Genomic DNA, 55,638 nt, shown 5'->3' on the forward strand with positions numbered 1-55,638 from the left:
CGACCCGGCGGGCGTGTGCCGCGCGGTGGCAGGGCGGCTTCCCGGCCGCGACACCGCGCCCCCGGCCCCGATGCCCGTCGCGGCTCCCGTTCCGGCGCCGGGGCCGGGGGAGCCGCTGCGACCCGCGCACGTGTTCGACCTCCTCGCCCGCCTCCTCCCGGCCGACGCGGTCGTGGTCGAGGAGACCCCGTCCAGCCGTCCCGAACTGCACCGCCGCGTGCGCGCCCGGGCGCCGCTGGGCTTCCTGAGCGCCGCCGCGGGCGGGCTCGGCTTCGGCCTCCCGGCGGCGGCCGGCGTGAAGCTCGGCGCTCCGGACCGCCCGGTCGTCGCGGTGCTGGGCGACGGGTCGTCGCTGTACGGGATCCAGGGACTGTGGAGCGCGGCGCACTACGGAGCGGGCGTGCTCTACGTCGTCCTCGCGAACGGCGGCTACGCGATCATGGACCGGCTCGCCGAGCGGGCCGGGCCGGGGAAGGCGCCGTGGCCGGGGTTCGCGGAGGTCCGCGTGTCCGCGATCGCCGAGGGTTTCGGCTGCCCGGCGCGGCGGATCACCTCGCACGAGGAGCTGGCGCGGGTGCTGACCGAGGAGCTGCCGTCCCTCCGCGACCGGCGGACGCCCCTGCTGCTCGACATCGACGTCGCCGCCGACCCCGCTTATGGATGACGATTCCGCCCCGGTCGCGAATTACCCGGGCGGTATTCGGGGGCGATTTCATCGCCGTCCATTCAACGGACCGGGTGCGGCGCCCGGTCGCCACCCGATCCTAGGCTTCGAGGAACGGCCGGACCTCGATTCGATCTTTTCCTTCCGGCCGCGAACCTGTGATTTCCGGACTGCCGAGGAGTGGTGCCATGAAGGTTTTCGACGTACGGGAGATCACCCGAGGGGTCGACGCGGCGCTTGAGGTGACCCGCGACCCGAGGCACCGGCACATGCTGAAGAACTACCGCAGGCACGCGCTGCTGGAGGTGTCGGGTTTCTGGGAGGACATCCTCATTCCGGCGATGACCGTCGAACATCCCCTCTACCGGCTCACCGAGCGCGGGCGGACGCACGTGTGCGACGGCATGGAAGAGGTCCGCGCGTTCTACCGCGAGATCGTCGACAACGGCGTGAACGTCTTCGGCGCGCTGGAGGAGGAGGTCGCCGTCTCCGATTACGGAATCTTCATCGAGGCCGTTTTCGCGCAGGTCGTTCGGGGCACCGATGCCGCGCTCGCCGGTGAGGACGTCGACCCCGGCGGTACCTACCAGATCTCGCACCGGTTCGCCGCCGCGTGGCCCTACCGCGACGGGCGGCTCGTCGGCGAGTTCATCTACGACGACACCGGAAGCTGGCGTTTCGACGAGGTGGACGCGTCCGCGCTCATGTCCCCGGCCGAGGCGCGCGAAGCCCTCGCGCCCTATTTGGAGCAGAGCCCCCTTTCCGAGATCGAGGACGGCCTTCGCCTCTTCCGGGGCTGAACTGAAAGGAGAGCGAGATGGCCACGCTCAATGGCGGGTACGTCGACGTCCACGCGCACTTCACGCCGCCGAGCACCGAGGAGGAACGGGTGCGCGGCTGGCAGGCCATGCTGGCGAAGGGAATCTATTTCCGCGAACCCCACGAATGGTCGCTGGAACGCACCCTCGCGTACATGGACGCGTCCGGCACCGCCATGCAGATGCTCAGCAACATCCCTGGTGACCTGCGGCGACTTCGCGCGTCCAACGACTACGGCGCGTCGCTGGTGGCGTCCCACCCGTCCCGGTTCGGCCTGCTGGCGGCCCTGCCCACCGACGATCCCGCGGCAGCCGTGAACGAAGCGGGACGCGCCCGCGACGACCTCGACGCCGACGGGTTCGCGGTGACGACGAACTACAAGGGGGTTCACCTGGGGCACGAATCCCTCGACCCGCTGTGGGAGCGGCTCGACGACTGGGCGGCGGTGGTGTTCGTCCATCCCGACGCGCGCCTCCCGCCGGTTCTCGACCATCCCGTCCCGCTGTACGAGGTGGCCTTCGACACCGCGCGGACGGTGTTCGACATGGTCTTCCGCAAGACGTTCGCGCGGTACCCGAACATCACCTTCGTGATCGCCCACTGCGGCGGCGCGTTCCCCGCCCTCACCGGACGGCTGGAACTGCTGGGAAACGAGTCGTGGGTCCCGCAGGGAGTGACGGCGGAAGAGGTCGACCGCCAGACTTCCACCCTTTATGTCGACACCGCCGCCACGGCGTTCCCCCATTCCCTGCTCCCGGCGATGGCGACGGTCGGGGCAGACCACATCGTCTACGGGAGCGACTGGGGCGCGCCCTGCACGACCGAGGCCACGGCCGAGTCGAACCGCACGAGCCTCCTGGAATGCGGCGCGCTTTCCGCCGATGAGGCGGACGCCGTCGGCGGTCGCGCGCTCGAACTCTTCCCCCGCGCGGCGCAGCGCATAGCCGACGCCGAGTAGAACCGCCGCGCTTCACAGCTCCCCACACGAGTGACGTGCCCTCTTCGGCGCGCCGCATATGTCCCACTCCAACTCATGGGGAGTCTCTTCATGTCCGCCATCAGGCGTGCCCAACGGCAGAACACCCTCGTCCTCATCATGTTCTTCGCGGCCGGGATCGTCTTCCTCGACCGTTTCGGCATCACCTTCCTCTTCCCGCAGATCGGTGACGAGCTGCACCTGAGCAACAGCCGGCTCGGGTCGCTGGTCTCCGTCACGGCCGTGGCGTGGGCGATCTCCAGCCTGATCTTCTCCGTCGTGTCCGACCGGCTCGGCGGCCGGACGAAATGGATGATCGTCGCGAGCCTGGTGCTGTTCTCGTGCGCGGTCGGGCTGATCGCGCTCGCCCCGAACTACGAGACGATGCTGCTGCTCCGCGCGCTCATCGGCTTCTGCGAGGGCCCGGCGCTGCCGCTGATCCAGGGGGCGGTCGCCCGGTCGTCGTCGCCGGAGCGGCGCGGGCGCGACATGGGCGTCGTCATCGCCGGGACGCTGCTCATCGGCAGCGCGCTCGCCCCGGGCATCATGATCGGGCTCGCGACGGCGCTGGGCTGGCGGCTCGCGTTCCCGCTCGTCGCCGTCCCCGGTATCGCGGTCGCGGTCCTCGTGGCGGTCTTCATGCGCGAGGACGGCCCGTCCGACGCGGACGCCCCGCGCGTCCGGGCCCGTGACTTCCGGCTCGTCCTCGCCGACCGCAACGTCCCGCTGACGCTGCTCGGCTCGACGGTCTGCATCGGCTCCAGCATCGGCTTCGGCACGTTCGCGCCCGCCTACCTCCACGACGAGGGGCTCTCCCGGGGCACCGCGACGCTCGTCCTCACCGCGTACGGCTGCGTCATCGCGCTCGGCAGCGTCGTCGCCCCGGCCGTGTCGGACCGGGTGGGACGCAGACCCGCGCTGTTCGCCGCCGCCGTCGCCAGCGGGCTCGTGCCGGTGTTCTTCGTGCTGTTCGCCCATTCGGTGCCGCTGCTCCTGGTGTCGTTGGTCGTCGGGCTGGTGGCGGGCGGGTCGCTGACGCTCGTCACCTACGTGGTGCCCGGCGAGTCGGTGCCCCGCGAGCTGATGGCGACGGCGTTCGCCCTCCAGATCGCGGTGGGCGAGACGGTCGGCGGGGCGCTCGGCCCGCAGATCGGCGGCGCGGTCGCCGACGCCACCCACAGCCTCGCGAACGCCCTGCTGCTGTACGGCGCCGCGCCGCTGGTGCTGGCCGTGGTCGCCCTGCTGATCCGCGAGACCTCTCCCCGCGCGGGCAGGGCGACGCCCAAGCAGAGCGCCCCGGACGCGAGCGGCGAGGCCGCCCTCTCCTGACCAGCACAAAGGCCCGCCCCCCTCGCAGGGGGCGGGCCTTCCGATGTGCGGGATCAGCCGAGCAGGGCGCCGAGGAGGCCGGTCAGCTCGGACACGGCCGCGTCGGCGGCGGGCGACAGGCCGGGCATGCCGAAGAACGGGTGGATGAGGCCCGGGTAGAGGCGCAGCGCGGTCGGGACGCCCACCTCCAGCAGCCGCGCCGCGTACACCGTGCCGTCATCGCGGAGCGGATCGAAGCCCGCCACCCCGATCACCGCCGGGGCGGCGCCGGACAGGTCGGGCGTCAGGGCCGGGGACACGCGCGGGTCGGCGGCGAGGGCGTCGTCGGCGCCGAAGTAGAGCGTCCTGATGACGTCCAGGTCGTCGCGCGTCAGGAAGTAGCCGTCGGCGTTCTCCTCGACGGACGGGTACCGCGCCGCGAAGTTCGTCACCGGCGAGGCGAGCAGCTGGCCCGCCACCGGAAGTCCCTCGCCGCGCGCCCGCAGCGCCGTGACCGCCGCGAGGTTGGCGCCCGAGCTCTCCCCGGCGAGGCCGACGCGCGCGGGGTCGCCGCCGAGGTCTCCGATCGACCCGTGGACCCAGCGCAGCGCGGCCGTCGCGTCCTCGACCGCGCCCGGGAACGGGTGCTCGGGCGCGAGCCGGTAGCCGACCGACACCACGACGGCGCCGAGGTCGTGCGCCAGGCGGCGCGCGACGTCCTGCGTGAGGTGGGTGCTGCCCATGACGAAGCCGCCCGGGTGGAAGTACAGGACGGTCGGCACCGGGCCCGGCGCGTCCAGGACGGGCCGGACGACCTTGAGCCGCAGCCCCGAGACGACGACGTCCTCGACGCCCTCCACGGGGGCGAACCGCGCGGGGTCCCAGTTCCCCTCGATCGCGGCCCGCATGCGTTCGCGCATCTCGGCGGGGGTGCCGGCGAAGCCGGGCGGGGCGCCGGCGGAGCGCAGCGCGGACAGGAACCCGGCGACGGCGGGGTCGAGTGACATGGCGGCCTTTCGGAGTTGGACGGGACGGATCAGCCGAGGAGGCGGCGCTGGGAGGCCAGCGCCAGCTCCCGGGCCCGGTCGTAGCGGTCGCCGACGAGGGCGCCGGCGCGCTTGCGGACGGCGCCGTCGACCAGGACGGTGTCGACGTTGCCGGGGTGCGCGGCGGTGACCAGCGCGGCCACCGGGTCGGTGACGGGGAACAGGTTGGGGTCGCCCGCGCGGACGAGGACGACGTCGGCGCGCTTGCCGGGGGTGAGGCTGCCGACGCGGTCGCCGAGCCCGAGCGTGTCGGCGCCGCCCTGGGTCGCCATCGCGAAGACGTCGGCGGCGGTGAACGGGCCGAGCCGGTCGGCGAACCGCGAGCGGCCCTCGGCGAGCTGGCTGCGGTGCGCGGCGAGGGCCGCGCGCATCTGCGTGAACAGGTCGGCGGCCCCGGCGGTCTCGGTGTCGGTGCTCAGCCCGGCCGTGATCCCGAACGCGCGCACCCGGTCGATCGGGGTGTGGCCGATGCCGGGGAGGGCCTGCTCGTGCTGCGGCGCGAGCGCCACGGTCGCGCCGCTCGCCGCGATCATCGCGAACTCCTCGTCGGACGACTCGCTGCAATGCACGAAGTTCAGGTCGGGGCCGAGCAGCCCCGCCCGCTCCAGTTGCGCGATGGCCGCCAGCGCGCCGAACTCCGTCCCGCACCCCATGTGGATGGAGACGCGGATGCCGAGGTCGCGCGCCATCGCGAGGTCGGCGCGGGTCGCCGCGAGCGTGGCCAGCTCGGGGCCGCGCCCCGCGAGGTGCAGGGTGACCAGGCCGCCGTCGTCCGGCAGCAGGTCGCGGCGGATCCGCCGGACGTCGCCGGTGTGCGGGCGGTCGCTGCCCGAGATCCAGGCCGGGAGGTCCACGAGCGGCCAGCCGTGCCCGAACACCGCGCGGACGCCGCTGTCGCGCAGCGCCGCGACGGCCCGGTCGGCGTGCCCGGGCGAGTTCTGGACGTGGGACCAGTCCATCAGCGTGGTCGTGCCCGCGTCGAGGGCCGACAGCGCGCCGAGCAGGTTCCCGGCGTAGACGTCCTCGGGCCGGTAGCGCGGGCCGAGCCGTCCGAACATCTCGCCGAAGTAGGCCGGCAGGTCGAGTTCGGTGCACCGGTGCCGGACGGCGGACTGCCACGTGTGCTTGTGCGTGTCGACCAGCCCGGGGAACACGAGCATGCCGCTCGCGTCGATCACCTCGGAGACGCCGTGCTCCCGCAGGCCGGGGCCGACGGCGCCGATCACACCGTCCTCGACCAGGACGTCGCACCCGGTGATCGTGCCGAGCGCCGGGTCGCCGGTGACGACCCAGCCGTTCTCGATGAGGATGCCGCCGCGTTCGCTCATGCCCGCTCCTTCTCCGGTCGCGTCGCCGCCAGGTAGGCGGCGGCGACCTCCTCGTCGCCGGGCCGCTCGGCCCAGGCCCGCGCCACGTAGGCGTCGGGACGGATCAGCACCGCCGCCGCGTCGAAGAGCCGCGCGAGGTCGGCGGCGGACGCGGTCACGCCGGTGACCCCGTCCGGCAGCGACCGCGCGGCGCCCGGGCCGTCGGCGAGGACGAACCCGGCCTCGGCGGCGACCCGCGTGTAGGTCGACCCCGCCGGGGATTCGAGGGCGAGGTCGCTCACCCGGACGCCGTCCGCCGCGTGGCCGTCGCCGTCGCGGTGGTAGGACGTGCCGAAGCCGCTCAGCCGGTTCCGCATGATGGCGTTGACCTCGGGGATCGGCACGAGCTCCCGTTCGACGAACTGCTTCAGCGCCATCCCGGCGGGGGAGAAGTCGAAGTGCAGGGCGCACTGCGCGGCGACGTCGTCCATCAGCGCCCGCAGCACCGGGTGCCGCTCGTCGTGGTAGGTGTCCAGCAGCGCGTCGGACGCGCGGCCGGTCGCGGCGAAGCCGAGCTTCCAGCCGAGGTTGAAGGCGTCCTGGATGCAGTAGTTCATGCCGATGCCGCTCGCGGGGTAGTGCACGCGGGTCGCCTCGCCCGCGAGCAGCACCCGCCCCCGGCGGAACCGCGGGACCATGCGGTGCGCGTCGCCGTACCGCGACAGCCACCGCGCCGACGCCACCCCGAAGTCGCTCCCGAAGATCAGCCGCAGCGACTCACCGACCTCCTCGATCGTGACCGGCTCGGTCTTGTGGACGTTCCGGCGGTGCTCGGCGACGATGATGAACCGGGTGATCCCCCGGCCGAACGGATAGGCGAGCACCCAGCCGTGTTCGTTGCGTTTCATCTGCATGGACGCCTCCCAGGGGAAGGGCAGGTCGGCGTCCGCCGCGACGGCGGTCATCCGCGTCTTGCGGCCCTCGAACGGGATCCCGGCCGCCTCGCGGACGAGGCTCCGCGCCCCGTCGGCCCCCACCAGGTAGGACGCGGTGAATTCGAGGGCGCCGCCGTCCGGGTCCTGGGCGGTGACCGTCACACCGTCCCCGGTGTCGGTGTGGCCGGTGTAGGTGACGCCCCGGCGCAGGTCGGCGCCCTGCTCCACGGCCCATTCCGCGAGCAGGTGCTCGGTCGTCGTCTGCGGCAGGATCAGCGCGTAGGGGAACTTGCTGTCGAGCTGGTCGTAGCGCAGCCCGGTCAGCCCGGCGTAGATGTAGCGCGGCACCTCGAAGTCGGGGCGCCACCGCTCCGCCGCCGCGCGGAACCGGCCCATCAGCCCCCGGGCGTCGAACAGTTCCAGGACGCGCGGCTGGATCACCCCGGCCCGCGAGTGCGTGTCGCCCGTGCGGCGTTCCACGACGATGACGCGGGCCCCGGCGCGCGCGGCCTCGGCCGCGACCGTCAGGCCCGCGGGTCCGCCGCCGATGACGACGACGTCGGCGGACGTGGCGCTGTTCGACATGTACTGCCTCCACTGGAGCAGCCGTTGTACGGCTCCTTGACCGGCATGCGGTCATCACGGCCGCATTTCCGCAGCATCGAGCCGGTGAAGACGGCCGTCAATCGGGTCGTCCATTCAATGTTCAACCCCTTGAACTGCGTAAATATCGGCGGCATAGTCTGTACGGCAACAGCGGACTTCCGACCGGACAACGGTCGAGCACCGCACCCCCCGGCCGGGAAGGAGCCATATGCCGCGTGAGAACGCCGGCCCGGACTTCGTCGAGGCCCTGGCCCGCGGGCTCGACGTCCTCCGGTGCTTCGGCTCGCGTCCCGTGCCGATGTCCCTCACCGAGATCGCGACCGCGACCGGGCTCGCCCGGCCGACCGCGCGCCGCATCGTGCGCACGCTCGAACACCTCGGGTACGCGCGCACCTCGCCCGAGGGGGTCGTGCTCACGCCGCGCGTCCTGGAGCTCGGCGTCGCCTACACGCTCTCGGCCGGGCTGTGGGAGGTCGCGCTCCCGCACCTGCGCGACCTCGTGGAACGCACCGAGCAGGCGGCGTCCGTCGCCGAGCTGGACGGCTCGGACGTCATCTACGTCGCGCGCGTCGAGGTCCCCAAGGTCGTCTCCGTCAACGTCACGGTGGGCATGCGCCTCCCCGCCGCGAGCACGGCGCTCGGCAAGGTGCTCCTCGCGTCCCTGGGCGACGGCGACCTGCGCGAGGCGCTCCGCACGCCGAGCCGGTCGCCGCACCGGGCGCACCGCCCGAGACCGGCGGGGGAGATCGAGGCCGAGCTGCGGGAAGTGCGCGCCCGCGGCTGGGCGTCGACCGACGGGGAGGCGGCGCCCGGAATCCGCTCGGTCGCCGCGCCGCTGCGCGACGGCGACGGCCGGACGGTCGCGGCCGTCAACCTCGCCGCGCTCGCCGCCGAGGTCGGCCCGCGCGAGCTCGTCGACGACCTGCTGCCGCTGCTGCTCCAGACGACCGGCGCGATCGGGCGCGACTACGAGCTGATCCACGCCGCGCCGCAGCGGTCCGTCCGCCGGACGTGACCGCCTCCCCGCCCCGACCCCGAAAGGTGACCATGGAATCGGCAGAGCTGTTCAGCGAGGAGCGGTCGGCCGAGGTGGTCGCGGCCAGCCTCGCCGCGACGCCCGACCCGCGACTGCGGCGGGTGCTGACCTCGCTCGTCCGGCACCTGCACGACTTCGTCAAGGACGTCGAACTGACGGAAGCCGAGTGGGCGACGGCGATCGGCTATCTCACCGACACCGGGAAGACGTGCACGGACACGCGGCAGGAGTTCATCCTGCTCTCCGACGTCCTCGGCGTCTCGATGCTGGTCGAGACGATCAACAACCGGGCGGGCGGGGGCCTCACCGAGTCCACGGTCGAGGGGCCCTTCCACATGGTCGCCTCGCCGCCGCGCGCGCTGGGCGCCGACATCGCCGAGGACGGGAAGGGCGCGCCGTGCCTGGTCACCGGTAGCGTGACGGGACCGGACGGGCGGCCCGTGCCCGGCGCGACCGTCGATGTGTGGCAGGCCAACGACGAGGGCTACTACGACGTGCAGCAGCCGGACGTCCAGCCCGCGCTGAACCTGCGCGGCCTGTTCACGGCCGATGACGAGGGCCGGTTCTGGTTCCGCTCGATCGTCCCGCGCCACTACCCGATCCCGCAGGACGGCCCGGTCGGCAGGCTGCTGGAGGCGACGGCCCGGCATCCGAACCGTCCGGCGCACATCCACTTCGAGGTGTCGGCGCCCGGATACCGCACGGTGACGACGCACCTGTTCGTCGCGGACACGCCCTACATCGACTCCGACGCGGTGTTCGGGGTCAAGCCCAGCCTGGTCCGCGAGTTCCCCACGGTCGACGACCCGGAGCGCGCCGCCCGGGTCGGCCTGCCCAACCCGTTCCGCACGGTGAACTTCGACGTCGTCCTCCGCCCTGCCGGCGCCCACGCACAGGAAGACTGATCCATGTTCCAGACGTCCTTCTCCTACGACGCCCTCCCGATGCGGGTGCGGTTCGGCTCCGGCTCCCTCGCGTCCCTCCCGGACGAGATCGCCCGGCTGGAGGTGCGCCGCGCGCTCGTGCTCTGCTCGCCCAGGCGGCCCGAGGAGGGCGAGGCCGTGGCGGCCGCGCTGGGCGGGCGGTCCGCCGGGGTGCTCGCCGAGGCGCGCATGCACGTCCCGGTCGAGGTGGCGCGGCGGGCCCGCGACGAGGCCGCCCGGCTCGGCGCCGACTGCTGCGTGGTCGTCGGCGGCGGGTCGGCGATCGGGCTCGGGAAGGCCGTCGCGCTGGAGCACGGCCTGCCGGTGGTCGCCGTCCCGACGACGTACTCGGGCTCGGAGATGACCCCCGGGTGGGGCCTCACCGAGAACGGCCGCAAGCGCACCGGCAACGACCCGCGGGTGCTGCCCAGGAGCGTCCTGTACGACCCGGACCTCACCCTCGGCCTGCCGGTCGACGTCTCGGTGACCAGCGGGTTCAACGCCGTCGCGCACGCGGTCGAGGCGCTGTACGCACCCGACCGGTCGCCGGTGATCTCGCTGATGGCGCAGGAGGGCGTGCGGGCGATGGCGGCGGCGCTGCCCGCCGTGGCCGCGGACGGCGCCGACCTCGACGCCCGGACGCGGGCGCTCTACGCGTCGTGGCTGTGCGGGGCGTGCCTCGGCACCACGACGACGGGGCTGCACCACAAGGTGTGCCACGCGCTCGGCGGGACGCTCGACCTCCCGCACGCGCCGACCCACACGATCGTCCTGCCGTACGCGCTCGCCTACAACCAGGCCTCGGCGCCCGACGCGGTCGAGGCGCTGTCGCGGGCGCTGGACGCGTCCGACCCGGCCCGACGCCTCCACGAGCTGGCGGGCTCGCTCGGCGCCCCGCGCTCGCTGCGGGAGCTGGGCATGGCCGAGAGCGACATCGACCCCATCGCCGCGCAGGTCGTGGACGCCCGGCCCGCGAACCCCGCGCCCGTCACCCTCGACGGCGTGACCCGCCTGCTTCGCGCCGCCTGGAGCGGCGAGACCCCCTAGCCCTCCTGGTACATCGCGAGCAGCGTCTCACGAACGCGCGTGACCAGCGGCGACGTCTCGCCGTCCCGGGTGGCGACGGCCAGCTCCACATGCACGGGGCTGCCCGTCAGCGGCCGGAACACGACGCCGGGCAGCGGCAGGTACCGCACCGATTCCGGGACCAGCGCGACGCCGAGCCCGGCGGCGACGAACACGAGCAGCGTCGAGGTCTCCGCGACCTCCTGCACGAGGCGCGGCCGGTAGCCCGCGCGGCGGCACGCCTCCAGCACCGCGTCGCGGATCACCGACCGGTGCCGGGACGGGTAGCTCAGGAAGTGGTCCTCGCGCAGGTTCCGCAGGTCGACGTCGGTTCCGTCGGCGAGCGGATGGCCCTCGGGGAGCGCGACGATCAGCCGTTCGCGGCGCAGCGGGCGCACGTCCAGCTCCGTGCCCGGGAGCGGCGTCCGGACGACGGCGAGGTCGAGCCTGCCCTCGCGCAGCGCGTCGGCCTGGTCGGGGGTGAGCATCTCGCCCTTGAGGTCCAGCTCGACGCCCGGCAGCTCGGCGCGCAGCCGCCGCGCGAGCGCGGGCAGCATCGCGTAGGTCGCGGTCCCGATGAAGCCGATCGCCACGCGGCCGACCTCGCCCGCCGCGACGCGGAGCGCCTCGGCGCGCGCGTCCTCGACCGAGGCGAGGATCGTCTTCGCGCGGGCGAGGAGCCGCTCGCCCGCCGGGGTGAGCGTCACCCGCCGCGTCGAGCGGTCGAGCAGCGTGACGCCGACCTCCCCCTCCAGCTTCTTGATCTGGAGCGACAGCGGCGGCTGCGCGATGTGCAGCCGCTCGGCCGCCCGTCCGAAGTGACCCTCGTCGGCGACGGCGACGAAGTACCGCAGGCGCCGCAGCTCCATCCCGGACCCCCCCGATTAAGACCGTTCGTATATCATACGACTAACTTAGTTATATTGGATCATATGAATCCGGCGGCCTAGGGTCGGGGCCATGGACAAGGTGATCGCGACCGCGGCGGAGGCCGTCGCCGACGTTCCGTCCGGCGCGAGCGTCGCGGTCGGCGGGTTCGGCCTGGCGGGCATCCCGCGCTTCCTCATCGAGGCGCTGCTGGAGCAGGGCGCGGACGGCCTGACGATCGTGTCGAACAACTGCGGCGTGGACGGCGCGGGCCTCGGCCTGCTGCTGGAGAAGCGCCGAATCAGCCGCGTGATCGCGTCTTATATCGGGGAGAACCGCGAGTTCGGCCGGCAGTTCCTCGCGGGGGAGCTGGAGGTCGAGCTGACCCCGCAGGGCACGCTCGCCGAGCGGCTGCGCGCGGGCGGCGCCGGGATCGGCGCCTTCTACACCCCCGCCGGGGTCGGCACGGTGGTCGCCGACGGCGGCCTGCCGCTGCGCTACCACCCGGACGGGACGCCCGCCGTGACCTCGCGTCCGAAGGAGGTCCGGGTGTTCGGCGGGCGGGAGATGGTCCTGGAGGAGGGCATCGTCACCGACGTCGCGCTCGTCCGCGCGGCGGTCGCCGACCGGCACGGCAACGCGGTCTTCCACGCCGCCGCCCGCAACTTCAACCCCGCCGCCGCGATGGCCGGGCGGCTCACCGTCCTGGAGACCGAGCGGCTGGTCGAGCCCGGCGAGCTCGACCCGGACGCCGTCCACCTCCCCGGCGTGTTCGTCGACCGGGTCGTCGCGCTCACCCCGGCGCAGGCCGCCGAGAAGTCGATCGAGAAGCGCACCGTCCGCCCCCGTCCCGCAGGAGGATGACCATGCCGTGGTCGCATGAGCAGATGGCGGCGCGCGCCGCGGCCGAACTCCGCGACGGCCAGTACGTGAACCTCGGCATCGGGTTGCCGACGCTGATCCCGGGCCAGCTGCCGGACGGCCACGGCGTCGTCCTGCACGCCGAGAACGGCATCCTCGGCACCGGCCCCTACCCCTACGACGACGAGGCCGACCCCGACCTGATCAACGCGGGCAAGGAGACCGTCACGGTGCTGCCGGGCGCGGCCTTCTTCGACTCGCCGACCAGCTTCGCGATGATCCGGGGCGGGCGCATCGACGTCGCCGTGCTCGGCGGGATGCAGGTCTCGGCGCGTGGCGACCTCGCGAACTGGATGATCCCCGGCCGGATGGTCAAGGGCATGGGCGGCGCGATGGACCTCGTGCACGGCGCGAAGCGCGTCGTCGTCCTGATGGAGCACCGCGCGAAGGACGGCTCGCCCAAGCTCGTCGCGGACTGCACGATGCCGCTGACCGGCCGCGCCGTGGTGTCCCGCGTGATCACCGACCTGGCCGTGCTGGACGTGGCCGACGGCGGGTTCGCGCTGGTCGAGACGGCGCCCGGCGTGACCGCCGAGGACGTCAGGGCCGCGACCGGCGCCCCCCTGGCCGGAGTGGGGCTCCCGATAGGCTGAGCGCTCACGACGCACGGGGGTCAGCGGGTGCACTCCGAACAGGCATCGCCGGACGGCGCGCTCGACGAGGTCGCCGCCGCGTTCGCGACGTTGCGTCCGCACCTGTTCGGGATCGCCTACCGCGTGCTCGGGAGCGTGGTCGAGGCCGAGGACGTCGTCCAGGAGACCTGGGTGCGCTGGCAGGGCACCGACCGGTCCGTCGTGCTCAACCCGGCGGGCTTCCTCGCGCGGACCACCACCCGGCTCGCGATCAACGTCGCGCAGTCCGCCCGGTCGCGGCGCGAGACCTATGTCGGGCCGTGGCTGCCCGAACCCGTCGACACCGGCCATGACCCGGCGGTGGGCGCCGAGCGGGCCGAGGCGCTGGGGTTCGCCGTCCTGCTGCTGCTGGAGAAGCTGTCCCCGGCCGAGCGCGCCGCCTACGTCCTGCGCGAGGCGTTCGACTACCCCTACGCGCAGATCGCCGAGATCCTCCAGCTGACCCAGGTCAATGTCCGCCAGATCGTCAGCCGGGCCCGCAAGCGGCTCGCGGCGGAGCGGCGCGAGCGCGTCGGCGCCGCCGAGCACCGCCGCCTGCTGGAGGCGTTCGTCGCGGCGGCGCAGCGCGGCGACGTCGCCGCGCTGGAGAGCATGCTGACCGCCGACGCCGTCAGCCACGCCGACGGCAACGGGGTCAAGGGCGCAGCCCGGACGCCGGTGACCGGCGCCGAGCGGGTGGCGGTGCTGGTCTCGGCCCTGCCCCGGTTCTGGCCGGGCGCGGACGCCGAGCCCGTCGAGGTCAACGGCGCGCCCGGGGTGCTGCTGACCCGGGACGGAACCGCCCTCGTGCTGGTGACGGCGGACGCCTCGGCCGAGGGCATCTACCGGCTGCTGTGGGTCATGAACCCCGCCAAGCTCGACGCCTTCGCCGCGTCCAGGCGGCGTTTCGAGCCCTGACCTGCGGATATGGCCTCCGCGGCGGATTTCGTCGCGGAAATGTCCGCGGAGCTGTCACAGGGCGGCGGGTTGCCCGGTCGTATCTGGCGACCGGGGAGCGAGCGGCCCCGGCGGACGGAAGGGCACCATCATGAAGATCGTGATCATCGGCGGGACCGGCCTGATCGGCACCAAGCTCGCGGCGCGGCTGCGCGAGCACGGCCACGAGGCGGTGCAGGCCGCGCCGAGCACCGGCGTCAACGCGCTGACCGGCGAGGGGCTCGCCGGCGTCCTCGCGGGCGCGGACACGGTGGTCGACGTGGCGAACTCCCCGTCGTTCGAGGACGCCGCCGTGCTGGAGTTCTTCACCACCGCGACCGGCAACCTGCTCGCCGCCGAGGAGGCGGCGGGCGTCAGTCACCATGTCGCGCTGTCGGTGGTGGGCACCGAGCGGCTGCCCGACAGCGGCTACCTGCGCGCGAAGGTCGCGCAGGAGGACCTGATCGCGAAGTCGCCGATCCCGTACTCGATCGTGCACGCGACCCAGTTCTACGAGTTCACCAGAATGATCGCCGACAACGCCACCGCCGACGGCGTCGTCCGGGTGGCGCCGGTGTCCTTCCAGCCGATCGCGGGCGACGACGTCGCGGCGGCCGTCGGCCGGGTCGCGGCCGGGACGCCGCTGCGCGGCCGCGTCGAGACCGCCGGGCCCGACCGCTACCGCATGGACGAGTTCTTCCGCGACGCGCTCGCCGCCTGGGACGACCCGCGCGAGGTCGTCGCCGACCCGCACGCCCGCTACTTCGGGACCGAGCTGGAGGACCTGTCGCTGGTGCCGCACGGCGACGCCGTCCTCGGCGAGATCCACTACGCCGACTGGCCGGGCCGCGAGTAGCGCCGCGACGGGCGGCGGGTGAGGACCCGCCGCCCGTCCGCCTCACCAGGTGACCTCAAGCTCCTTCGGGCGCCGGACGAACCGCTCGATCAGCCAGTCGACCTGGTCGGGGGGCCGCACGAGCCGCAGCCCGGGAAGCCGCCGGGTCAGCGCGGCCAGCGCCACCTGGAGCTCCATCCGCGCCAGCGACGCCCCGACGCAGCGGTGCAGGCCGTGCCCGAACGCGATGTGCGGGTTGCTCTTGCGGGCGAGGTCCAGCGTGTCGGGGTCCTTGAAGGCGGCGGCGTCGCGGTTGGCGGCGGCCAGTTCGATGAGCACCTGGTCACCGGCGCGCAGCAGCGTCCCGCCGACCTCGACGTCGGTCAGCACGAAGCGCGCCAGCGACCCCTGCGAGATCAGCGGCGTGAACCGCAGCAGCTCGTCCACCGCCGTCGGCACCAGCTCCGGCTCCTCGACCAGCCGCCGGTAGCCGTCGCCGGTCAGCAGCAGGTAGGTGAAGTTGACGGTCTGCGAGGCGGTGGTCTCGTGGCCCGCGCCGAGCAGGATGCGCAGCAGGTTCGTGATCTCGTCGTCGCTGAGCTGGTCGCCCTCGACCCGCGCGCGCACCAGCGCGCCGATGAGGTCGTCGGTCGGCTCCTGGCGGCGCAGGACGGCCAGTCCCGCCAGGTAGGCCTTCATCTGCTCGACGCTGGCCGCCGCGTGCTCGGGAGAGGTCGCCGAGAGCAGCACGGCCTCCGCCCAGATCGTGAAACGTTCCTTGTCGGAGCTGGGCACGCCCAGCAGGTTGCAGATGACCTCCACCGACAGGTTCAGCCCGAACCGCGTGTAGAGGTCGAGCGGCGGCCCCTTCTCGATCATCTCGTCGATGAGCCGGTCGACGATCTCCTGGGTACCGGGCCGCAGGGCCTCCACCCGGTTCGGAGTGAAGGTGCGGAAGATGAATCGGCGCAGCCGCGTGTGGTCGGGCGGGTCCTGCGCGGAGAAGGTGTCGTTCGTCACCTCCACGGGCGTCACCCGGGCCACGTCCTCGGTATCGATCCCGGCGCGCTCCCAGTTGCGGCCGAACGCGGGACTGCTCATGACGAACCGCGCGTCCTCGTAGCGGGTCACGAGCCAGCACGGCGCGCCGTAACGCGGCTGGACGCGGATCGGCCCCCCGCCCTCGCGGGCATCGGCGAGCTCGGCGGCCGGACGAAGCGCGTGGTCGCTGAGGAAGGGGAACGCGGGAGGGGCGACAGGCATGACGGCCTCCGAACAGAAAATGGGGGTGTATGCCCAGTAATGCCGGAAACGTTCCTGGCGAATATAACCCTTGCGTCACTGTCGACTGACGCGAACACCAGGTGCGTTTTACCTGCCGGATAACACTCCCATGATCCAAGTGCACATTTCTTCTACTGTAATAGGATCGCCCACGAAATTGGTACGATGCAACGCGCAGCACTGCCGAAATACTTGCATGGTGACCGTGCGTACATGCCCGCTTAGAGGTGGCCTGATCGCGGTGAATCGGGTAAACCCGCCCCCAGATACGGTCCCCCCTAAATTCCCTTCACAGCAATTCTCGCGAAGGCGGCTCCTCGGCGGCCGGCAGGTCCCGGACGGCGGGCACGGCGAGCGTCGCCAGCATCGCGGCGACCTGCACGCCGCCCGCCAGCCACAGCGCCCGGTGGAGGCCGACCCCCGCCGCCAGCGGACCGGCGGCGGCCTGCCCGACCGGCTGGCCGGCGAGCGAGCCGAACCAGTCATAGGCGCTGACCCGCGACAGGGCCCGGTCCGGGACGTGCCGTTGCAGCGTGGTCTGCCAGAGCGCGTTGAACACGGTGAGCCCGGCGCCGCCGAGCAGCGCCGGCGCGGCGACCGCGACGGCGGGCAGGTGGGCGGCCAGCCCGAGCGTCGGCAGCGGGAACAGCGCGACGGCGAGCATCCCGGCGCGCAGCGGTCGGCGCGGACGGTGGCGCAGCACGGCCAGCCCGCCGAGCAGCGACCCGGTCCCGAAGGCGGCGACGATCGCGGCCCACGCGGTGGCGCCGCCCGCCTCGTCCCGGACGGCGGCGGGGCCGAGCACGAGGAAGACGGCGAAGAGCGCGTTCGCCGTGAAGGAGGCCGCGACCACGACCCACACCCAGGTACGGGAGCGGAACTCCGTCCAGCCGTCGAGCAGGTCGCGGCGGACGGAGCGCGGGGCGGCGCGCCGCCGGGCGGGTGCCGTGAGCCCGGCGAGCAGCGCGGCGCTGACCGCGAAGGTGGCGGCGTCGGCGGCGATGGCCCACCCCGGGGAGGTCGCCGCGACCAGGACGCCGGCGAGGGCGGGCCCGGCGATGTTCCCGGCGGAGGCGGCGAGCCCGCGCAGCGCGTTCGCGTGCTGGAGCAGGTCGCCGGGGACGAGCGAGGGGAGCAGGCCGGTGGAGGCCGGGGTGAACAGCGCGGTCGCGGTGCCGTGCAGCGCCTGGAGGACGGCCAGCTCCCAGACGCGGGCGTGCCCGCCGATCAGCAGCGCCGCCATCACGGCCTGCCCGGCGACGCGGCCCAGGTCGGCGGCGACCATGACCCGGCGGCGCGGCAGCCGGTCGGCGATGACGCCGCCCGCGAGCAGTACCGCGACCAGCGGGACCGAGCGCGCCGCGAGCACCAGGCCGAGGTCGGCCGCCGATCCGGTGAGGTCCAGCACCGCGAAGGCCAGCGCCACGCCGACCATGCCGTCGCCGAGCAACGAGGCCGCCTGCCCGGTGAGGAACCGGCGGAGGTCGCGGTGGGCGAGGACGGCCGACCGGCGCTCGTGTCGCTCGTTCGATCCGGGCCTCCGGGGCACCGGACCATCATGCCGTCGTTAGTGGAAGTTTCGGTGGAGGATATTGGCGTTAAGGTCAACTTATGCTGGATACAGTGCGGCTGAAGATCCTGGTCACCGCGGACGAGAAGGGCACGATCGCGGGCACCGCCCAGGCGCTCAGGTACACGCCGTCCGCCGTCTCGCAGCAGCTCGCCAAGCTGGAGCGGGAGGTCGGCGCGACGCTCGCGATCCGCACCCGGACGGGCATCGTGCTCACCACCGAGGGGCAGGAGCTCGTCAAGCGGGCCAGGGACATCCTGCGGCGGCTGGAGGAGGCCGAGCAGGCGGTCGCCGACGTGGGCCAGCTGCGCATGGGGGCCGTGCGCGTCGGAAGCTTCACCACGGCGGCGCTGACGCTGGTCACGCCCGCGATCACGCGGATGCGGGCCGAGCATCCCGGGCCGCGGCTGTCGCTCGCGGACGTCGAGCCGCCCGGCGGGCACGCGGACGTGCTGGCCGGCAGGCTCGACATCCTCGTCAGCCACGCCTACCCCGGGGTCCCGCTCCCCGACCCGCCGGGCCTGATCAGGACGCCGCTGATGAAGGACGCGCTCGTGGCCATCGTCCCCGCCCGGGACGCCCGGGACCTCGGCCGCGGGCCGGTGACGCTCGACCGCCTCGCCGCGCTGCCGCTGATCTCGGGCCGGGCCGGGGACGTGCACCGGGTCGCGTTCGACCGCGGCTTCGAGCGGTCGGACGTCGAGCCGCGGGTCGAGTTCGAGACGCGCGACTACGCGGTCACGCTGGCGCTGGTGGCGGCGGGGGCCGGGGCCTCGATCGTGCCGCGCTCGCTGGTGCGCGGGCCCGACCCGGGCATCCGGGTCCTCGCCCTGGAGCCCGCCGAGCACCGGACGATCTTCGCCCTGCACCGGGAGACCTCGCGAAATCCCGCGCTGTTCGCGTTCCTGAAGTTCCTCCAGGACGCCGCCGCGGCGCTGAGCGGGGAGACGCCCGGTGCCGCGGCGGAGGGAACAGCCGTTATGGCACGTCATTAAGTACCTCTTACGGAAAAAACCGACGGACGTCATCGTGGCTGATGGTGCCGGACGGCATACTGAGGAGTGCCGCGGCGGGGTACCCCGGCCCCCCTCGCGAGGGGGCCGGACGGGGAGGCGGTGGGCCCGGACCAGGAGATCGGGTCCACCGCCATACGCGCGGCCGCTCACGACCACATCACGAGGTCGCTCTCGCACCGGAACCCCAGGAAGAACGCCACCGCCAGGCGGCGGCCGCCGGCGCTCGGCTCGACCGCGTGGAAGTTCCGCGAGTCGAACAGGAGCGCGTCGCCGCGTCCCATCGTCACCTCGATGCACTGCTCGCCCGCGACGACCCGCTCGTCGAACCCGTAGCCCTTGCGCAGGTCGGAGTCGCCGGGCCGCCAGCGCCGCCGCCAGACGCGCGTCGCGCCGCCCTCCGGCGCGGTGGAGATCCAGGCGTTGAAGGCGAGCTGGGCGACGGGAGGCCCGCCGTCGAACAGGTGCGGGCCGTATTCGCGGAGCACGTCGTCGCAGTGGACGAGGGCGCCGTGGTTGATCTCGCGCAGCGTCCCGGCGAAGAACGGTCGGCCCTGGTTGCACGCGGCGCCGAGCGGCCGTCCCCACGCCCGCGCCAGCCCGGCGACCGCCGCGCCGAAGGGGTCGACGCGGCCGAGCGCGGCGCGCCGGACCCGCCGCGCGCGTCCCGCCTCCGCCCAGTAGGCGGCGCCCGGCCGGTCGCCCTCGCGGAAGTCGTTGATGGCCGGGCCGAAGCGCGCGACGGGCGGGTCCACCCGCCGCCGGTCGTAGCTGCCGAAGGCGAGCGCGCCGTCGTCCAGCCGCGCCATGGCCTCGGCGCAGAGCAGGGGCGAGAGCAGCCGCCTGACCCCGACGACGGCCGCCGTCCCGCTGAGCAGGGCGCAGATGTCCGCGCGGCCGAATCTGTCGGCGTCGACGAAGCGCGGCCTGAAAAACTCGTCGCCGACCTGGACTGAACCTTGCGCCGGGTTCGTGTGCACCCGCATGATGGCCCCCAAAGAGCATCGGATTTCCAGCGCTTCGTGCTCGGAAATGGCGTCGATCACTCGTGTCGATGCTGCCAACGGGGAATTCCCGCTGGAAGCGGTCATGCGTCGCCCGGCCCCTGGGCGACGGGAAACCCGCGCAGAGAATTTCACCCGCGGCCCGGACGGTTTCCCGTCTCCTCCGGCGTGTGCCACGGGCAACGCCTATGTGCGGGGCCGCGCGCGGATCAGGCTGGCCGCAACACCAGGTCGAATCCGCGCTGCGAAGGGATGCTCATGGACCGGGGAAGGTTGCGGACGGCGGTCAGGGACCGGATCCGGTCCATCTCATCGGCGCGCCCCCGGCGGCGCGGGCCCGCCCGCCTGATGGCGCGGACGATGGTGGGCACCGGCGTCCGCGCGCAGGGCGCGATCGCGCTGGTCCTCCAGTTCGACGCGGCGGCGCGGATCTCGGTGGCCGGGGGCGCCGCCGCGGGGATCGCCGCCGCACTCGCGGTGCTGCTCGCCGTGCACATGGTCGGGCAGGACGGCGCGTCCGGCGGCACCGGTGCGTCCGGCGCGTCCGGAGGCGAGGGAGGGTGAGGGCGGCGCGTCAGGCGTCGCCGGTGTGCAGCGCGGCGATGAGCCGCGGGTACAGCTCGCGCACCGAGCCCTGCCCCTGCCAGCGGATGAGCGTGCGGGCCAGGCGGCGCAGGTCGGTGCGGATGGTCGCCGAGTCCACCACGTCGACGTGGTCCAGGATCTCGGCGCCGAGCAGGCAGGCCTGGTCGATCTCGCCCGCCGAGGCGTGCGCGAGGGCGCGCCGCGCGCCGAACCGCAGCCGGGCCCGCAGCGCGGACGCGGGGATCAGCGGCACCTCCCGGTCGAGCAGTTCCGCCGCGTCCTCCGAGCGGCCCAGCTCGTGCAGGCACCAGGCGGTGACGACGACGTTGAGGTTGGCGACGGTGGAGGAGCCGATGACCGGCTCGTTCGCCCCGGCCGCCGGGGGAGCGGCGAGCAGTTCGGCGGCCTGGTCGAGGGTCCGGCGGCAGCCGTCGTGGTCGCCGTACAAGGCATGGCCCTGTGCCTCCCGCTGGGCGGCCAACCCCCGGATACGGGCGGGGATGCCGGGCCGCCCCCGCGCCCGCCGCGCCAGCTCGATCACCTGGACGGCGTCGTCGTGATACAGCGCGATCTCGGCCCTGCGGACCAGCGAGTACGCCTCCAGGACGGTGCTGCCCGTGGGCGCCGCCATCCGCACGGACTCGCGCGTCCACCACAGGGCGGCGCGGTCGTCGCTGGCCTCCTGCGCCATCCAGCCGACGAACTCCGCGCAGCGCGCGGCGAGGTAGAGCAGCTCGCCGCGCTCGGGCTCGCGGGCCGCCGCCGCCAGCCCCCGCAGCGTGTGCGTCTGCGTGATCACCGTGGGCAGGACGGCGGCCGGGGGCGCCCACTGCCCGAGCCGCCTGGCCTGGTCGAACTGGACGCGGAACGCCGTCAGCGCCCGGGCCGCGTGGTCCTCCCGGACGGCCGCGCCCATGCCCTTGCCGCCGGGCCCGAGATACAGCGGCGTGGTGTCGTCCGCCGCCCCGGTCGCGGGGAGGAAGCGGCACTCCCCGTCCGGGGCGAGCCGGATGTGCCAGGTCTCACCGCTGGTGGCGCCGTCCTCCGCCGACGCGGCCGGCGGCGGCCTGCTCACCAGCGCGGACAGCTCGCCCTCCGCGTCCAGGACGGCGTCGCAGCGCCGCGCGAGGTCGGGCCCCGGCGGCTTGTGCCCGGTCTCGATCTTGCTCAGATAGCCCTTGGTGTAGTGCGTCCGGGCGGCGAGCTGCGCCTGCGAGAGCCCCGCCGCCACCCGCCGCCGGCGAAGCTCCGGCCCGAACGCCGTCTCCTGCCCGGTCATGCTGCCCCCGCTCCCTCGGCGGACGTCGGCCCACGCCCTCCGACCGTACGAGGACCGGGCCGGCGACTCTGTGTCGTCCAACCCAGGGCCACAATGGCGTCACCAACCGGACAGTGCCTTCTGCCCCTTGTGCTCAGTTGTCCGCGAGCGCCTCCGCGAGCATGCCGAGCGTCGCCCAGTCGACGAGGCGCGCCGTCCGGATCTCCCGGTACGTCGCGATCTCGATCCAGGTGCGCTCGGAGTCGTCGTGAACGCCGTACGGCCGCCCCCGCATGGCCCGGAGCCGGTCGAGTTCGTCCTGCGTGATCTCGGCGGAGAACAGGTGCGCGTGGTGGGCGGAGATCGTCGCGGCGACCTGGCGGCTGCCGTGCGCCCGGAGCCGCTTCGCGTCGACCGCCAGCCCGGTCTCCTCCACGACCTCGTCCGCCGCCTGCTCCAGCGGGCTCAGCGGATGGAGCGTGGAACCGCCGGGCAGTTCGTGGACGTTGCCGTCCGGCGTGGACGCGGGGCTGCGGAACTCCCGGACGAGCACGACCGTGGTCTCGTCCAGCGAAGGCCCGCGCCGGTAGAGCGCGACGGAGGAGATGTCGGGCCGGGAGACCACGATCTCGTTGTCCTTGACCCGGTTCTCGGCGACCACGCGCACCCGGACGTGCAGAGCCCAGAAGAAGATGGCGCCGAGGCCGGGCCCGGCGCGCGACGTCCACACCAGCCGGGCGCCTTCGAGGATGTTGCCGACCTTCCGCTGCGCCCGGTACCAGCGCTGGAAACTCGGGGTCCCCCAGATCTCGGGGGGAACCTCGTTCTCACCGCCGACCCGCGACCCGTGCTCCGTTTTGGGAGGAGCCCAGGGAAAAGGAGACCCGCCGCCCGTCCGCACCGCAGTGCCCTCTTCGGCCACCGGCCCACCTCCACAGCGCCGTCCACCGTAGGCGGACGGCTGTTCGGCGACGTGCCATCCGACACGTCCTCCTCCCAGCTTCCCCCAATGAGTACGTCAGCGGCGTCCGGATGAGTAGTCGTACTCATCAGTTTCACTAGCGCGGGCCATAGCGTGAAACGCGGCGGTAGCGGATCCCAGTGAGGAACTTTCATGAGCGGATCGGGCAGGACGGGGCGGCGGACAGCGGCGCTGAGCTCGTGTGTCGCGTTGGTCGCGCTGCTGGTCGGCGGGTGCGCGGTGGGGACCGGGGACGACAAGAAGCGCGCGCGGGAACTGGCCGACCGCCTTTATCCGGGGCAGTTGCGGGTGATCGGCGCGCGCACGTTGTTCCCGCAGACCACGGGCTCCGAGGTCACGTTCGCCGTCAATGGCGACCCCGACGCGGTCGTGCGTTTGCGCATTGACGGAAAGAAGAAGACCTGCGACCGGAAACCCTGCACGGACGCGTTGGCCAAGGCCGTCGCGCAAGGCCGGGAACAGGCCGCCGAATTCCGGCTGCTGCGTTCCTCCCTCGAACGCTGCGGCCACCAGGTCATCGCGCTCGGGCCCACGGTCGGCGAGCCGTGGGTCGTGATGTCGCTGTCCAATGAGAACGTCACCGCCGTGCTCGACGAGCTGGGACGGTGCGCCGTCCAGTGGTCGAGGGCGCTGACGGCGAACGGTTCGCCGCCGCGGTCCGACGGCTCCTACGGGCTCCCGGCCGGCAGCCGCGCGCTGCGCGTGAAGATCGTCCGGCCGGACGTGGCGCGGGGACGCCCGGCGGACGGCTCCGGCCCCACCATGGCCCGGCTGACGTCCACCAGACTCCAGGCGGCCCTCGCCAAGCGCACCTATTTCACCGCCGCCTTCACCGTGCGCGACGACCGCGACGAGCCGGTCACCTCCGGCCTCGCGGTCTCGCGATCTTATGAGGACCGGGAGGCGTTCGGCCGCCGGGTCCAGGCGGCCGTCGGCGAGCGGCTGCGGGTCTCGCGGCCGCTCGCCAAGGTGACCGACTATGTCGGCGTGTGGCGTCTGGAACCCGGACGGATCGACCGGCTCACCGGCTACGTGCTGTTCTGCGACGACGCCGGGCACGGCCGCACCTGCCTCGGCGACCACGCCGTCCGCGTGACCGTCGACGAGCACGGTACGCCGGTGAGCGGCCTCACGATCGTCGAGCACGTGCGCGAGGGCAACGGCCCGCTCCGGCTGCCGCAGAGCTGACGCCGCTTACCGGGCCTACCGGGCCTCTCCCGTGTTCGAGATCCGGACGATCGTGTGCTGGTCCAGGTCGTCCCCCGACAGCCGGGCGGCGACCCGGCCCCGATGGAACACGAGGACGCGTTCGCAGATCGCCGCGAGCTCCTCCACGTCGGTCGAGGCCAGCAGCACGACCGCGCCGTCGGCCGCCGCGCCCCGGATCAGGTCGTGGATCTCGGCCTTGGCGCCCACGTCCACGCCGCGCGTCGGATCGTCGAGCAGCAGCACGGTCGGGGCGGCGTCCAGCCACTTGGCCAGCACCACCTTCTGCTGGTTCCCGCCGGACAGCAGGCCCGCCCGCTGCTCGATGTCGCGGCACCGGATGCGCAGCCGCTCGACATGCCCGCGCGCCCGCTCCCGCAGCACCCCGCGGCGGACGACGATCCCGTCCCGCCGCAGCCCGATCGCGCGGACCTGCCCGATGTTCTCCCAGATCGGCTGGTCGAGCATGAGCCCGCGGCCGCGCCGGTCGCCGGAGACCACCGCGACGCCCGCCGCGATCGCCCGCCGCAGGCCGCGCGGCACCGGGCGGTCGCCCGGTAGCCGCACGGTCCCGCGCGACGGGCGGCGCAGCCCCGCGACGAGTTCGAGCACCCCGAGGTGGCCCGCGCCGGCCAGCCCCGCGACGCCGACGATCTCGCCCGCCGGGACCCGCAGGTCGACGTCGCTCATCACGCCGTCCACCGACACCGCGTCCAGCCGCAGCTCCTCGGCCTCGGCGCCGGGCTCGCGCGCCGGGGCGGGCGGCGCCGCCTCCCGCTCCGGCCGGGGGCCGAGCATCGCCGACACGATGTCGTCGATGCCGAGGCTCGCCCGGTCGGCGCCGAGCAGCACCGCGCGGCCGTCCCGCAGCACCGTGACCACGTCGCACAGCTGCATGACCTCTTCGAGGATGTGCGAGACGAACACGACGCCGACCTGGCGGTCGCGCAGCACCTGGAGGATGCCGAGCAGCCGGTCCGAGCCGTCCTGGTCGAGGGCCGAGGTCGGCTCGTCCAGGACGAGCACGCGCGGCTCCGCCAGCAGCGCCCGCGCGATCTCCACCAGCTGCCGCTGCCCGAGCGACAGGTCGCCGACCCGCGTGCGCAGGTCCACGTCCAGGCCGAGCTGCGCCAGGATCGGCCGCGCGCCCTCGGCCATCGCGCGCCGGTTCAGGAACGGCCCCCGGCGCGGCTCGCGGAGCGGGTAGAGGTTCGCGAGCACGTCGAGGTCGGGGAACAGGTTCAGCTCCTGCGACACCACCGCGACCCCGTGCCGGACGGCGTCGGCGGTGTCGTGGAAGGCGACGGGCTCGCCGTCCAGCTCCAGCGTCCCCGAGTCCGGACGGATCGTCCCGGACAGCACCTTCACCATCGTCGACTTCCCGGCGCCGTTCTCGCCGAGGAGCGCGTGCACCGAGCCCGCCTCCACGCTGATCGTGCCGGCCGCCAGCGCCGTCACGCCGCCGTAGCTCTTGGTGATGTCGCGTGCCTGGAGTACCGTCATGGCGCTCAGTCGGCCTGGGAGAGCGGCTTGAGGTACTTGCCCGGGTTCGCGAGCTGCTGCTGCGTGATCGTCTTGAAGTAGGCGGTCCGGCTCTGCTCGTTGACCTGCCGCGCCAGCACCTGGTCGATGTTGGCGGCGTTGATGACCAGCGTGCCCGGGTTCCACCAGCCCTCCGGCAGCTTCGTGCCCTTGCGCTGGTGGTCGATCATGAGCTGGAGCGCGACGTAGCCCTTCAGCCAGTGCTCGGGCGAGGACAGCGCGAACAGCGACCCGTCCTTCACGGCCTTCAGCGCGGCCGGGTCGATGTCGCAGGACCCGGCGAGGAACTTTCGCCCGGTCTGCTTCTGGATCAGCGGCAGCGACACGCCGTCCTGGCCGCCGACGCCGAGGAACGCGATCGCCTTCGGGTTGGCCTTCACGATCGAGTTCCAGGCGTTGTAGTTGTCGGTCGGCTCGGACTTGGAGTCGAACGGTCCCTTGATCGTCAGCTCCGGCCGCTCCTTCTTGATGACCGACGTCAGCCCGTCGATGCGCTGCGAGAGCAGCCGCAGCCCGGGGATGTCGTTGCCGATCACGACCTCGCCCCGGGTGCCCTTCGGGACGTGCTTGATGAACTCCTCACCGAGCGCCCGCCCGACCTCGGTGTTGCTGTTGCCGATGAACAGCTTGGTCTTGGTGCCCTTGGGCGGCGCCGCGTCCACCGCGACGGTCGGGATGTCGTCGTCGTCCGCCTGGACGAGCGGACGCACGAACAGGTCGGGCGCGAGGCTCTGCAACGCGAGCCCGTCCTTGGAGTTGCGGATGGCCGAGCGGAACAGCTGCACCTGCGCGGGCCCGTTGACCCCCGTCGGCGCGGACGCGTTGAGCGTGACCTTGCCGTCGGCGGCGGCCGCGGCCTTCGCGCCGAACGCCATCTCCTGGAACGGGTTCTGCGTCGTCGTCGCGTAGACGAACCCGAGCTTCAGCTTCCCGGTCTTCTTCTTGCCCGACCCGCCCGAGTCGCTGCTGCACCCGGTCAGCGCGACCGCGCCGATCAGCAGCGTGGTCAGAGCGAACGATCTGATCCTCACGTGTGCCCTCCTCAGAGCTGTTCAGAGTCCCAGCAGGGCGTCGTCGCGCCGCCGCCTGCGCCGGACGAGGCTGTCGAGCGCGACCGCCGCGAGGATGACCCCGCCGGTGGCGAACGCGCTCCAGTTGGCGGGGATGTTGAAGTACTGCAAGGCACTGGTGACCACGCTCAGCAGCACGGCGCCGAGGCAGGCCCCGATCACGGTGGCGCTGCCGCCGCGCAGCGGCGTCCCGCCGATGATGGCGGCGGCGATCGCCTGGAGCTCGAAGCCGGTGCCGATGTTCGGGTCGCCGGAGGTGAAGAACGCCAGCCCGAGCACGCCCGACACACCCGCGAGCAGCCCGACGAGCACGAGCGCCTGGAGCCGGACGCGCGGGATCGAGATCCCGGAGAACGACGCCGCGTCCGGGTTGGAGCCGATCGAGCGCACCCGGTACCCGAACGGGGTGAACCGCAGCACCAGCGTCAGCAGCACCGCGACCAGCACGAGGATCCACACGCTCGTCGGGACGCCGAGCGTCTTGCCGCCGAGCAGCGTGAAGAAGGAGCTCTCCAGCGGCATCTCGGTCACCTGCTGGCCGCCGCTCATCGCGAGCGCGAGCCCGCGGTAGACCGACATCGTCGCGAGCGTCGCGACGATCGCCGGGATCGCGATGTACTGGACGATCAGCGCGTTGCCGAGCCCGAGCGCCGCGCCGAGCAGGATGCCGAGCCCGGCCGCCGGCCACGGCGGCACGCCGTGCTTCATCATCAGCCCGGTCGCGATCACCGTCAGCCCGAACGTCGAACCCACCGACAGGTCGATCTCGCGCATCGACAGCAGGTAGGCCATGCCGCAGGCGAGCAGCCCGACGTACACCGACGACTGGAGGGTGTCCAGCAGCTGACCCGGCCGCAGGAAGTCCGGATGGAGCACGCTGGTGAAAATCACCAGTACGATGGTCGCGAGCAGGACGCTCGTCGCCTCCCCGCGCCCGGCCCGTACGGCCAGCACCGGAAGCCGGCCGAGTGCCGTCGGGGCGGCCGGTTCCTGGCTCTTCTGTGTCGATTCGACCCTGTCGTCGACGCCGGACTGGTGGTCCGCTGCCACGGCGGCCCCCTTCCTCGTCCGCTCTGGACGCTTTCGGCAAAGTTCACCGCCTTCACAGCCCGCGTACTTGACTGTGTCGGAACAGTCCTTGTCTGTACCGGAACGGCTGGGTGTCGATCATGCGTTGACCGGGTAGCCGCGAACCACGGGGGACGAACCACGGGGACAGCGCGGTCCGCACTCCGCCGACCGGAAGGATCTCCATGGACTCGACGACGCGGCGCGGCCTCATCGGCAGGGGCGAGCCCCCGCCCGGCGTCCCGGAGCGGCTCGCGTCCCAGATCGCGTTCATCGCCGAGGTGGACAAGCTGAAGACCGTCGTGCGGCGCAGCCCTCTGCTCGCCGCCGACCGGCGCGAGAACGACGCCGAGCACTCCTGGCACCTGGCGCTGATGGTGATGGTGCTGGCCGAGTACGCCGACGAGCCGATCGACGTCGAGCGGACGCTGCGGCTCGTGCTCGTGCACGACCTCGTGGAGATCTACGCGGGCGACACCTTCCTCTACGACGCGGTGGCCGCCGCCGACCAGGCCGAACGCGAGGAGGCGGCGGCCGACGCGCTGTTCGCGCTGCTGCCGCCGGACCAGGAGGGAACGTTCCGCGCGCTGTGGGACGAGTTCGAGGCGCGCGAGACCCCCGAGGCGCGGTTCGCCAAGGCCATGGACCGCCTCCAGCCGCTCCTGCTCAACTTCGGCAACGAGGGCGGCACCTGGCGCACGTTCGGCGTCACCGCCGCAGACGTCCGCCGCCGCAAGTCGGTGATCGGCGACGCGTCCGCCGAACTGGGCGACTACGCGGCCGAGCTCATCGACCTCGGCGTGCGTCGCGGCTGGCTCGCCCCTGGAGACGGGGACGTTCCCCCGCCCGGAGACTAGGGGCGGGCGGCGGCCGAGAGTGCCGGGAGGTAGCCGAGCCGGTGGCCCGCGGCGTTCGGCAGGTAGGACTCGATCAGCGGGAGCTTGGGCGGGTTGATCCACGTGTCGGCGGAGCACACGCCGTGCGGGGTGAAGGCCCGCTGGACGTCGTCGAAGGCGAACCGGTGCGCGGCGGCGCGTCCGGCGGTGACCGCGTTCACCTCGTCCACGACGCGGTTCATCGCCGCCTGCTTCGCCGGGGTCATGCCCGCCGGGCAGGCGCGGCCGCCGGTGAACGACCGGGGGTAGCCGAGGACGACGACGCGGGCGGTGCGCGCCTTCGAGCGGATGGCGCGGTACAGCGCGTCCAGGTGGCGGGGCAGGCGCCGGTCGATGAACGCGCGGGCGCGCGCCGTCCTGGCCTCGCAGCTCCGGTCGTCCTGGAAGGCGCAGACCATGCTGACGTCGGCCATGTCCGGGTCGCTGATGCCGGCGGTGACGCTCACGAGCCGGGTGCGCGCGGACAGGTCGCCGAGCTGCGTGCGCATGACATCGGCGGTCGTGGCGCTTGAGCACGCCCGGAAAACGAAGCGGGCGGCGGGGTGGGCCCTGGCCCACAGCGCGGGGTAGGCGTTGCGGCTGCGCTGGCAGGCCCCGCTGGCCGGGTCGTAGTCCTGGGCGCCGAGCCCGGCGGCGGACGAGTCGCCGAGGGCGAGGTACACCGGCCCGGCAGCCGACGCGGCGGGCACGCCGATGACCGTGCCGATGGTCAGGGCGGCGGCGATCGGCGCCGCCGCGACCGCTCTGCGGCTGGGACGCACGGCACCCTCCCGGTATTGCACGGCAATGGCGTGACGCCAGCAATACTGCGCATAAAAGGTGGCGGCCGGTCAAGGCCGGCCGCCGGTGCCGTTAAAATCGCGAATCCATCCCATGGCCGCCGAGTAAAGATTGATCCTCCCGGGCCGTCATGACGAACGACCCATGCTCCCGGGTGATCGGGCATGGTTGCGTGATCTCTAATCTTTTTGCAGGGGTGTCGGCCGGTCACAAATCGGGAGGTCGCCGTGGTTCACGCCATGACATCGAGCGCCAATGAACTGCGGCGGTTGAGCGAGACACGACCTCCGGATGTGACCGGCCACAGCAAGAAGATCTGGAAGATAACCGACGGCGACTGCTATGTCCAGCTCGTGCCGAGCCTGAGCAGCTTCACCTTCGACCGGCATGAGCTGATGGGCGGCACCGACGCGCTGCGGCTGGACTTCTACGAGCGGGCCGCGGCGCGGCTGGCCGGAAAAGGGGTCCAGACGGCGTTCCTACGGCGGGTGGACGCGACATCCTACCTGGCCAGATATGTCACCGGGCCGCCGTTCGAGGTCATCGTCAAGAACTACGCGGTGGGCTCCACGGTGCGCAAGTACCCCGGGCTCTTCAACGAGAACGAGCCGCTCCCGAGGCCGGTCGTGAAGTTCGACTACCGGATCGACCCGGAGGACCAGCCGATCGGCGAGGACTATCTGCGCGCGCTCGGCCTGCCGGTCGAGGGGTTCCGTGCGAACGCCCTCGCCGTCAACCGGGAACTGCGCGACTGGCTCGCGCCGCTCGAACTCTGGGACTTCTGCCTGATCTTCGGTCTGACCGAGGCCGGGCAGCCGGTCATCACCTCGGAGATATCTCCCGACTGCATGCGGCTGCGCCGGTCGAACGGGTCGTCGCTGGACAAGGACCTCTTCCGGCAGGGGGCGTCGGCCGAGCAGATCATCACGGAATGGCGGAAACTGATCGATGAACTCGAATAGCGGGGCAGGGATTCTGACCGAACGCGAGACCTGGGTGGGGGCGCGGGGCGAGGGGCTGCGCGTCTGGTTCCGCTGGCCCCCGGGCGCGCACAGCATCGTCAACATGCGCGGGTTCCCCGCGCGCGCCAGCGTCGTGTTCGACGAGCAGGAGAAGGTGCTGGCGATCGAGCTGGCCGGGCTCCCCGAGAAGGCCATGACGGTGCTGGCACGTTCCGAGACGCACGGCGCCGACGTCGACCGCGCAGGGTCGGCGCTGCGGGTGCGCGTCGCCGGTGGGACCGCCGGCGCCCGGGTGGAGGGCGACTCCACGGTCGCGTTCCGGCTCTGCGACAGGGAACTCGTCGGGATCGACGTCCGGTTCGGCGCGCAGGGCGCCGGGGCATGAGCGGTTACCGGGACTGCCTGGGGCAGAAGTACTCCAAGTATCTGATCGCCACCAACCTCGTCGGGCGGCTCCCGAACGGGATGGGCCCGCTCGCGATCGCCGTCTACCTGCGCTGGAAGGACGTCGGGTACGGCACGGTCGGCGGCCTCATCGCCCTCTACGTCGTGGCGACGGCGGTGGGCGGCCCGGTGCTCGGCCGGATCGTCGATCGGCGCGGCCAGGTCGCGGTGCTCACGGTGGGCTCGGTGCTGTCGGCGGCGGGGTTCGCGCTGCTCGCCGTGCTGGACGACACCGGCCCGATGGCGCTGGCCATCCTGTTCTCGGGGCTGTTCACGCCGCCGCTCGAACCGTGCCTGCGGAGCCTGTGGCCGAGCGTCCTGCCCGACGAGCGGACGGTCGCGACCGCCTACGCGCTGGACGCCTCGCTCCAGCAGATCGTGTTCGTGTCGGGGCCGCTGCTGGTCACCGGCATCGCGGCGGTGGCCTCGCCGCGCGCCGCGCTGTGGTTCACGGCGGCCGCCATGGTGGTCGGATCGGTCGCGTTCGCCTGCGCCCGGCCGGTGCGGGAGTGGCGGGCCGAGCCGCACCGCGCGGACTGGATCGGGCCGCTCCGCTCGGCGCCGCTGCGCCGGATCCTCACGTCCCTGGGCTGCCTCGGCGTCGCGCTCGGCGTCTTCAGCGTCGGGTCCGTCGCCTACGCCGAGCACGCCGACTGGCCGCAGCTGTCCGGGCTGCTGCTCGGCGCGAACGCGGTCGGCGCGCTCGTCGGCGGCCTCGTCTACGGCGCCGCGCGGTGGGACCTGCCCGCGGGCAAGCAGTTCTCCCGGCTGCTCGTCGGCCTCATGCTGTGCTACTGCCTGCTGGCGACCGTCGCGCCGCCGGTCGTGATGATCGCCCTGATGGGGATCGCCGGGGTGTTCCTCTCGCCGGTCCTCGCCTGCGCGTTCGGGATCATCGGGAGGGTGGCGCCGCGCGGCACCGTCACCGAGGCGTTCGCCTGGGTCGTGACCGTCATCCTGGCGGGGAACGCCGCCGGATCGGCGCTCGCCGGGGCCGTCGAGCGGTACGGCCTCCGGGCGATCTACGTGATGCCCGGCGCCGTGCTGCTGCTGTCGGTGCTCGTCGCCGCCACCACCCGTTCGGTGGACGAGGAGGACGACGCCCCGGCGGCCCCCGTGCCCGAGCCCGTCGCCGAGGTGAGCGGCTGAGTGTCTCTTCCGACCGTGGCCTCAACGGTCACGCGGGCGCGTAGCTGAGCGGTGGGGCCGACGCCGGAGGCGAGGCCCCACCGCGAAGATCGCGAAGCGATTCCGCGCCCGCCACGGCACGGTCAAGGGACGAGCCGCCAGGCGAGTCCCTTGGGCCGGGACGTAATGAACTCAGCGGCCGATCCAGTGGTCGTAGGTCTCCCGGTCGTCGGGCAGGCCGCTCGCGACCAGCTCCAGCATCATCTCGTCGGTGCCGCCGCCGACGCGCCCGACGCGCAGGTCGCGCAGGAGCCGGGGCAGCGGCGTCTCGTCCTCCAGATAGCCCTCGCCGCCGAAGATGTGCATGCACTCGCTGACGACCCGCTCGCCGAGCCGCGCGGTCGTGACCTTCAGGCCCGCCACGTCGCAGAGCGTGATCGGGCCCCCGGCGGCGAGTTCGGCGACGGTCGAGTACAGGCCGCGCCGCGCCACCTCCACCTGGGCGGTCAGCTCCGCGACGCGCAGCCGGAGCGCCTGGTGCTCGTGCAGCGGGACGCCGAACTGCCGTCGCCGCCGCATCCGCGCGGTCGCCAGCGCCAGGGCGAGCCGCGCGCTGCCGAGGATGAGCGCCGCGACCGACAGCCGCTCGTTGCGCAGGCCCCAGGCCAGCGCGGCCAGCCCCAGCCCGGGCCGGACGAGGACCGCCTCGTCCCCGACCGTGCAGTCGATCCGCATCCGCGCCGTCTCCAGCGACCGCATGCCCATGGTCTGGAGCCGCTTGAGCACCACGGCCCCTTCGCGCGGGACGAGGACGAGCGCGGGCCCGTCCTCCGCGCGGCACAGCACGACGAGCACGTCCGCCGCCGCGCCCGGGGACACGAACCACTTCGTTCCGCTGACCCGCCAGCCGGTGCCGTCGCGGCGCAGCTCGGTCCGCACGTCCGCGAGGTCGGACCCGACGTGCTCCTCCGAGGTCGCCACGCACGCGACGTACTCGCCGGCCAGGCACCGGTCGAGCACCGTGGCGGCGTACGGGGTCCGCGCGTAGCGGCGCAGCAGCCCGGTCGCGGCCTCCAGATGGAGGCTGAGGCCCACCCCGACGCCGCCGAGCCCGGCCCGGCCCATCTCCTCGGCGAGCAGGACGGAGCGTCCGACCGACCCGTTCGGCCCGCCCTCCCAGCGCTCGCGGAACAGCCCGGTCGCGCCGAGCCTCCGCACGACGCCGCGGGGGAACGAGCGCTCGCGTTCGGCCTGGTCGAGCGCTGGTACCGCATGCGTTCCCAGCAACCCGCGGACGCGGTCGCGGTAGGCGGTGACCGCCGGGCTGGCGCGGTCGATCGGGAGGTCCCGCGCCAGCTGCTCCACCTCGGGCCGCGTCACCGTCGTCATGGCGCGGTCTCCTTCTCGGCCGCGTTCTTCTGAGCGGGCAGCGCCGCCAGCACCTCGTCGATCCCGGGCAGCCGGGCGCCCAGGTACCCGACGCGCAGGCAGTAGTTCAGCAGCCTGCGCAACTGCGCCTGCCCCTTGGACGCCGGACGGCGCCCGAGCAGGTCGTAGGCCTCCGCGTCGTGGAACACCATCCGGCGGCAGAAGAAGCTCTCGTACAACCCGACGACCCGGTCGTAGTAGACCCGCTCGGCGGCGGGCATGCGGTCCGCGGAGAACGTGGCGGGCGGGATGTAGCGCGGCACGTGGAAGGACGGGTACTCCGCCATGACCTCGCTGAAGTCGCCCAGCGTGTGCGCGCCCGCGCCGACGGCGTGGAAGGTGCGGCCCGCCGCCTCCTCGAACCGCGTCGCCGCCCGGGTGATCACCTCGGCCACGTGGTCCACCGGGACGAGGTCGAGCACGGCGTCGTAGTGGCCGGGGACCGACCGGACCCGCCCCTCGGTGAACAGCTTCAGCACGACGTAGATGTTCTTGAAGTCCCGGATCGTGCCGGAGCGCTCGTCGCCGACGACGATGCTCGGCCGGACGACCGCGGCGGGCTGCCCCGCCGCCATCGCCTCCCGCACCATCGTCTCCGCGCGGAACTTGCTCTCCTCGTACAGGGTCCCGAACGTCTGGCCCGCGTCGAGGTCGCTCTCCAGCACGGTCCCGGTCCGCTCGCCGCAGACGTAGGCGGTGCTGACGTGCACCAGCGGGACGGGGGCGGACGCCACGTCCCGGACCAGGTCCAGGACGTTCCGGGTCCCGCCGACGTTCAGCGTCTCGTACACGGCGGCGCTGCGTCCGAAGTCGGTGGTCGCGGCGGAGTGCACGACGAGGTCGAGCGACTTGAGCAGCCGCAGCTCGTCGCGGCCGAGGCCGAGGCCCGGCGCGGTGACGTCGCCGGCCAGGCGGGTGATCACCCCCGGTTCGGGACGGCCCCGCCACTCCGCGGTCCGCACCTTGCGGCCGTTGTTGCGGACGATGTCCGTCCTGGAATGGGTGAGCGCGACGACCCGGTCGCCCCCGGCCGCGAGCCGGGCCACGACCTCCGAGCCGATCAGCCCGGCCGCGCCGGTGACGAGGACGGTGCGCGCCGCCGTCATCCGCGCACCGCCGCGGTGAGCTCGCGCACCAGCTCCACGACGTCCCCGACCGTGCGGACGGTGAGCGTGCGGTCCATGTCGACGGGCGGCAGCCCGAAGCGCTGCTCCAGGACGACGCCCAACTCGATCAGCCGCAGCGAGTCCAGGCCGAGGTCGTCGGTCAGCGCCGTGCCCGGGGAGAGCTCGCCGGGCTCGTCCCGGCACATCGCGCGGATCACCTCGGCGACCTCGGCGAACAGGGGTGGGGAGGCGGTGTCGTCGGGGGTGTGGCGCGGTTCCATCGCTCACTCCTTCGAAGTGCTCGCGTGCGTGGGCGCGACCGCGGTGCCCGGGTCGCGCAGGACGATCTCGCCGGGGCAGCGGCCCGCCTGTAGCTCCCGCCACATGAACCGGCGCCTCGGCTTGCCGCTGGAGCCGCGGCGGATCAGGCCGCGCCGCCCCGTGACCACGGTGATGTCGACCTCGTCGCCGACGTCCTGGCGCAGGACGCGGGGGACGAGCCCGACCCAGTCGCCCGGCCGGGCCTCGGCCAGCAGTACCAGCGCGTTGCGCCCGTCGGCGACGGAGCTGACCAGCGCGCATCGCTGCGCGCCGAGCCCGAGCCGGTCGGCGGCCCTGGCCTCCAGGTCCTCCATGTAGACGGTCCGGCCGCGGATCTTCATGCTGTCGGCGATGCGGCCGACGACGTGCAGCGCGCCGCCGTGGACGAAGCCCGCGTCGCCGGTCAGGACCCGCCCGTCCCGCACCCGCGTGACCGTGCTGTCGGGCGAGCCCCGGTAGCCGCGCGCGACGGCCGGGCCGGTGACCGCGACCTCGCCCAGATGCCCGGGCGGAAGCTCGTCCCCGTCGCCGTCGACGATCTGGACCCGGGTGCCGTCCAGCGCCGGGCCGCAGCCGACCAGCCAGCCCTCGTCCCGCCGGGGGAGGGGGGCGCCCGACAGCACGGCGGTGGCGGTGATCCGCACCTCGCCGCCGAAGACGACGTCCGACCACTCCGGGAGGACGGCGACCGGGGGAGCGCCGGGGGCGTCGCCGGTCACCGCCAGCGTCGACTCCGCCAGGCCGTAGGCGGGCAGGAAGGCGCCCGCGTCGAAGCCGTACGGCGCGAGCCGTTCCGCGACGTCGGCGAGGACGCCCGCGTCCACCCGCTCCGCGCCGACGATCGCCGACCGCCAGCCGGAGAACTCCAGCCCGTCCAGCCGCTCGGGCGTCATGAACCGCAGCGCGTAGGCGTAGCCGAACGTCGGCGCGGTCGCCCGGTGCGCCCGGCCGTCGCCGAGGCAGCGCAGCCAGCGGACCGGGTCGCGCAGGAACTGCTCGGGGCGCATCAGCCACAGGTCGCTCTGCGCGGTGACGGTGGCGAGCAGCGCGCCGATCAGGCCCATGTCGTGGTGGAGCGGCAGCCAGGACACGCTGCCCTCGTCCGGGTCCCAGTCCATCCAGCGGTGGATCTGCCGGACGTTGGCCTCCAGGTTCGCCATGCTCACCTCGACGCCGCGCGGCGTCCCCGTCGACCCGGAGGTGAACTGGAGCAGCCCGGTCTCGGTCCACGCCGCCTGCGCGACGCCGGTCTCGGGCGCGGGCTCGTCGTCGTGGACCCAGACGGGCAGGTCGAGGCCCGCCGCCTCGATCGCCGCGCGGACCGTCGGCGCCAGCGCCCCGTCGGTCACCGCCAGCCGCGCGCCGGACGTCCGGAGGATCGCGGCCAGGTGCCCGGCGTAGGCGCCGGTGTCGGCGAAGAAGCCGGGCGGGGCGACGGGGCACGGGGTGGCGCCCGCGAGCCAGCCGCCGTAGAACGCCTCGACGAAGGGGAAGCCGGACGGCAGCACAATGCCGACGGCGTCCCCGGGCTCGACGCCCGCCGCGCGCAGCCGCGCCGCGACCCGGTGCGCGGACGCGGCCAGCTCCGGGTAGCCCCGGAACTCCCAGCCGTCCCCGTTGCCCGCCATGTGCACGCCCCGGTCCGGACGGGGCGCGTCGAGCCAGGCCGACAGTGCGCTCATCGGGCCCTCACCGTTCCGAGGAGGAGAGCATCAGGTCCACGGCCGACAGCAGGTCGGCGGCGTGCCGGCGCGCGCGGCGCGGGCGCGTCGGGGCGGCGCCCCGGGTGAGGTGGATGCCCTGGATGCCGCTGCGCTCGGGCCCGAGCGCGTCGGCCTCCTCGTTGTCCCCGGCCATCCACAGGTGCGCGCCGGGCGGCAGCGCCTCCCGGGCCAGCTTGTAGGCGTTCTCGTGCGGCTTCTCGAACCCGGTCAGCGCGGAGGTGATGACGGCGTCGAAGTAGGGCGCGAGGCCGAGCCCCTCCACCAGCAGTTCGAGTTCGGGGGCGTGGTTGGACAGGATGATCTGGGGATACCCGTGGTCCTTGAGCCGTTGCAGCGCCCGCACCGCCTCGGGGAACACCCGCCATGAGACGCTCGCGTCCATGTACCGCTCGCCGGTGCGCGCGGCGAGCGGCCGGGCGCGTTCGGGGGGATAGCCCAGCCGGTGCAGGACGCCGGCGAGCAGCTCGTTCATCGCCTCCCACCACGCGCCGGGGTCGCACAGGTGCGGGTGCGGGCGGTCGGGCGTGTGCCAGGGGAACCCGACGTGCATGTGCGCGGCGATGTCGGCCAGCCCGATCCGCAGGTCGGGCTCCTCGGCGCGGAGCACCTCCAGCATGCAGCCCGCCCACAGGCCCGGCCGCTCGGCCAGCGTGCCCTCGAAGTCCCAGACGACCCCGTACTGGACGGTCATGACGTCCGGGCGGGGTCGTCGCGGCCGGGGAGGTCTTCTCGGTTCTCCTCAAGGAAGCCGGAGATCGCGGCAACGCATCCGTCGAGTCCGACGCGGTCGGTCTCCAGCACCAGCGACCGCGGGCAGCGCTCGATCACCTTGAGGTACTGGGTCAGGTAGTGGGCGTGCTCGTCCCGGTCGCCCGGGTCCTCCCCGCGTTCGGTCAGCCGGCGCACGACGGTCTCGACGCTCGCGGTGCACAGCACCGTGCGCGGCGGTTCTCCCCAGTTCGACCAGAAGTGCTCCGGAAGGACGGTGAACATCGTCGCCCAGTGCCGGTCGAATACGAGCGTGCCCGGTTCCCGCTGGAGCACCCTTTCGATGCTCGAGCGCGCGAGTTCGTCGGCCGCCGCGAATCTCCTGTTCCCCCACAACCACGCGATATGGTCACCGAGCGTGTCGCCGAACGGCTTGACCACGCTTCCGCCGGTGAGCCGGGCCACCTGCCGGGCCAGCGTGCTCTTTCCGCAACCGTCGTGCCCGTCCAGGACGATGATCCGCCCCTCGTTCAGCATCTGCTCACCCCAAGAATCCCGGTGTCGATGAAGTCGCGCATGATCAGCGAATCCGGATTGAGATTCACGGCCCCACGAATATGCTCCAGGGTGTCGGCGGGATCGTCCGGAGGCAACAACACGGCGGTCACGCCGGGTGTGTAGAGCGGCAGCCCCAGTCCGAGCGCTGGCAGCGTCATCCCCGCGTCCTTCGCGGCCGCTTCCAACGGTGCCAGCAAGGGAACGGCGGCGGGTGGAATGCGCAAGTCCCAGCGCAGGAAGACGGGATTTTTCCCGGTTTCCCGGGCGGCCAGGAAAATCGGGCGCAGCCGATCGAAGCCGAGGAGATCGGCCTGAATTGACAGGGTCGTGCACCGCCGGTGGTGCGATCCAACATGGTCGCGTCCCGGGATGCCCGGGATATCCGGGACACCTGGGCCGTCGTCCCAGATCCCGACCGATCCCACGATCCCGTCCGCGATCAGGGCGCGCGCGGTGTCCACCGCGACCGGGTCGCCTCCCGGGAAGAGCAGGTGGTCGAGGAAGTCGGTGTCCAGGCGCGTCCGGACGTCGTCGGCCGCACGCCGGATGCGCCGTGCGGTCCACCCTCCCCGGTCGGTGAGCCGGACGATGAGCCACGGCCGGGAGTGCGCGCGGCGGATGTCGCGCAGCAGCCCGCCGAGGCCGGGACGGCGGCCGTCCCCCACGTCGATCAGCGGCGCCCCCGTTGCCGCCGCCGTGGCCTCGACGAGGTCCATGAGCTGGGGCGACGTGTCGGCGGAACGGGTGGAGGGGGCCTTCGCGAGATCCAGGCCCAGCGCCAGCGCGGAGCCGTCCAGGGAATGTCGCATCAGGCGGCGGCCCTAGACATGCTGGAGCCGATCGAGCCCCAGGGCGCCCTGCGGGTCGAGCCGCGCGGGGCGGATCTCGACCTCGCCGACCGCGATGTCGGCCGGGGTACGGGTGATGAGCTGCTCGACGAACCGGCCGACGGAGCGGGCCGACATCTTCAGCGGCGAGCCGTCGCCGGGACGGTTCGCGATCGCCCCCGGCGAGACGAGCACGGCCCGGACGCCGTTGCGCCGCTCCTCCAGCAGCAGCACCTCGACCAGCGCCCTGAGCGTGGACTTCGTCATGCAGTAGGCGGCGCCGCCCTCGAAGAACCGGGTGCCCGCGTGGCTCCCGACGAACACGTACAGGCCGCCCGCCGCGCGCACCAGCGGCAGCGCCGACTGGGCGATGTGGAACGGCGCCATCAGGTTCACCGCGACGCTCTCCCGCAGCTCGGGGAGCGGCAGGGACGCGACGGGGTGCAGCCGGCGGACGGCGGCGTTGAGCACGCACGCGTCCAGCCGGTCGACCCGCTCGCCCACCTCGGCGAGCGCCCTGTCGATGTCGCCCGGGTCGGCGAGGTCGCATTCGATCTCGCCGAGCCAGCTCTCCCCGGTGAGGGTCCGGTTCAGCGAGAGCACGTTCCAGCCGGAGTCGCGCAGGGCCTCGGCGATGCCGCGCCCGGTGCCGCGATTCGTCCCCGTGACGAGGGCGGTTGGAGTTCTGGTGGCCTCTGCCTCTTCTGTCGGATTTGTCTGTTGAGTCGGTTCGATGGGCGGCTCTGAAGCGGGAGTCCGGAAATTCACAGGCCTTCCACCCCGGCCTGCCGGACCGGGAGCAGGGTGTCCAGCATTGGAAACTCCTTACGCGCCTACTTCTTGTGCTTCACGTGGGGACCCTGAATGCGGCCACGATATGCACTGCCATCTCGCCTGGGAGCTGAGTTCGGCGTGCGGTGCCCCGGGAATTCATTAGGTATTTGATGATCAGCTTGAATGTGGCGGGCTTGAGTTGTCAAGATCATGTCTTCCGGAGCGGCTGTCCACATCCGGCCATGGACACCACTTGTCAGGGCGTCCATGCCTATCTGTTAGTAGATATAGGTGACCGATCGGGCCGGACTTCGGATCGCGCTCCCACTCGGGGAATTAGTATCGGTCGCGGGGCGGGGGCCCTGGAAGGGGGGAAAGAACCAGCGCTCGACAAGGCGGGTCACCGTCGCCAGTCATGCCGACATACAGGAACATGATGCTTCTTGCTCCCAGCTACCTGCGTGAACTGCTCGGCAAGGCGTTTGCGCACATCGACGTTCCGGCCGAGCACGCCGTCGTCCTGGAGGGCTCCATTGCCGAAGGGTTCGGCAACGACGCCTCCGACATCGACTACCTGGTAATAACACCGGGCGATCGCATCCAGCCGACCATGCCGACGATCCTTTTCATCGACGGCCGCCGAGTCGAGGTGCGGATGCGTTCGGCGGAACAGATACGCGCGCAACTGGACACGCTGCGGACGACCGCGGCCCGCGACGTCGGCCGCGTCTCCGACGACCTGCTCAACCGCTGCCAGCGGTTCGTCAACTGCTATCCGCTGGTGAACGAGCCGTTCATCGAGCGGTTGCGGGAGCCGCTGCCGCCCGCGGAACTCCAGGACATCACCGCGCGTTGGTTCGAGCACCAGACGCGGCCCGCCTACGGGTTCGCCGCGGCCATGCGGCTGCTCGGCGAGCCCCGCTACGCCGAGCTGGCCGAGCGCACGGCGCTCGCGCGCGCCGCCAAGTCCTGGCTGAGCCGCCAGGGGGAGACCTATCTCGACTTCAAGTGGCTGTCACCGCAGTTCGCGCGGGCGCCGGGCGGCGCCGAGGTCGCGGCGGAGTACGGCGAGCTGATCGCGGGGACGCCGTCCCCGCAGGCCGTGGGCGGGTTCCTCACGCGGCTCGGGCTCGGCGCCGACGCTCGGCTCGACCGGCTCGAACTGCGCCGGCGGCGCGGGGTGACGACCTGGCAGCTCGGATCGCGCGTGCACGTCGTCCGGGGCCGCGCCGAGATCTTCGCGCTGAGCGACCGCGCCGCGCGGGTGTGGCGGTCGCTGCCGTTCGGCGTCCCGCTGGAACGTGCCCTCGCCCAGGGCCCCGGCGTGACCGGGCCGCTGATCGCCTTCTTCCACCGGCTCGGCCTGGTCGAGCTGCGCTGGCGCGGGGGGCCGGTGCTGCCCGGCTGCGGCTCGCACACGCCGACGCCCGCGACCGTCCTGCCGCTCCTGGCGCTGGACGGGCTGCTGCTCGTCGACGGCGACCGCGGCACCGACGTCACCGGCGACGTCGCGCTCGCCCCCACGCCCGCCCGGCGCTTCGCCGCCTGCGGGATGGCGCTGATCTGGGGCAACCTCGGTGTCGAGAACGCCCGCGAGGACCTCGTCGGCGCCATCGGGCTCGACCAGGAGGGCACCGCGACGGCGGCGTCCCTGCGGATGGTGCGCAGCGCCTGCCAGTCGGTGATCGCCGCGTACGGCGTCGATCCGCAGCCGCCCATCGAGGAGGCGCCGCTGGTCGTCGCCCGGATGCCGCACGTCGATCCCGCCGTCGCGGCGCGCGCGGTCGAGCTGTCCGCGTTCCTGCTCCGGCACGGGTTCGGCGCGCTCCCCGGCGGGATCGGCGAGCTGGACGAGTTCACGCTGCTCGTCCGTCGGGCGACGCGCTGCGAGTTCCCCTCGACGTTCGTGTCCGCCGAGGGGTGGGGCAGCACGCTCGACATCGGCTACGACTGGGTCAGGCTCGGCGCCTACCTCGACTCCGCGTTCCCCGTGGAGGAGGCCCGCGACCTGCTGGCCTCGGGGGGCGCGCAGCCCGCCACGAGAGCCGAGGGGGCCCCGGCCGCCGCCGGATCGGCGCGATGACCGCCGCCCCGGTGGACGCCCCCCGCGCGCGCCGGACGGGTGTCCCCTCGCCCGGCCAGGGCCTGGTCGCGGCGGCCGTCTTCGCCGTGGCCCACCTGTACTACGGGCGGGGCGACGTGCGGCCGTCGCTCGTCGCGGGCACGCTGACGTTCGTCCTGCTGATGGTCCAGCTGCGGCTGGTGGACGACCTCGACGACCTCGACCGCGATCTGGCCGCCGCCGGAGCACCCGCGGCGTCCGTCGCGTCGAAGCGCCGGAGCCTGTGGTGCGCGCTCGCGGCCGTGGTCGTCGCGACCGCCGCCCTCAACGCGGTGTGGCCCCCGGCCCTCGCCGCGTGCGCGGCGATGACGGTGCTCGCCGTGCTCACGCCGAAGGTGAAGCGGTTCGTGCTGCGGAGCCGCCTCGTCCTGTTCGTCCTGTACGAGAGCGCACCGGCGCTCGCCGTCCTCTACACCTATGTGAGCTGGCGCGCGGCCGGGGACCGGGGCGTTCCCGCCGCGCGCGCGGCGGGCGTCGTCGCCCTGCTCTGGGTCGGCTACGAGTTCTGGAAGTTCTCGCGCAAGCACGGCATGCCGGTCTTCCAGCCGTACGACCTGTCCGTCGCCGGGGTGCGCCGCGTCCTGTACGCGCTGCTCGCGGCGGGACCGGCGGCGGCGCTGCTCGCCGTCTACGGCATGCCCGGGGCCGCGCTGGCGCTCCCCGCGCTCGTGACCCTGCTGTCGGTCGCGCTCGCCGCCCTCGTCACCGCGGACCGGCCAGCGCGCCGCGCCCGGCCCCCGTCCTGGGGCGGGCTCGTGTTCCTCGGCGGCCTGGCCACGTCCCTTTTCGTCGCGACCCTCGTTTCCTGAGTGGAGAGCCGGATGCACCTGCTGACCGAGAAGAGCCCGCCGGACGCGATGACCGCGTGGGCCGGCGGGAAGGCCGCGAACCTGCACGCGCTCACCGCCCACGGCTTCGACGTCCCGGCCTGGACGGCGCTCGGCGCCGACGTGTTCGAGCACGTCATGGAGCGGAGCGGGCTGCGCGAGGACGTCGCGGGCCTGCTCGCCGACCCCGCGCCCGCCGAGCTGGAGAAGGCGGCGCGGCACGTCGCGGCGCGGCTGGAGTCGATGCCGCTCGGGGACGACGTCCTCGCCCTCGTCGAGGCCGCCTACGACCGGGTGGGGGGCGGCGACGTCGCGGTCCGGTCGTCGGGGGTGGAGGAGGACTCGGCGGCCCACTCGTTCGCGGGCCAGTTCTCCAGCTACCTCCACGTCGAGGGGCTGGAGGAGGTCGTCGCCGCCGTCCGGCGGTGCTGGGCGTCGGCCTACTCGGCGCGGGCGATGACCTACCGGCTCTCGCACGGGCTGCCCGCCGCGTCCGCCGCCATGGCCGTGATCGTGCAGCGGATGGTCCCGGCCGAGGTCAGCGGCGTCATGTTCACCACGAACCCGGCGAGCGGCGACCCGGACGAGACCGTCGTGAGCTGCGTCCACGGCCTCGGCGAGGGGCTGGTCTCCGGGGCCGTCGACGCCGACACGGTCACGCTGCGCTCGCTCGACCACGCGATCGTGGACGTCGTGGTGGGGGAGAAGGCCGAGCGGTACGACCGCGACCCCGCCGGTTCGGGATGCCTGGTCACCGAGGTACCCGAGGCGGCCAGGAAGGAGCTGGCGGTCGACGAGCCGATGCTGTGGCGGCTCGTCGAGCTCGGCCGCCGGATGGAGGAGGCGCTCGGCGGTCCCCAGGACGTCGAGTGGGCCGTGGCCGACGGGCGCCCGCTCGTGCTCCAGAGCCGTCCGATCACGACGCTGCCCGAGCGCCCGCTCCCCGACCCCCGGCACCGCGTCTGGGACAACTCCAACATCATCGAGAGCTATGCGGGCGTCACCTCGCCGCTGACCTTCACCTTCGCCCGCCACGTCTACTACCGGGCCCACCTGGAGTACTGCCGCATGCTGGGCATCCGCGGCGCGCGGCTGGCGGAGATGAACGAGTGGCTGCCGACGATGCTCGGCTACTTCCACGGCCGCGTGTACTACAACCTGTTCAACTGGTACCGGACGATGCGCCTGGTGCCGTTCTACCGGCTCAACCAGGGCGCGCTGGAGACGTCGATGGGGCTCACCGAGTCGCTCGACGCCGCCGTCGCGGAGGACCTGCGCCCCTGCACGCCGGGCTCGCCGGCCGCCGAGGCGCTGGTCAACGCGCGGATTCTGGTCAACTACGTCCGGCGCGTCCTGACCAACCCGCGCGAGGTCGACGCGTTCGTCGCCCACTTCGACCGGACGTTCCGCCACCTGGACGGCCTCGACTACACCCGGCTCCCGGCCGGCGAGGCGTACCGGCTCTTCCAGGAGTTCGACCGGAAGATCATGCCGCGCTGGGGGCCGATGGTCGTCCTGGAGCTGGTCATCCTCACCTCGTTCGCGACCCTGCGCGAGTGCACCGGCCGCTGGCTGCCGGACGCGCCGGCCTGGTTCCTGTGGAGCGCGGTGAGCCCGGGCGACCAGATCGAGTCCGCCGCGCCCGCGCGTGCGCTGGGCCGCCTGGTCGAGCGGTTCAAGGCCGACCCGCGCCACGAGCGCGCGCTGCGGGACGCGGCGACGATGGACGAGCTGTACGCCGCGCTCCGCGACGCGGACGGCGGCGGCCTCGCCGCGGACATCGACGCCTACATCGACGAGTACGGCTACCGCAGCCTGAACGAGCTGAAGCTGGAGGAGCCGGACCTGCGGCAGGACCCGTCCGTGCTGCTGGAGATGCTCCGGGTCGGGCTGGTCGCCGAGGGGCACCAGGCGGCCGGGCCGTCGTCCGCCGAGGCCGACGCCTACGTCGACGAACGGCTGAGCGGCGCGCGCAAGTTCGTCTACAAGCTCGTCCGGGGCAAGGTCCGCCGCTCGCTGGAGGCCAGGGAGCGGGTCCGCTTCTGCCGGACGAGGGCGTTCGGGCTGGTCCGCCGCATGATGCTGGCGATCGGCGCGGACCTGGCGCGGTCGGGCATGATCGGCTCGGCGCGGGACGTCTTCCTGCTCAGGCTCGACGAGGTCGCCGCGTGCCTCGACGGCACCTACTCGCACGGCGACCTGCGTCCGCTGATCGAGCTGCGCAAGGCGGAGCTGGAGCGGTTCGGCGCGCTCGACGCGCCCGCCCGGTTCACGACGACGGGCCTCATCTACGACCGGCGGGGGCTTACGGCGGGCGGCTGGGTGCGTCCCGGCGCGGACGGGCACGACGGGCGGGACGGCGCGGTCGAGCCCGGCCACCGGTTCGAGGGCACGCCGTGCAGTCCCGGAACGGCGGAGGGGGAGGCGCGGGTGGTCGAGCGTCCGCAGGACGCGGCCGGCGGGGTCATCGTCACCTACCGCACCGACCCCGGCTGGATCTCGGCCCTGCCCGCCGCCAAGGCGCTGCTCATCGAGCGCGGCAGCCCGCTCACCCACATCGCGATCGTGGCGCGCGAGCTGGGGGTCCCGGCGATCGTCCAGATCAAGGACGTCACCCGGAAGGTGCGCGACGGCATGCGGCTGCGCGTCGACGGCACGACCGGGACGGCGACGGTGACCGCCGCCGCCCCCGCCCCTGCCGCCGCCGCTCCGGCGGATGCCGAGGGAGGGGGGACATGACGCGGTCGAACCCGCCGGTCGCGCTCGCGGCGGCCGGCACCGCGACCTTCCTGACCATGCTGGACGCGACCGCCGTCAGCATCGCCGCGCCCCGGCTCACCGAGGACCTCGGCGCCTCGCTGGACGAGCTGATGTGGGTGTTCAACGCCTACGTGCTCGTGCTGGCGGTCACGCTCATCACCGGCGGCCGGCTCGGGGACTTGCTCGGCGCGCGCCGGACGTTCCTGACCGGCCTCGCGATCTTCACCGTCGCGTCCGGTCTGGTCTGGTTCGCCGCCGCGCCGCTGGCGCTGATCGTGCTCCGGGCCGTCCAGGGCCTCGGCGCCGCGCTCCTCATGCCGCAGGCGATCGTCATCGTCGGCATGGTCTACCCCCGGGAGCGGCTGGGCGCCGCCTTCGGGGTGCTCAGCTCGCTCGCCGGGGTGGCGAGCGTGCTCGGGCCCACGGTCGGCGGCGTGCTGGTCACGACGCTCGGCTGGAAGTGGATCTTCCTGGTCAACGTCCCGGCCGGGGTGCTCGGGGCGGTGCTCACGCTCGCGGGCGTGCCGCGCGACGTCCCGCCCGGGCGGCGCCGCCTCGACCTGCGGGGCGTCCTGCTGTGCTTCTCCGGCCTGTTCCTGGTCTCCTACGGGCTGATCGAGGGGCAGCGCTACGACTGGGGGAGGATCGGGTCGTTCGTGAGCGTCCCGCTGGTCATCGCCGCCGGGCTGGTGCTGCTGGCCGCGTTCGGGGTCTCCCAGCGGGGCCGCCCGCACGCGCTGGTGCCGCCGTCGCTGTTACGCGACCGCGCCTTCGTCATGACGAACCTGGTGGCCGGTTTCACGGCCTTCGCCCTGCTGGGCTTCTACCTCCCGCTCACGCTCTACCTCCAGTTCGCGCGCGGGATGCCCGCGGACCGGGCCGGGCTCGCGCTCGCCGCCATGCCGCTGGTCTCCATGGTGACCGCGCTGGTGGCGGGCCGCCTGGTCGACCGGATCGGCGGGAAGCGCGTCCTGATGGCGGGGCTGGCCGCCTTCACCGCCGGACTCGCGGCGACCGCCCTGGTCGCCGGAAGCGGCACCTCGGCGTGGGCGCTCCAGCCGGGGCTGCTCGTGATCGGGCTCGGTACCGGCCTCACGTTCCCGCCGATGACCACGCTCGCGATGCGGGACGTCCCGCACGGCGCGGCGGGCGCGGCGGCCGGCGTGTTCAACAGCACCCGGCACCTCGGGAACGTCATGAGCGCCGCCGCCGTGGGGGCGCTGCTCCAGAACCGCATCGCCGCCGCGCTGCCGCGCGAGGGCGGCGGGCGGTGGCGCGCGGCGATCGAGGCCGCCGACCTGGACGGCCGGTCGCGCACCTACACCGAGGCGCTGCGGCCCACGTTGCTGCTGTCGGTCGCGCTGCTGGCCGCCGCGCTGGCCTGCGCGGCGGCGCTGCCGCCCGGCCGGCGGGAGCGGGCCGCGCCGGAACTGGCGCGGCGCGCGTGATGGGAAGGACCGATTGGGGGGTGGACGGATGGATCGGCGGGAGCAGAGCGAGAAAGTCGCGCGGGAGTTGACCGCCGGAATCGAGGAGGAGCGGCAGCGGCTGAGGCGCGAGGTCCACGACCAGATGGCGCCCGCCCTCGCCGCGCTGCGGCTGCGCTTCGACCTGGCCCGCGAGATCGTCGCCGTCGACGAGGAGGGCGCGCTCGACTCGGTGGACGAGGCGATCCGCAATGTCGGCGAGGCTCTTTCGGGCCTGCTGGCCGCCATCGACGGGGCGTTTCCCGCCGAGCTGGCGCGGCTCGGCCTGGTCGGCGCCCTGGCGGAACTCGGCGCGTTCCTCTCCATGGTCGATCTGCGTATCGACGCCGCCGAGTGCGATATCCGGGAAATGTCGCCCCCATGCGAGGTGGCGGCGTACAAGATAGCCGCCGAGGCGCTCACCAACGCGCGCAAGTACTCCTCCGACCGCAGCGCGGCCGTGACGATCGACCGGCAGGAGGACGACATTGTGCTACAGGTCACCAGCAGCATCGGCATCGAACGCGAGTCCCACCCGTCCTACGGTGTCGGCTTCCATTCCATGCGGGAGCGGGCCGCCGCGCTCGGCGGCAAGTGCAACGTCCACGCGTCCGACGAGGGAATGGTCGTCCGCGCCCGGATGCCGTTGAGGCCGGCATGAGCGTCCGCGTCCGTGTCCTCCTTGTCGAGGACCATCCCCTCTACCTCGGCGCGCTGCGCGCGCTCTTCGAGCACGGCGACGACTTCGAGGTGGTCGGCGAGGCGGGCACGGCCGCCGCCGCGCTGGAACTGCTGCCCGAGGCGCGGCCGCACGTCGTCACCCTCGACCTGCGCCTGCCCGACGACGCACACGGGTCCCTGACCCAGCGCGTACTTGCTGCGGCTCCCGAGGCGCGGGTGCTGGTCATCAGCGCGCTCACCGAGAAGGCGTCGGTGCTGGCGGCGCTGCGGTCCGGGGTGCACGGCTACCTGACCAAGGAGGCCGGGAGCGAGGAGATCCGGCACTCGGTGCGGCTGGTCGCCGCCGGCGGGACCGCCTTCAGCGAACCGATCACGGCGCTGCTGCGGGACTGGCTCAAGGCCGATTCCGGAACCGCCGCGAAAATGCATTTCCCCACGCTCACCGATCGCGAACGGGAGGTTCTCGACCTGCTCGCCGCGGGCCGGGAGTACGCGGAGATCGCAGGCCAGCTGGGCATCTCCGAGAAGACGATCCGCAATCACCTCTCCAACCTGTTCGTCAAACTCCAGGTGAACAACCGCGCCCAGGCGATCCTGGTGGCGCGCCAGGCGGGAATGGGCACGTCCTAAGGAAACGGGCGCGCCCTAAACTTCGTGGAAGGCATCGCATGCTGTCTGTCGTCCTGCCCGACGGGGCCGCCAGGAAGCCGGCCCTGGACCTGTTCGCGGCGGCCGGGCTCACCGTCCGCCGTCCTTCCCGGCGTGCCCTGCGCGGCAAGGTCGACGACCCGCGCGTCGATCAGGTCTACATCCTTCCCGCGCCGCAGATTCCGCGCTATCTGGAGCGGGGAAGGTTCGACCTCGGCATCACCGGCCGTGACCGGGGCCACCGGACGGCGGTCTCGGTGATCTCCCTCGGGGAGCTGTGCCTGCCGGGCCCGCCGTCGGACCTCGTCGCGCCGATGGAGCTCCTCGCGAGCCGCCGGGCGCACCGGGACACCGTCAAGCGGTCGGCGATGGACGACCTGATGACGCTGCTGAGCGGCGCGGTGCACGCGGGCCGCAAAACGCTGCTCAAGGTCAGGGTGCCCGAGGCGCGGCTGGTCGCGGTGACCGAGATCCTGGCCGCGCTCACCCGGCCGACGTCGGTCCCGCTGCTCGGCGGCGGGGAGCACGCGGTCGAGGCCGTCGTCGACCGGCGGGACATCAGCGTCCTCGTCCCCGCGCTGAAGAGGGCGGGCGCCATCTCGATCATGGAGATCCCCACCCGCTGAGCCGGAGCGGCGGCGTCCCGGATGTGCGCGATCGGTCCCGCACCATCCGACCAGAGGAAGCAAAATGAAACGGCCGTCTCATGTGTCGGGGGCGGCCCCAGTGTTGCTTTTCGTCGGTGCCGGTCACGCCGGTGGTAACGGCGGCATCGTCCAAACTGAGGGATTGCGGACCCCACAACCGCAGTGGACGCGATAAGCGCGACCACAGGGCAAGGGGGAACTGTCCGCCGTGGATGTTTCCCTTCGCGGCCAGGTCGGGCACAGTACCTTCCGACACTGCGAGTTACGCAGAGTTAGGGAGTGGGTGCGATGGGCTGCGAGTCATACCGGTGTGGTTCCCACACCGCCGTCGGCGAGCTGACCGCCGAGGTGGCGACGCGGCCCGGGGAGCGGGAGCGCCCGCGGGCCGGGGAGGAGTCGGCCCGTTGACGGCGCAGGGCAGGTACCAACGGAGCGGTCCCCTCCCGCGGGAGGGGGCCCTCTGGCATCAGGGCCGCCTCCACGGCGCGAACGGCTTCGCGGCCGCCGTGCCCCAGGCCGGGGAACGGTCCTTCCCGTTGCCGCGCGCCCGGGCCCTCATCGACGAGGCGCTGGACGAGGCGGGGCTGCGGCCACGGCTGACCGATCTGCACGGGGCCTGGCGCTGCCGCCTCTCGCGTCCCGACGGCACCCCCGTCCGCGCCGGCGTCGGGGTGGGACGCGGCGACTACCAGGCCGCGCAGGTCGGGGCGCTGTACGAGGCGCTGGAGCGCCACCACGCCGCCGCCCTCCCCGCGCGCGGCGAACGGATCGAACTGCTCACCGCCGCCCGCCTCGCGGACACCGACCTGGCGGGCGACCCGGTACTGGCGCCGCTCGCCGCGTCCGGCGGTCAGGGGGCGGTGGCGGCGGCGGTGGCGTGCCGGACCTACACCGCGCTCGACCACTCCGGGCGGACGCTCCCGGTGCCGGTGTTCCTCACCACCCCCGCCTACCTGGAGTGCCCTCCCGACCGGCGCCATGAGCTGGGCGACGTCCTCGACTACGCCCCGCTGCGCGGGTCCGGCACCGGCGGCGGCACCGCGATCGGCGCCACCCGCGACGAGGCCCTCGTGCACGCGCTGGCCGAGGCGGTCGAGCGGGACGCCTACGCGCTGCTGCTGGCCGGAACGTTCCTGACGGCCTGCCCGCCGCCGCTGCGGCTGGTGCGCCCGGCGAGCCTGCCCGCCCATCTCCAGGAGCTCTATCTGAGCGCCGGATGGCAGGTCGGGGCCACGGTCGCGCTGATCGACATGACCACCGAACTGGGCATTCCGACGTTCTGCGCCCATGCCTCCCGCAACGGGAAGGCGGTGCGGGGGCAGGGGGCGTCGCTGTCGGCCGAGTACGCGGTGCGGCGCGCGCTGAGCGAGCTGATCCAGGCCGCCGCGATCCGGCGCGGCGAGTGGAACCCGCCGCCGCCCCGCCGCCCGCGCCCGCCGGACGCGGCGAGCGCCGGCTTCGACCCCCATCTGGCCGCCGCCCGCCAGTGCGACTTCATCCCGACCGGCACGCCCGCCGCGCCCCGCGAACACCTCCAGCGCCTGACGGCCGCGCTGACCGGCCACGGGCACCGCCCCTACGGCCGGGTCCTGCACACCGAGCCCAACGGCGTGACCACGGTGTCGGTGTTCGTGCCCGGGCTGGAACGCTGCCCCGCCGGCCCCGCGGCGCCTTCTCGAACGTGACCTTCATGGGGGGCCGCGCGGGCGAGCCGTGACCGCCGCATGGGCCGACATGCGTTTCCTTAATATTCTGCCGCGCATATTCCCATGGGATCGGTAATGGCCTGCTCCCGCGCCGAGTTCGTGGTCGGATGAGTCCGGTGAAGGGGACCAGCCGAGAACTCGCGCAGGAAGAATCGACGATATGAGACATGGGTTGACTCGCGTGGTCGCGTCGGTCGGTGCCGTTATGGCCGTCGCGTCGTCCGGGTACGCGGTGGCGGCGTCCGCGGCCCCGGGACCGGTTCTGGTGGACGAGCCGTTCACCCGCGCCACCGCCGACTCGCGCTTCGTCGGCTACGGGGCCGCCTGCCTGACCGGCGCCGCGCGGGGCGACGCGCCGGCGGAGGGCGCGAACCACCCGCTCGCGGGCTGCCGCCGGGACCCGGCCGGTCCGGTGCCCCCGGGCGGGGCGGAGCGGCGCGGATACCTCCAGCTCACCGACGCCCACCCCGAGGTGACCGGCGCCGTGATGTTCGACTCGCCGGTCCCCGCGCGGGACGGGCTGGAGGTGACCTTCGAGCAGTGGCAGTACGGCAACACCACCCGGGCGCCCGCCGACGGGATCTCGTTCTTCCTCACCGACGGCGCGGGGCCGCTGCACACTCCGGGCGCGTTCGGCGGAAGTCTCGGATATGCGCAGAAACTGCCGGGCGGACGATCGGGCGCGCAGTTCGTCCCCGGCGTCGAAAACGGATATCTCGGCATCGGGCTCGACACGCTGGGGGAGTACTTCGGCGACGGGGAAAGGCGCGGGAACGGCTGCGAGCGGCGCTCCCCGGCCGGGACGGAGTTCCGCGTGCCCGCCCCCGGCCCCAACATCGTGTCCGCGCGCGGCCCCGGAAACGGCACCGAGGGCTATTGCCTGATCGACGCCACGACGAGCAACAAGTCGAGTACGGGCCCCTGGAGGTCGAGCCTCCCCGGACGGCTCCACGGCGGCCTCGCGTCGATGCCCGCCAGGGCCACGCCGCAGCAGGCCGAGAGCCGGCTGGAGCCGGTCAAGCGGACCGTCCGCGTCGTGCTGACGCCCGCGCCGGACCCGATGGTCACGGTCGCCATCGACTTCCAGGACGGCGAGGGCTTCCAGCAAGTCCTGCGGTTCGCGGCGCCGCAGCCCGTCCCGGACGCCTACCGTTTCGGGTTCGCCGCGTCCACCGGGCCGCTCACCGATGTGCAGCTCATCCGGCGGGTCGTCCTGCGCGCGCAGCGTCCGGCCCAAGGCCAGGAGTCGTCCGAGGAGTCGTCCGAGGACGACTAGCGCGAAAGCCCGGCCGCGAACCCGCGGCCGGGCCTCGTTCCGGTCGTGCGGCCTCCGGTCAGAGCCGGAGATCGCCCAGGTCACCGCGGTAGTGGCCGGGGTCGCGGCGATGGGTGCGGAGCGCCGTGACCTTCCCGCCGAGCATGTCGCGGGCCCGCGGCAGGCGCTGCGCCGGGAACTCGGTCGGGGTGTCGTGGTCGGGGACGAGGCGCGGGGTGGTGCCCCGGTCGGCGATCCGCGCCGAGGTGATCGTGAGTTCGTAGTGGGCCCACACCATGGCCGCGTCGGCGAGCCGGCGGGCCGTGGCGTGGACGAGGTAGACGTCGGACAGGGCGGTGACGACCAGCAGCACGGGCGCGGCACGGTCCAGGTTGATCGCGGTGGGGTCGGTCGGCCAGACCGACACCCGCAGGTGCCGGTCGCCCACGGCGCGCAGCTCGCCCCAGTCCGGGACGCAGACCTGCGGCAGCCCGTCGGCACCACAGGTGATCATGACGACGGGACGTTGCCGGGACGGGGAGTTGGCGATCGCGTTGACGGCGGCAGGGAGCACCTCGGGTGAGAACGACATCGGTGTGTCCGCCCTTACGTCGAAGGTCCGCCGGCCCGGCGTGCGGGCCGAGCGGGTCTTGGCACTAATCCTTCCCGATATCTATCGATCATACATTCGATAGCGTTAACGATCACACAGCTTTTTCCGAGTAGCGGGAGACGGGGGACACACGTTTACCCTGGGGCCGCAGAGCCCAAACCGCAGCCGGGCCCACCACCGGGGCCGCTGTGAAACGGCGCCGATGGTGGGCCCGGCTGTTCGATTGAGGGGTCAGCCCACCGCGCGCTTCACCAGGTCGCTGACCACGGCCTCGTTCGCGGCGTTCAGCTCCGTCAACGCGTAGGTGGTCGGCCACAGCGTGCCGTCGTCGAGGGCGGCCACGTCGCTGAAGCCGAGCGTCGCGTACCGCGACTTGAACTTCTGCGCGCTCTGGAAGAAGCAGAGCACCTTGCCGTCCTTGGCGTAGGCGGGCATCCCGTACCAGGTCCTCGGCACGAGGTCCGGCGCGACCGAGGCGATGATCTCGTGCAGCCGCTCGGCGAGGACCCGGTCCGCGTCCGGCATCTCGGCGATCTTCTCGCGGACGTCGCGCTCCCCCTCCTCCCTCGCCTTGGCCAGGGACGAGCTGCGGCGCGCGGCCTTCTTCAGCTCCTTGGCGTGCTCCTTCATCGCGGCCCGCTCGTCGTCGGAGAACCCGTCGAAGTTCTTCTCGGACGCGGCGGCGTCGCCCGTGGTGGCCTTGCGTGCCTCGCTCATATGGAAATCTCCCTCTCTGGCGTGTCTCGTCGAACGGCTCGTCGAACGGCGGGCCCTCGGCGGAGGGCCGCCCCTCAAGGTCCGGTCTATCCCCAGGCCCCGGCGATCTGCCGGGTGGTGGCGTTGAGCCGGTTGAACAGGTTGGTGAGCGCGATCATCAGGACGATCGCGGCGAGCTGCTTCTCGTCGTAGTAGGTGGCGGCGGCGTCCCAGGTCTCGTCGTCCACCGCGTCCGGACGGTCGGCCAGCCGCGTCGCGGCCTCGGCCAGGGCCAGCGCCGCCCGCTCCTCGTCGGTGAAGTAGGGCGCCTCGCGCCAGGCGGCGACCGCGGCCAGCCGGTCCTCGCTCACGCCCGCCTTGCGCGCCGACTTGGCGCCGCTGTCGACGCAGGCGCTGCACCCGTTGATCTGGCTGGCCCGCAGGTGCACCAGCTCCAGCGTCTGCTGCTCCACCCCGCCGGAGTGCGCGGCCTTGAACAGCTGCTGGATGGGCTGCATCGCACCGGTCAGGACGGCGGCGGGGTTCTGCATCCGGGACTGCATCGCGGGTTTCTCCTTCGTGATCGGCTGCCCCATTCCCTCGGGGCATGGCTCCATCACAGCGGGACGGGCCGCCCCTGCCGATGCCCGTGGGACACCCTGGGACAGTCGAAACACCTCTGAACAGGGCTAATCTATCTAGAAGAGTTGTAGCGGGACGGGACAGGGAGGCCGGGGCGGATGGCTGTGGAACACCGGATGCCGCAGACCGGCCCGCGCGACGACCCCCGGGACGAGCTGGCCGCCCGGCTGCGCCTGCTCCAGGAGGTGTCCGAGCGCGGCGTCCGTGCGCTCGCGCGCGACGCCGGCCTCAGCTCGTCGTCGCTGTCGCGCTACCTGAGCGGCCAGACCGTGCCGCCCTGGCCCGCGGTGATCGCGCTGTGCCGCCTCGTCCAGCGCGATCCGCGCCCGCTGCGGCCGCTGTGGGAGCGCGCGGCGAACCCGCTGCCCGCGCCGCCGAAGACGAGCCGCCAGGTCCAGCCGCCGTCGCCGCCCGCGGGCGCGCCGCGTCCGCCCCGCAACGACCTGCCGCGCGACGTGCCCGACTTCACCGGGCGCGAGGCCGAGCTGGCCGCCGTCCTCGCCGCCGTGGACGCGAGCCGGGTGGTCGCGCTCGACGGCATGGCGGGCGTCGGCAAGACCTGCCTCGCGGTGCACGCCGCGCACCGGCTCGCCTCCGACTACCCCGACGCCCAGCTCTACATCGACCTGCACGGCTTCACCGCCGGACGCGAGCCGCTCGACCCCGATCCCGCGCTGCGGACGCTGCTCGCCGCCCTCGACGTCCCGTCCGAGAAGATCCCGCAGGAGGGCGGCATCGAGCCGCTGGCCGCGTGCTGGCGCTCCGAGCTGGCGCACCGGCGGGCCGTCGTGGTGCTCGACAACGCCTCCGACGCCGAGCAGGTCCGGCTGCTGCTCCCCGGCGCCGGACCGTCCGTCGCCCTGGTGACCAGCCGCAACCGCCTGCTGGGGCTGGACGAGGTGCCCCCGGTTTCGCTGGACGTGCTGTCCCCGAAGGAGAGCGCCGAGCTGCTGGCCCGCGCCAGCGGCGACCCGGGCGGGTCCGGCGGGCGGCTGGCCCGCGATCCCGAGGCGGCCGCCGAGGTGCTGCGGCTGTGCGGGCACCTGCCGCTCGCGCTGCGGCTGGCCGCCGCGCGGCTCCGGCACCGGCCCGGCTGGACGGTCGGCGTCCTCGTCGAGCGGCTGGCGGAGGGCGCGAGCGAGTTCGACACGGCGTTCGCGATGTCGGTCCGGCAGCTCGACCGGACGCGGCGCCGCTTCTTCCGGCTGCTCGGGCTGGTGCCCGGCTCGTCCTTCGACGAGTACGTCGCGGCGGCGCTCGCGGCCGTGCCGGTGCGCGATGCCCGCGAGATGCTGGAGGACCTGCTGGACGCGCACCTCGTCCAGCAGCCGGCGGCCGGCCGCTACCGGCTGCACGACCTGGTGCGCCAGCACGCGCGCCGCGCCGCCGACGAGCAGGACGGACCGGCGGAGACCGAACGCGCGATCCACCGCGTCCTGGACTACTACGTGCACGCGGCGGCGGCAGCCGACGCCGTGATGTCGCACGCGCTGCCCGGCCGTGCGGTCTCCGTGAGCCACCCACCAGCCGACCTGCCCCGATTCGCCGGCAAGCACGCGGCGCTGTTCTGGTTCGGCACCGAGTACACGAACCTGATGGCCGTCTTCGAGACGGCGGTCGCCGCCGGGGCCGACCGGCACGTCTGCGAGCTGCCGCGCGCCATGCGCGCGTTCTTCGCGCGGCGCTGCGGCACCACGCACCTCAACGTCCTGTTCGAGCGCTCGCTGGTCGCCGCGCGGCGCCTCGGCGACCCTCAGATGCTGGCCGACGCGCACAGCGACCTGGGCTTCGCCCGCTACAACGCGGGCCGGATGGCCGAGGCGGGCGCCGCCTACGACGCGGCGGCGCCGCTGGTGTCGAAGGCGGGGGACGCCTGGACGGAGGCCGAGCTGACCATGCGCCTCGGCTACCTGCGGTGGGACGAGGGGCGCGTCGAGGAGCCGCTCGGCCTGTTCCGGCGGGCGGGCGAGCTGTACGACGCCGCCGGGTGCCCGGCGGGCCGGACCCACGCGATCGCCTACGAGGCGTGGGCGATGCTCCAGCTCGGGCACCTCGACGAGGCGGCGCGGCTGGCCCGCGAGGCGCTGGAGGTCCCGCACGACGACCCCGCCTGGCCGCCCACGCTCACCGCCCGGATCACCCTCGGCGTGGCCATCGCCCAGGAGCGTCCGGACGAGGCGTCCGAGCACCTGCGCCAGGCCCTGGAGCTGGCCCGCGAGGACGGGCACAAGCACAACGAGGCGTGGTGCCTCAACTGCCTCGGCGTGGCGCTGCGCCAGATGGGCCGCCACGAGGAGGCGCTCGCCAGCCACCGGCAGGCGTTCGCGCTGCTGGAGGAGCTGTTCGAGGAGCACTGGAAGCTGCACTTCCTCGACAGCTACGGGGAGACGTGCCGCCTGGCGGGCCTGCCCGACGAGGCGCTCCGCCTGCACCGCGAGGCGCTCGATCTGGCCCCGAGGGTCGGCTACCGGCACAAGGAGGC

General features: G+C 73.3%; 52 protein-coding genes (2 of these 52 cut by a window edge). 28 read left to right on the forward strand and 24 right to left on the reverse strand.

From position 1 onward, the window contains the following. From K2F47_RS18080 to K2F47_RS18095, 4 genes are all read left to right on the forward strand, one after another. Window positions 1-664, forward strand: the 3' end of a protein-coding gene (locus K2F47_RS18080) for a thiamine pyrophosphate-dependent enzyme (protein ID WP_242904940.1). It extends 974 nt beyond the left edge of the window; only the last 664 of its 1,638 coding nucleotides appear in the window; its start codon lies beyond the left edge, outside the window; it ends in the stop codon at window positions 662-664. A 188-nt stretch (window positions 665-852) separates the two neighbouring features. Further along, window positions 853-1,464 (forward strand): hypothetical protein, encoded by a 612-nt coding sequence (locus K2F47_RS18085; RefSeq protein WP_242904949.1) that lies wholly within the window; start codon window positions 853-855, stop codon window positions 1,462-1,464. 17 nt (window positions 1,465-1,481) lie between these two features. After that, entirely contained in the window at window positions 1,482-2,441 is a 960-nt protein-coding gene (locus K2F47_RS18090; protein WP_242904963.1) for an amidohydrolase family protein, read from the forward strand. Between the two features lie 90 nt (window positions 2,442-2,531). Further along, on the forward strand, window positions 2,532-3,788 hold the full coding sequence (locus K2F47_RS18095) for an MFS transporter (RefSeq protein ID WP_242904965.1): 1,257 nt from the start codon (window positions 2,532-2,534) through the stop codon (window positions 3,786-3,788). Window positions 3,789-3,841: 53 nt separating this feature from the next. Here the strand turns inward: K2F47_RS18095 and K2F47_RS18100 are convergent, their stop codons facing one another. The 3 genes from K2F47_RS18100 to K2F47_RS18110 are packed head-to-tail and all read right to left on the reverse strand — an operon-like array spanning window position 3,842 to window position 7,640. Beyond that, the gene (locus K2F47_RS18100; RefSeq protein ID WP_242904967.1) at window positions 3,842-4,774 is read right to left on the reverse strand and encodes an alpha/beta hydrolase; all 933 of its coding nucleotides are present in this window, start codon (window positions 4,772-4,774) and stop codon (window positions 3,842-3,844) included. A gap of 29 nt (window positions 4,775-4,803) precedes the next feature. Beyond that, window positions 4,804-6,141 (reverse strand): amidohydrolase family protein, encoded by a 1,338-nt coding sequence (locus K2F47_RS18105; protein WP_242904974.1) that lies wholly within the window; start codon window positions 6,139-6,141, stop codon window positions 4,804-4,806. Continuing rightward, window positions 6,138-7,640 carry an FAD-dependent oxidoreductase gene (locus K2F47_RS18110; protein WP_242904981.1) on the reverse strand — a complete coding sequence of 501 codons (1,503 nt, stop codon included), beginning with the start codon at window positions 7,638-7,640 and terminating at the stop codon, window positions 6,138-6,140. The genes K2F47_RS18105 and K2F47_RS18110 overlap by 4 nt, the downstream gene beginning before the upstream one ends. Before the next feature lie 229 nt (window positions 7,641-7,869). Between K2F47_RS18110 and K2F47_RS18115 the strand changes: the two genes are divergently transcribed. Genes K2F47_RS18115 through K2F47_RS18125 form a run of 3 tightly spaced genes read left to right on the forward strand, consistent with a single transcriptional unit; the run spans window position 7,870 to window position 10,667 of the window. Further along, window positions 7,870-8,676, forward strand: coding sequence for an IclR family transcriptional regulator domain-containing protein (locus K2F47_RS18115; protein WP_242904983.1), 807 nt, complete (start codon window positions 7,870-7,872; stop codon window positions 8,674-8,676). 32 nt (window positions 8,677-8,708) lie between these two features. Then, complete coding sequence (locus tag K2F47_RS18120; protein WP_242904985.1) at window positions 8,709-9,602, forward strand: intradiol ring-cleavage dioxygenase; 894 nt, start codon at window positions 8,709-8,711, stop codon at window positions 9,600-9,602. Window positions 9,603-9,605: 3 nt separating this feature from the next. After that, window positions 9,606-10,667, forward strand: a complete 1,062-nt coding sequence (locus K2F47_RS18125; RefSeq protein ID WP_242904987.1) for a maleylacetate reductase — start codon at window positions 9,606-9,608, stop codon at window positions 10,665-10,667. Here the strand turns inward: K2F47_RS18125 and K2F47_RS18130 are convergent. Further along, complete coding sequence (locus tag K2F47_RS18130; protein ID WP_242904989.1) at window positions 10,664-11,554, reverse strand: LysR family transcriptional regulator; 891 nt, start codon at window positions 11,552-11,554, stop codon at window positions 10,664-10,666. The two genes, K2F47_RS18125 and K2F47_RS18130, sit on opposite strands and share 4 nt — an antisense overlap. Before the next feature lie 91 nt (window positions 11,555-11,645). Between K2F47_RS18130 and K2F47_RS18135 the strand changes: the two genes are divergently transcribed. The 4 genes from K2F47_RS18135 (at window position 11,646) to K2F47_RS18150 (ending at window position 14,876) form a co-directional block, all read left to right on the forward strand. Further along, the gene (locus K2F47_RS18135) at window positions 11,646-12,416 is read left to right on the forward strand and encodes a CoA transferase subunit A (protein WP_242904991.1); all 771 of its coding nucleotides are present in this window, start codon (window positions 11,646-11,648) and stop codon (window positions 12,414-12,416) included. Window positions 12,417-12,418: 2 nt separating this feature from the next. Next, the gene (locus K2F47_RS18140) at window positions 12,419-13,066 is read left to right on the forward strand and encodes a 3-oxoacid CoA-transferase subunit B (protein ID WP_242904994.1); all 648 of its coding nucleotides are present in this window, start codon (window positions 12,419-12,421) and stop codon (window positions 13,064-13,066) included. Between the two features lie 27 nt (window positions 13,067-13,093). Then, a complete protein-coding gene (locus tag K2F47_RS18145) occupies window positions 13,094-14,002 on the forward strand; it encodes an RNA polymerase sigma-70 factor (protein WP_242904996.1) in 909 nt (302 codons plus the stop codon). A 130-nt stretch (window positions 14,003-14,132) separates the two neighbouring features. After that, window positions 14,133-14,876, forward strand: a complete 744-nt coding sequence (locus K2F47_RS18150) for an SDR family oxidoreductase (RefSeq protein ID WP_242904998.1) — start codon at window positions 14,133-14,135, stop codon at window positions 14,874-14,876. 42 nt (window positions 14,877-14,918) lie between these two features. Here the strand turns inward: K2F47_RS18150 and K2F47_RS18155 are convergent, their stop codons facing one another. Both K2F47_RS18155 and K2F47_RS18160 read right to left on the reverse strand, forming a co-directional pair. Continuing rightward, complete coding sequence (locus K2F47_RS18155) at window positions 14,919-16,118, reverse strand: cytochrome P450 (protein WP_242905006.1); 1,200 nt, start codon at window positions 16,116-16,118, stop codon at window positions 14,919-14,921. A gap of 310 nt (window positions 16,119-16,428) precedes the next feature. Beyond that, the gene (locus K2F47_RS18160; RefSeq protein ID WP_242905008.1) at window positions 16,429-17,688 is read right to left on the reverse strand and encodes an MFS transporter; all 1,260 of its coding nucleotides are present in this window, start codon (window positions 17,686-17,688) and stop codon (window positions 16,429-16,431) included. 62 nt (window positions 17,689-17,750) lie between these two features. Here K2F47_RS18160 and K2F47_RS18165 point away from each other — a divergent pair, with 62 nt between their 5' ends. Then, on the forward strand, window positions 17,751-18,704 hold the full coding sequence (locus K2F47_RS18165) for a LysR family transcriptional regulator (RefSeq protein WP_242905010.1): 954 nt from the start codon (window positions 17,751-17,753) through the stop codon (window positions 18,702-18,704). Window positions 18,705-18,871: 167 nt separating this feature from the next. On the opposite strand, the gene K2F47_RS18170 is transcribed toward K2F47_RS18165, so the two are convergent. Beyond that, complete coding sequence (locus K2F47_RS18170) at window positions 18,872-19,708, reverse strand: 2OG-Fe(II) oxygenase family protein (RefSeq protein WP_242905012.1); 837 nt, start codon at window positions 19,706-19,708, stop codon at window positions 18,872-18,874. 276 nt (window positions 19,709-19,984) lie between these two features. Here K2F47_RS18170 and K2F47_RS18175 point away from each other — a divergent pair, with 276 nt between their 5' ends. Then, entirely contained in the window at window positions 19,985-20,290 is a 306-nt protein-coding gene (locus K2F47_RS18175; RefSeq protein WP_242905014.1) for a hypothetical protein, read from the forward strand. Between the two features lie 10 nt (window positions 20,291-20,300). On the opposite strand, the gene K2F47_RS18180 is transcribed toward K2F47_RS18175, so the two are convergent. Both K2F47_RS18180 and K2F47_RS18185 read right to left on the reverse strand, forming a co-directional pair. Next, window positions 20,301-21,590, reverse strand: coding sequence for a helix-turn-helix domain-containing protein (locus tag K2F47_RS18180; protein WP_242905016.1), 1,290 nt, complete (start codon window positions 21,588-21,590; stop codon window positions 20,301-20,303). A gap of 133 nt (window positions 21,591-21,723) precedes the next feature. Next, window positions 21,724-22,491, reverse strand: coding sequence for an NUDIX hydrolase (locus tag K2F47_RS18185; RefSeq protein WP_242905018.1), 768 nt, complete (start codon window positions 22,489-22,491; stop codon window positions 21,724-21,726). 192 nt (window positions 22,492-22,683) lie between these two features. On the opposite strand from K2F47_RS18185, the gene K2F47_RS18190 reads away from it, so the two are divergent. Further along, a complete protein-coding gene (locus tag K2F47_RS18190) occupies window positions 22,684-23,739 on the forward strand; it encodes an SCO7460 family lipoprotein (protein WP_242905020.1) in 1,056 nt (351 codons plus the stop codon). A gap of 15 nt (window positions 23,740-23,754) precedes the next feature. Here the strand turns inward: K2F47_RS18190 and K2F47_RS18195 are convergent, their stop codons facing one another. The 3 genes from K2F47_RS18195 to K2F47_RS18205 are packed head-to-tail and all read right to left on the reverse strand — an operon-like array spanning window position 23,755 to window position 27,419. Further along, window positions 23,755-25,260, reverse strand: a complete 1,506-nt coding sequence (locus K2F47_RS18195) for a sugar ABC transporter ATP-binding protein (protein ID WP_242905028.1) — start codon at window positions 25,258-25,260, stop codon at window positions 23,755-23,757. Between the two features lie 5 nt (window positions 25,261-25,265). Next, entirely contained in the window at window positions 25,266-26,330 is a 1,065-nt protein-coding gene (locus K2F47_RS18200; protein ID WP_242905030.1) for a sugar ABC transporter substrate-binding protein, read from the reverse strand. A gap of 21 nt (window positions 26,331-26,351) precedes the next feature. Beyond that, window positions 26,352-27,419, reverse strand: a complete 1,068-nt coding sequence (locus K2F47_RS18205) for an ABC transporter permease (protein ID WP_242905032.1) — start codon at window positions 27,417-27,419, stop codon at window positions 26,352-26,354. 203 nt (window positions 27,420-27,622) lie between these two features. Between K2F47_RS18205 and K2F47_RS18210 the strand changes: the two genes are divergently transcribed. Continuing rightward, entirely contained in the window at window positions 27,623-28,294 is a 672-nt protein-coding gene (locus tag K2F47_RS18210) for an HD domain-containing protein (RefSeq protein WP_242905040.1), read from the forward strand. Here the strand turns inward: K2F47_RS18210 and K2F47_RS18215 are convergent. Further along, window positions 28,291-29,094 (reverse strand): SGNH/GDSL hydrolase family protein, encoded by an 804-nt coding sequence (locus K2F47_RS18215; RefSeq protein WP_242905042.1) that lies wholly within the window; start codon window positions 29,092-29,094, stop codon window positions 28,291-28,293. The genes K2F47_RS18210 and K2F47_RS18215 overlap by 4 nt on opposite strands. 288 nt (window positions 29,095-29,382) lie before the next feature. On the opposite strand from K2F47_RS18215, the gene K2F47_RS18220 reads away from it, so the two are divergent. From K2F47_RS18220 to K2F47_RS18230, 3 genes are read left to right on the forward strand one after another with little or no spacing between them, the layout of a single operon-like run. Further along, a complete protein-coding gene (locus K2F47_RS18220; protein WP_242905043.1) occupies window positions 29,383-30,075 on the forward strand; it encodes a phosphoribosylaminoimidazolesuccinocarboxamide synthase in 693 nt (230 codons plus the stop codon). Then, window positions 30,062-30,460 carry a hypothetical protein gene (locus K2F47_RS18225; protein ID WP_242905044.1) on the forward strand — a complete coding sequence of 133 codons (399 nt, stop codon included), beginning with the start codon at window positions 30,062-30,064 and terminating at the stop codon, window positions 30,458-30,460. Before K2F47_RS18220 ends, K2F47_RS18225 begins: the two co-directional genes overlap by 14 nt. Then, the gene (locus K2F47_RS18230; protein WP_242905045.1) at window positions 30,457-31,668 is read left to right on the forward strand and encodes an MFS transporter; all 1,212 of its coding nucleotides are present in this window, start codon (window positions 30,457-30,459) and stop codon (window positions 31,666-31,668) included. The genes K2F47_RS18225 and K2F47_RS18230 overlap by 4 nt, the downstream gene beginning before the upstream one ends. A gap of 171 nt (window positions 31,669-31,839) precedes the next feature. On the opposite strand, the gene K2F47_RS18235 is transcribed toward K2F47_RS18230, so the two are convergent. Genes K2F47_RS18235 through K2F47_RS18270 form a run of 8 tightly spaced genes read right to left on the reverse strand, consistent with a single transcriptional unit; the run spans window position 31,840 to window position 39,087 of the window. Then, on the reverse strand, window positions 31,840-33,036 hold the full coding sequence (locus K2F47_RS18235; RefSeq protein ID WP_242905047.1) for an acyl-CoA dehydrogenase family protein: 1,197 nt from the start codon (window positions 33,034-33,036) through the stop codon (window positions 31,840-31,842). Next, on the reverse strand, window positions 33,033-34,181 hold the full coding sequence (locus K2F47_RS18240; protein WP_242905048.1) for an SDR family oxidoreductase: 1,149 nt from the start codon (window positions 34,179-34,181) through the stop codon (window positions 33,033-33,035). The genes K2F47_RS18235 and K2F47_RS18240 overlap by 4 nt, the downstream gene beginning before the upstream one ends. Continuing rightward, entirely contained in the window at window positions 34,178-34,462 is a 285-nt protein-coding gene (locus K2F47_RS18245; RefSeq protein WP_242905049.1) for an acyl carrier protein, read from the reverse strand. Before K2F47_RS18245 ends, K2F47_RS18240 begins: the two co-directional genes overlap by 4 nt. A 3-nt stretch (window positions 34,463-34,465) precedes the next feature. Continuing rightward, window positions 34,466-36,184, reverse strand: a complete 1,719-nt coding sequence (locus K2F47_RS18250; RefSeq protein ID WP_242905050.1) for an AMP-binding protein — start codon at window positions 36,182-36,184, stop codon at window positions 34,466-34,468. A gap of 7 nt (window positions 36,185-36,191) precedes the next feature. Next, window positions 36,192-36,917, reverse strand: a complete 726-nt coding sequence (locus K2F47_RS18255) for an HAD family hydrolase (protein WP_242905051.1) — start codon at window positions 36,915-36,917, stop codon at window positions 36,192-36,194. After that, the gene (locus K2F47_RS18260; protein ID WP_242905052.1) at window positions 36,914-37,471 is read right to left on the reverse strand and encodes an ATP-binding protein; all 558 of its coding nucleotides are present in this window, start codon (window positions 37,469-37,471) and stop codon (window positions 36,914-36,916) included. Before K2F47_RS18260 ends, K2F47_RS18255 begins: the two co-directional genes overlap by 4 nt. Continuing rightward, entirely contained in the window at window positions 37,465-38,301 is an 837-nt protein-coding gene (locus K2F47_RS18265; RefSeq protein ID WP_242905053.1) for a hypothetical protein, read from the reverse strand. Before K2F47_RS18265 ends, K2F47_RS18260 begins: the two co-directional genes overlap by 7 nt. A 12-nt stretch (window positions 38,302-38,313) precedes the next feature. Further along, window positions 38,314-39,087, reverse strand: coding sequence for an SDR family oxidoreductase (locus K2F47_RS18270; protein WP_242905069.1), 774 nt, complete (start codon window positions 39,085-39,087; stop codon window positions 38,314-38,316). Window positions 39,088-39,508: 421 nt separating this feature from the next. Here K2F47_RS18270 and K2F47_RS18275 point away from each other — a divergent pair, with 421 nt between their 5' ends. From K2F47_RS18275 to K2F47_RS18315, 9 genes are all read left to right on the forward strand, one after another. Then, a complete protein-coding gene (locus K2F47_RS18275) occupies window positions 39,509-41,176 on the forward strand; it encodes a hypothetical protein (RefSeq protein ID WP_242905071.1) in 1,668 nt (555 codons plus the stop codon). Then, a complete protein-coding gene (locus K2F47_RS18280; protein ID WP_242905072.1) occupies window positions 41,173-42,024 on the forward strand; it encodes a hypothetical protein in 852 nt (283 codons plus the stop codon). The genes K2F47_RS18275 and K2F47_RS18280 overlap by 4 nt, the downstream gene beginning before the upstream one ends. Before the next feature lie 12 nt (window positions 42,025-42,036). Further along, window positions 42,037-44,781, forward strand: a complete 2,745-nt coding sequence (locus tag K2F47_RS18285; protein ID WP_242905074.1) for a phosphoenolpyruvate synthase — start codon at window positions 42,037-42,039, stop codon at window positions 44,779-44,781. Further along, window positions 44,778-46,250 (forward strand): MFS transporter, encoded by a 1,473-nt coding sequence (locus K2F47_RS18290; protein WP_242905076.1) that lies wholly within the window; start codon window positions 44,778-44,780, stop codon window positions 46,248-46,250. Before K2F47_RS18285 ends, K2F47_RS18290 begins: the two co-directional genes overlap by 4 nt. A 28-nt stretch (window positions 46,251-46,278) precedes the next feature. Further along, window positions 46,279-46,929: a sensor histidine kinase gene (locus tag K2F47_RS18295; protein WP_242905078.1), complete on the forward strand. Its 651-nt coding sequence runs from the start codon at window positions 46,279-46,281 to the stop codon at window positions 46,927-46,929. Then, the gene (locus K2F47_RS18300) at window positions 46,926-47,579 is read left to right on the forward strand and encodes a response regulator transcription factor (protein ID WP_242905080.1); all 654 of its coding nucleotides are present in this window, start codon (window positions 46,926-46,928) and stop codon (window positions 47,577-47,579) included. Before K2F47_RS18295 ends, K2F47_RS18300 begins: the two co-directional genes overlap by 4 nt. Window positions 47,580-47,617: 38 nt before the next feature. Further along, window positions 47,618-48,223: an ATP phosphoribosyltransferase gene (hisG, locus tag K2F47_RS18305; RefSeq protein ID WP_242905082.1), complete on the forward strand. Its 606-nt coding sequence runs from the start codon at window positions 47,618-47,620 to the stop codon at window positions 48,221-48,223. 557 nt (window positions 48,224-48,780) lie between these two features. Continuing rightward, a complete protein-coding gene (locus K2F47_RS18310; protein ID WP_242905090.1) occupies window positions 48,781-49,929 on the forward strand; it encodes a YcaO-like family protein in 1,149 nt (382 codons plus the stop codon). Between the two features lie 226 nt (window positions 49,930-50,155). Continuing rightward, window positions 50,156-51,226 carry an L-type lectin family protein gene (locus K2F47_RS18315; RefSeq protein WP_242905092.1) on the forward strand — a complete coding sequence of 357 codons (1,071 nt, stop codon included), beginning with the start codon at window positions 50,156-50,158 and terminating at the stop codon, window positions 51,224-51,226. A 58-nt stretch (window positions 51,227-51,284) separates the two neighbouring features. On the opposite strand, the gene K2F47_RS18320 is transcribed toward K2F47_RS18315, so the two are convergent. From K2F47_RS18320 to K2F47_RS18330, 3 genes are all read right to left on the reverse strand, one after another. Continuing rightward, window positions 51,285-51,797, reverse strand: coding sequence for a hypothetical protein (locus tag K2F47_RS18320; protein WP_242905093.1), 513 nt, complete (start codon window positions 51,795-51,797; stop codon window positions 51,285-51,287). A gap of 252 nt (window positions 51,798-52,049) precedes the next feature. Further along, window positions 52,050-52,535, reverse strand: coding sequence for an iron chaperone (locus K2F47_RS18325; protein ID WP_242905094.1), 486 nt, complete (start codon window positions 52,533-52,535; stop codon window positions 52,050-52,052). Window positions 52,536-52,621: 86 nt separating this feature from the next. Next, complete coding sequence (locus K2F47_RS18330; RefSeq protein ID WP_242905095.1) at window positions 52,622-53,077, reverse strand: carboxymuconolactone decarboxylase family protein; 456 nt, start codon at window positions 53,075-53,077, stop codon at window positions 52,622-52,624. 177 nt (window positions 53,078-53,254) lie between these two features. Here K2F47_RS18330 and K2F47_RS18335 point away from each other — a divergent pair, with 177 nt between their 5' ends. Then, a protein-coding gene (locus K2F47_RS18335; protein ID WP_242905096.1) for a tetratricopeptide repeat protein crosses the window boundary here: on the forward strand, window positions 53,255-55,638 show its 5' portion. It continues 112 nt past the right edge of the window; only the first 2,384 of its 2,496 coding nucleotides appear in the window; it begins with the start codon at window positions 53,255-53,257; its stop codon lies off the right edge, out of view.

This window comes from Actinomadura terrae, from assembly GCF_022751215.1.
Taxonomy (GTDB): Bacteria; Actinomycetota; Actinomycetes; order Streptosporangiales; family Streptosporangiaceae; genus Spirillospora; species Spirillospora terrae.

Coding starts and splice junctions, on each gene's coding strand:
- K2F47_RS18240 (WP_242905048.1), bottom strand. CDS start 34,181: ATGACGGCGGCGCGCACCGTCCTCGTCACCGGCGCGGCCGGGCTGATC.
- K2F47_RS18195 (WP_242905028.1), bottom strand. CDS start 25,260: ATGACGGTACTCCAGGCACGCGACATCACCAAGAGCTACGGCGGCGTG.
- K2F47_RS18155 (WP_242905006.1), bottom strand. CDS start 16,118: ATGCCTGTCGCCCCTCCCGCGTTCCCCTTCCTCAGCGACCACGCGCTT.
- K2F47_RS18250 (WP_242905050.1), bottom strand. CDS start 36,184: ATGAGCGCACTGTCGGCCTGGCTCGACGCGCCCCGTCCGGACCGGGGC.
- K2F47_RS18225 (WP_242905044.1), top strand. CDS start 30,062: ATGAACTCGAATAGCGGGGCAGGGATTCTGACCGAACGCGAGACCTGG.
- K2F47_RS18090 (WP_242904963.1), top strand. CDS start 1,482: ATGGCCACGCTCAATGGCGGGTACGTCGACGTCCACGCGCACTTCACG.
- K2F47_RS18285 (WP_242905074.1), top strand. CDS start 42,037: ATGCACCTGCTGACCGAGAAGAGCCCGCCGGACGCGATGACCGCGTGG.
- K2F47_RS18325 (WP_242905094.1), bottom strand. CDS start 52,535: ATGAGCGAGGCACGCAAGGCCACCACGGGCGACGCCGCCGCGTCCGAG.
- hisG (WP_242905082.1), top strand. CDS start 47,618: ATGCTGTCTGTCGTCCTGCCCGACGGGGCCGCCAGGAAGCCGGCCCTG.
- K2F47_RS18255 (WP_242905051.1), bottom strand. CDS start 36,917: ATGACCGTCCAGTACGGGGTCGTCTGGGACTTCGAGGGCACGCTGGCC.
- K2F47_RS18330 (WP_242905095.1), bottom strand. CDS start 53,077: ATGCAGTCCCGGATGCAGAACCCCGCCGCCGTCCTGACCGGTGCGATG.
- K2F47_RS18235 (WP_242905047.1), bottom strand. CDS start 33,036: ATGACGACGGTGACGCGGCCCGAGGTGGAGCAGCTGGCGCGGGACCTC.
- K2F47_RS18125 (WP_242904987.1), top strand. CDS start 9,606: ATGTTCCAGACGTCCTTCTCCTACGACGCCCTCCCGATGCGGGTGCGG.
- K2F47_RS18245 (WP_242905049.1), bottom strand. CDS start 34,462: ATGGAACCGCGCCACACCCCCGACGACACCGCCTCCCCACCCCTGTTC.
- K2F47_RS18190 (WP_242905020.1), top strand. CDS start 22,684: ATGAGCGGATCGGGCAGGACGGGGCGGCGGACAGCGGCGCTGAGCTCG.
- K2F47_RS18110 (WP_242904981.1), bottom strand. CDS start 7,640: ATGTCGAACAGCGCCACGTCCGCCGACGTCGTCGTCATCGGCGGCGGA.
- K2F47_RS18210 (WP_242905040.1), top strand. CDS start 27,623: ATGGACTCGACGACGCGGCGCGGCCTCATCGGCAGGGGCGAGCCCCCG.
- K2F47_RS18300 (WP_242905080.1), top strand. CDS start 46,926: ATGAGCGTCCGCGTCCGTGTCCTCCTTGTCGAGGACCATCCCCTCTAC.
- K2F47_RS18315 (WP_242905092.1), top strand. CDS start 50,156: ATGGCCGTCGCGTCGTCCGGGTACGCGGTGGCGGCGTCCGCGGCCCCG.
- K2F47_RS18230 (WP_242905045.1), top strand. CDS start 30,457: ATGAGCGGTTACCGGGACTGCCTGGGGCAGAAGTACTCCAAGTATCTG.
- K2F47_RS18085 (WP_242904949.1), top strand. CDS start 853: ATGAAGGTTTTCGACGTACGGGAGATCACCCGAGGGGTCGACGCGGCG.
- K2F47_RS18320 (WP_242905093.1), bottom strand. CDS start 51,797: ATGTCGTTCTCACCCGAGGTGCTCCCTGCCGCCGTCAACGCGATCGCC.
- K2F47_RS18165 (WP_242905010.1), top strand. CDS start 17,751: ATGCTGGATACAGTGCGGCTGAAGATCCTGGTCACCGCGGACGAGAAG.
- K2F47_RS18175 (WP_242905014.1), top strand. CDS start 19,985: ATGGACCGGGGAAGGTTGCGGACGGCGGTCAGGGACCGGATCCGGTCC.
- K2F47_RS18095 (WP_242904965.1), top strand. CDS start 2,532: ATGTCCGCCATCAGGCGTGCCCAACGGCAGAACACCCTCGTCCTCATC.
- K2F47_RS18135 (WP_242904991.1), top strand. CDS start 11,646: ATGGACAAGGTGATCGCGACCGCGGCGGAGGCCGTCGCCGACGTTCCG.
- K2F47_RS18295 (WP_242905078.1), top strand. CDS start 46,279: ATGGATCGGCGGGAGCAGAGCGAGAAAGTCGCGCGGGAGTTGACCGCC.
- K2F47_RS18260 (WP_242905052.1), bottom strand. CDS start 37,471: ATGCTGAACGAGGGGCGGATCATCGTCCTGGACGGGCACGACGGTTGC.
- K2F47_RS18290 (WP_242905076.1), top strand. CDS start 44,778: ATGACGCGGTCGAACCCGCCGGTCGCGCTCGCGGCGGCCGGCACCGCG.
- K2F47_RS18140 (WP_242904994.1), top strand. CDS start 12,419: ATGCCGTGGTCGCATGAGCAGATGGCGGCGCGCGCCGCGGCCGAACTC.
- K2F47_RS18130 (WP_242904989.1), bottom strand. CDS start 11,554: ATGGAGCTGCGGCGCCTGCGGTACTTCGTCGCCGTCGCCGACGAGGGT.
- K2F47_RS18180 (WP_242905016.1), bottom strand. CDS start 21,590: ATGACCGGGCAGGAGACGGCGTTCGGGCCGGAGCTTCGCCGGCGGCGG.
- K2F47_RS18105 (WP_242904974.1), bottom strand. CDS start 6,141: ATGAGCGAACGCGGCGGCATCCTCATCGAGAACGGCTGGGTCGTCACC.
- K2F47_RS18265 (WP_242905053.1), bottom strand. CDS start 38,301: ATGCGACATTCCCTGGACGGCTCCGCGCTGGCGCTGGGCCTGGATCTC.
- K2F47_RS18100 (WP_242904967.1), bottom strand. CDS start 4,774: ATGTCACTCGACCCCGCCGTCGCCGGGTTCCTGTCCGCGCTGCGCTCC.
- K2F47_RS18150 (WP_242904998.1), top strand. CDS start 14,133: ATGAAGATCGTGATCATCGGCGGGACCGGCCTGATCGGCACCAAGCTC.
- K2F47_RS18280 (WP_242905072.1), top strand. CDS start 41,173: ATGACCGCCGCCCCGGTGGACGCCCCCCGCGCGCGCCGGACGGGTGTC.
- K2F47_RS18115 (WP_242904983.1), top strand. CDS start 7,870: ATGCCGCGTGAGAACGCCGGCCCGGACTTCGTCGAGGCCCTGGCCCGC.
- K2F47_RS18275 (WP_242905071.1), top strand. CDS start 39,509: ATGCCGACATACAGGAACATGATGCTTCTTGCTCCCAGCTACCTGCGT.
- K2F47_RS18120 (WP_242904985.1), top strand. CDS start 8,709: ATGGAATCGGCAGAGCTGTTCAGCGAGGAGCGGTCGGCCGAGGTGGTC.
- K2F47_RS18170 (WP_242905012.1), bottom strand. CDS start 19,708: ATGCGGGTGCACACGAACCCGGCGCAAGGTTCAGTCCAGGTCGGCGAC.